We start from the raw sequence: 56,358 nt of genomic DNA, 5'->3' as shown, positions 1-56,358 counted from the left end.
CTTGTCCGCAGCTGGACCCATCTTGAGCGGCAACGCGGCGGTTTCGGCTTTCTCGGCGGCCCGGGTGAAACACAGATCGAGGCCGACCGTCGGATGATCCGTGCCCGCATGGGCAAATTGCGCCGCGAACTGGAACAGGTGCGAAAGACACGCGCCCTCCATCGTGCCCGAAGGGGCAGGGCGCCATGGCCGGTCGTCGCGCTGGTCGGCTATACAAACGCCGGTAAATCCACTCTTTTCAACAGGTTGACCGGATCTGACGTCATGGCGGAAGACTTGCTCTTCGCTACGCTGGACCCGACGATGCGGGCCATACAGCTGCCCGGCGTGGAAAAGGCGATCATATCGGACACGGTGGGATTCATTTCCGACTTGCCGACCCAGCTTGTCGCCGCATTCCGCGCCACTTTGGAAGAAGTGACTGCGGCCGACATAATCTGCCACGTCCGCGACATGTCCAATCCGGACAATGCCCAGCAGAAGGCCCAGGTGCTGGAAGTGCTTTCAGGGCTGGGCGTGATCGAGGGCGAGGGCTCCGATCCGGCCATGCCGATTGTGGAATTATGGAACAAATGGGATCTGCTTGATGAGGACCGGGCGGCCGAACTGAAGGCCATCGCCGATTCCGATCCGGACATATTGCCGATTTCGGCCGAAACCGGCTTCGGCATCGAGGAATTGCGCGCCAGGCTCGGCGCAGTTCTCACCGCGGGCGCGCGCCTTCATTCCATCGTGGTGTCCGCCAGCGACGGGGCGCGCATTGCGTGGCTTCATGCACATGGCGAAGTACTTGCCGAAGAGGATGCTGGAGAAGGGGAGGAGGGCCCCCTGCGCCGGATTGATGTGCGACTGACCGAGAAGGAATGGGGCCGGTTTGAATCGCTGAATAGCTAGCCTTTCTCGGCAGCTTTCACGTCCTGCCAGAGCTGCTCCTGCCGATCGAGAGACAGGCCCGATAGCGAGCCACCCGCAAGTTGCTCCATTCCGCGATAGCGGCGTTCGAACTTGTCATTGGCGGATCGAAGCGCATCTTCCGGGGCGATGCCATAAGCACGCACCAGGTTGACTGCTGCAAAGAGCAGGTCGCCCGCTTCCTCGAACTGATCGTCCGGCGCCGCCTCGGCCAATTCGCCCATTTCTTCGACCAGCTTGTCTGCCGGCCCCTGAATATCGGGCCAGTCGAAACCTTCACGCGCTGCGCGCTTCTGCAATTTCTCCGCACGCAGCAGCGCGGGCAAGGCCCGGGCAACCCCGTCCATGGCGCTATTGTCGCCCTTGTCGTTCCGCTCTGCGGCCTTGATATCTTCCCATCCTTGGCGCGCCGCATCTTCCGTGCCAGCCGTGACGGCGGCGAAGATATGTGGATGTCGGGCCTCCATCTTGTCCGAGATCGAGCGGGCGACATCTTCGAACGCGAAATGTCCGGCTTCCTCGGCCATGCGGGAATGGAACACGACCTGCAGCAACAGATCGCCAAGTTCGCCGCGCAGTTCATCCATGTCAGCCCGCTCGATCGCGTCGGCGACCTCATACGCTTCCTCGATCGTATAGGGCGCGATGGTGGCAAATGTCTGCGCAACATCCCATTCGCACCCATTCTCCGGATCGCGAAGGCGGGCCATGATGGAGAGAAGACGGTTCAACTGTTCGGACATATAAGAATGATAATATACATTATGTTAAATATCGGATCTTCTATGTCTGACGAAGGCATCATCGCCCTCATGGCGAAACTGCTGTGATCACAGCGGTCACCAGCAGGAAGATCGCACCCCAGGCCAGCGCCATTACCACCATCTTCTTCGCGCCCAGGCGCTGTGCACGAAACGCACTGACTGCAAGGATCAACCAGCCAAGCAAGGCGATCAGCGAGAGCCAGTTCAATTGCGTCATAGAACGAGCGTCAATCCGTCATAGCCGACCAGCACATTATCCGGCACTTCGCGCGACAAGGTTGCATAATCCATGCTCTTGTCCAGATGCGTGAGAACGCATTGTCCGGCTGAACAGCGTTTCGCCAGTTCCAGGGCCATGGAGAGATTGGCATGTGTAGGATGCGGTTCACGACGCAGACAGTCGCTGACCAGCAGGTCCACACCATGGAATAAATCCACCATATCTTCAGTAATTTCACTGAAATCAGTGGCATAACCAATCGACTTGCCGTCCGCCTCGAACCGATAGGCCGTGCTCATGGCTGGGCCATGGGGCATGTCCGTCCAGTCAATGGCGAAACCTGCATGGATCCGCACCGTATCGAGCGAATCCAGCTGGACGATGGTTGAATAGCCGTGCTGACCGGCAAAAACATAGCCGAAACGCTGCCTTAGCCGCTGCACCGTATAGCTGTTGGCAAATCCGGGCAGAGGTGCATTGCGGCCAAAGCGCATCGGCCGCAGATCGTCTATCCCGTGGCAATGATCGGCATGGTCGTGCGTCCAGAAAACCGCATCCACCTTCGCAATCTGATTGTCGAGCAGTTGCCGCCGCAAATCAGGTGACGTGTCGACCAGAAGCCGCGCACCCTCCTTGCTCTCCACGATTATCGAAACACGCGACCGGCGGTTCTTCGGTTCAGCCGGGTCACATTCGCCCCAGTCATTGCCGAGGCGCGGCACACCGGTTGACGTGCCGGAGCCGAGCATCAACAGTTTCACGTTGCAGCCTTGCTGAACAGGTTGAAGAAATTACGCGTGGTAATTGCCGCGAGATCGTCCACGCTCTGACCGCGTAATTGCGCCACAAACTCGGCAGTATTGCGGACATAGGCAGGTTCGCAGGTCTTGCCACGATGGGGTATGGGCGCGAGAAACGGGCTGTCCGTTTCAACCAACACGCGATCATCGGGAATTTCCGCCGCAAATTCCTGCAGTTCCTTCGCATTCTTGAAGGTTACAATGCCGGAGAGCGAGATCGTGAGGCCGAGATCCAGCACGCGACGGCCAAATTGGGCCGATGCAGTGAAGCAGTGGATCAGCGCGGGGAAAGCCCCCTTCTCCATCTCGTCTTCAAGAATGCTGGCCGTGTCCTCCTCGGCATCGCGCGTATGGATGATGATCGGCAAGCCCGTGTCGCGTGAGACGGAAATATGCCGTCTGAACAAGGCCTTCTGAACGTCCCTGTCGGACTTGTCGTAATAATAGTCGAGCCCGCTTTCACCGATGCCGATGACGCGAGGATGGTTGGCTGCTTCCAGCAGAGCGCCCTCACCCAGATCGGCATGTTGATCCGCCTCATGCGGATGGATGCCCACGCTGGCCCAGACATCCTGTTCACGCTCCGCCGTTGCGATCACCGCGTCCCATTCGCTTCGGCGGGTGGAGATATTGAGGAAGCACCCCACCCCGGCCTGCCGAGCACGATCGAGCACGGCCGGCTGATCTTCGACAAGGCCTTCATAGTTCAGATGGCAATGACTATCGATCAGCATCAGCTTGCGGCCTCTTCGGGCATGTCCAGCCTCGGGAAAGCGGGACTGGGCTGATCGACGCGAATTTCATCCATTGCCGGGTCATGGGCAAGCGCAGCAAAATCGCGCGCGTCCTGCGCAACGCACAACGCATCAAGAATCTTGGCAGCCGCAGTCGGCGTCACGGGCGAGACAGCAATGGCCAGATCGCGAATACAACCGATCAACGTGGCCAGGACACGCTGCATCCGTTCCGGGTCTGTCTTGCGCAAGGCCCAGGGCGCCTGTTCATCGATATAGGCGTTGCAGGCGAATACAGCCTGCATCCATGCTTCCAGTCCGGCGGCAAAGGCCAGTTTCTCGAACGCGTCGGGCAGTTCCACGGCGCAGGCATGATTGACCTTCTCGCGCAGGGCCTTGTCCACATCCTGCACCGGCGCTTCCGCCGCAAAATTGCCGCCGCAATTCTTGGCGATGAAGCTCATCACGCGCTGGGCCAGATTGCCGAAGCTGTTGGCCAGTTCCGAATTGGCGCGATTGACGATCGCTTCGGCCGACCAGCTGCCATCCTGCCCGAAGCTGAATTCGCGCAGCAGGAAATATCGCAGGATATCGACGCCGAAACGGTCGGCCAGTTCACCCGGATCGGTCACATTGCCGACGGATTTCGATTCCTTCTGCCCGCGATTGAGCAGGAAGCCATGTGCGAAAACCGATTTCGGCAGGGCAATGCCCGCGCTCATCAGAAACGCCGGCCAGTAAACCGCGTGGAACCGCACGATATCCTTGCCGATCAGATGCACATCCGCAGGCCAGAATTTCGTGAAATCAGCGGTTTGATCCGGATAGCCGAGACCGGAGATGTAATTGGTCAGCGCATCGACCCAGACATACATCACGTGGTTTTCCGCGCCGGGAACCTTCACTCCCCAGTCGAAGCTCGTGCGGCTGACGGAAAGGTCGCGCAGCCCACCTTCCACGAAGCGCGCGACTTCATTGAAGCGGCTTTCCGGACGCACGAAGTCGGGATTGTCGCGATACAGGGCGAGCAGAGGTTCCTGGTATCTTGACAGGCGGAAGAACCAGCTTTCTTCCACGGTCCATTCCACCGGCGTGCCCTGCGGAGAGAGCTTTTCGCCCCCTTCCCCTTCAATCAGCTCGCTCTCGTCATAATAGGCTTCGTCCCGGATCGAGTACCAGCCTTCATACCGATCCAGATAAAGATCGCCATTTGCCTCCATCGCTTTCCAGATTGCCTGGCTCGCGCGGTGGTGCGCATCTTCGCTGGTACGGAAGAAACGATCAAAGGAAATGTTCAGTTTTTCGAACAATTCCCTGAAATATCCGGACATTTCATCTGCCAGAGCGCGCGGTGTCACACCCAGTTCGCGCGCCTTCTGCGCCATTTTCAGGCCGTGTTCGTCCGTGCCGGTCTGGAAGCGGACCTCACGCCCTCGCAGGCGCTGGAAACGCGCGCAAACATCGGCGGCAATCGTTTCATACGCATGGCCCAGATGGGGCTTGCCATTGGGATAGTGGATTGCGGTGGTTATATAAAAAGGCTCAGCCATGGGCCGTTTCCCTAGGGATGGCGAGGTTGGTGAGCAAGCTGCCGATTTCCATTACCAGCAACCCCGCGTCGAAATTGTAAGTCGGAGCCTGTGCGGCGAGCCGGGCCAGCTCTGCATGAGTCTCTGTCAGGGCGGGAATAGACTGGCGATCTGTCCTGCTCATGCGGGCGGCGACGACAGCTCTGGCCAGTTCGACCGCGGCCAATTGCCGTTTGCGGTCGGGACGGGCGCCCATTGCTTCGGCCAGCCTGCCGCGGCGCGAGAAATCGGGATCGCCATTTTCAGCAATCTCGATCATCAGCCGGTGCAGCTTGCCCAGATCCAGATCGACGAATTCCAGTGCCGCCCCCGGCGATCCCCCCGCCGCCGCAATGGCGGCATGGCGCATGGCATCGTCGGCCTGCGGTTCCAGCTTGCGCAGGATATTGTCCATTTCCTCATCGCCCACAGGCGGAAAAGTCAGCAACCTGCAGCGCGAGCGGATAGTCGGCAGCAATCGGCCGATCCGATGCGCGATGAGCAGGAAGAACGTGCCGCCCGGCGGTTCTTCAAGGCTCTTCAGCAGCGCGTTGGCGGCGCCTTTTTCCAGATCGTCAGCCGGATCGACAATGATGACACGGCGGCTGCCCAGAGTCGGCCGGGTCGATAGCCGCCGCTGCATGGCGCGCACCTGATCCACCGAGATATTCCGCTTGAGATTATAGGGCTTGCCCGCCTCGCGCTTCTTCTCATCATCGGCGCTGGCCGGCAGGTTCTGGAGAACGATAATGTCCGGATGGTCATGCGGAGGCTGGGCAACACCGGCTTCGGACACGAGTTCCCGCGCGGCATCCAGCGCAAAACTGGCCTTGCCGGTCCCCCGGCGCCCGGAAAGGATCCACCCATGGTGCATACGCGGACCGGCCATTGCCGCGCGCCATTCGCCCCATGCTGCGTCATGTCCGGCCAGGATCATGAGGCCTTCCCCAATAGCGGTTCGACTGCCTGCATGATCCGCGCATGGATTTCCTCCGGCGTTCCATGCCCTTCAATCCGCACGAAGCGGGCTGGATCAGCTTCCGCCAGCCTGCGAAATGCGGCGGCAACATCGGCATGATATTGCGCCTCCCGCCCGCCTATCCGGTCGCTCTGCCCGGCGTCGCGAATGGCCAGCCTCTCCCTCGCTTCATCAGGCGCGATTTCGATCAGGATAGTCAGATCGGGCAGCATTCCACCCGAACCGATCCGGTGGAGCGTCACCACGTCATCGTCGGAAAGGCCCCCTGCCCCGCCCTGATAGGCGCGGCTTGAATCGATAAAGCGGTCACAAACGACCCACTGGCCGTCCTGGAGGGCGGGCCGGATGGCCTGAGATACGTGATCGGCTCGCGCCGCGGCGAACAGCAAGGCTTCCGCTTCTGCATTCCAGTGCATTGCCGGATCGAGCAACAGGGCGCGGATCGCCTCCGCCCCGGATGTACCGCCCGGTTCCCGCGTTTGCAGCACGCGGATTCCGCGCGCCTCCAGCGCATCGGATAAGAGCCGGGCCTGGGTGGATTTACCGGCACCTTCACCGCCTTCAAGGGATATGAAACGCCCGGCCATCAGGAGAAAAGCCCGGTCACGCCGTTACGAATGCGCTGAAGAAAATTGGCCTTGGCCACTTCTTCCCCCGCGATCAGAGGAACATCATGCGGCTGCTGACCGGCCACGGAAACACGCAGCCACCCGACCCTTTCGCCAGCCGCGATCGGCGCGCGCAAGGGGCCATGATAGCGGATCGAGAGTTCGACCTCGGGCGTTTCGCCCTGCGGCATGCTGGCCAGCACGCGATTTTCGGTGCGCAGTATCACGCCAGCCTGCGCACCATCCTGCACACGGGCCTCGCCAATCTGAAAACCGGCGGGCAGGATTTCCTGCGTATCAAAGGCTCCGAAGCCCCAGCGCAGAAAATCGCGCGCGGCCTGGTCCCGCAATCTTGCGGCAGGGGCGCCGGCAACCACCATCACCAGGCGCCGGCCGTCACGTTCTGCAGAGCCGAGGAAATTGTACCCTGCCTGCCTTGTATACCCCGTCTTGATGCCATCGGCACCGGCGACCACTCCGGTTACCGGATCGTGATTGTTCTGGGCATAGCCGCCATAGCGCATTCCGCGATGGCCGAAATAACGACGATAAAGGTCGGGATAACGAGTGGTCAGCGCTTCAGCCAGAAGCGCCAGATCGCGCGCCGTGGTGAATGTGCGCCCTTCATCCGGCCAGCCATTGGGCGTACCGAAATAAGTGTTGCGCATCCCCAGCTCTGCCGCATTCTCGTTCATCAGGGCCAGCCAGCCTTCCAGCGATCCCAATGATTCCAGTGCGATGGCGACAGAAGCATCATTGGCGGAAACCGTGGTAACGCCCAGCAGAAGCTGCCCCACCGTGACCTTGTCACCCGCCTGCAGAAACATGGTGGAGCCTTCGCCCGACCATTCATCAGCCAGTTCGCGGCTAATTTCGACCTCGGTCTGCGGATCCAGCTTCCCTTCTTCGATCAAGCCGAACGCAGTATAGGCCGTCATTACCTTGGTAACGGAGGCCGGGACGAAGCGCCGATCTTCCTCGCGCGAATATAGCGTCTGCCCCGATGCCAGATCGACCATCAGCGCAATCGGGATTTCCTGGGGGACAGGCGGCTTGCCTGGCTCCGCCTGTGCCGCCTGCACGGCAGGGGCTGCCAGCGGGACAGCGGGCATTGCTGCCAGAACCAGCGCCGCCGCTGCGCGAAGATGAATAATACCCGGTTTCAAATGTGCTCCAGCCGCCAGCGCGGCGGAGCGCCGGCAAGATCAAGACTTGTTGAAGATTCGGGCATCCGTATAGCCCGCTGCCCTCACCTTGGCGAGCGACGCCTCCGCCTGTTCGCGCGTGGAGAATGGCCCGGTCCGCTCAAGGAAATAACGGCCCGATGGCACGGCCTTCCCGCCAAGCCTGTCCGCGGCCTTTTCCGCGCGTTCCGCGGTCGAGAATGTGGCCGCCTGCACCATGAAGGAACCGGTTTCGCCAGTGGGCGCTTCGACCTGTGCGGCCGTTTCGCGCTCGAATGCCTCTTCAAAGCTGCTGGCTTCGGGCTTCGGTCCTATAAGCGTCCCGGGCGCCTCTGGTGGTGCGGGTGCCTTGGCGTCAGCCAGCGCTTCCGGTGCGGAGGATTGCGCGGCTGACGGGAGTCTCTGCCTCAGGACTTCCACCAGCGACATGGGCGTATCCATACGGAGCGGCGGGGCCTGGCCTGCCCGCAGCAATGCACGTTCTTGCTCGGGAGGATTGGTGCGACGCAAGCGGACAGGCACGCCTTCTCTCGCACCAAGTTGCGCCATGGCGTCAGACGACAAGGCGATCAGCTGCGTTCCGTCCATCGGCCCGCGCCGCTCCAGCCTGATCAGGATTGTCCGCCCGGTTTCGAGCGAGGTCACTTCAGCATAACTGGGGAGAGGCAGGGTGTGATGCGCGCCCGTGATCCCGGCACCACCATCAACATCAAGCGTGGCGATCCCGACCTCGTCATAATTCAGCACGTCTTGCGGGACATATTCCTTGCCATCGATCTGGTAGGCATCGCCGACAACCACCGGATAATCCGCGCCCGGCCCATTTGCAGGCATTGCACCGGCAGATTGCAAACCGGCCTGCCCCGCGCCCTGGGTATTGCAGGCAGCCAGCGACAGGCCGAGGGTCAGGGCAAGAGCGATCCGGCATGCGTGGATCGCGCGGTCATCGGATAATCTCATCTGCCAGCAACCCAACACTCATCGCGTAATAGTTCGAGCAGTTATATTCGAGGATAACCCTATAATTCTGGGTTAAGAGATAGCTTGGGGCGGCGGGGCCATCCGGTTCGAACAGCGATGCCATGACGTCATCCCCGATCGGCTCTTGCGGCATGACTCCCAGCTTCTTCCATTCCGCCACGGTCATCCAGCGGCTATGCCGTTCATGCACGCGGGGGCAAACCGGCGCGACAACCTTGGGCGCAATCGCCATGCGGTCCACACTGTTGGGCGTGTAGGCGCGCACGCCCCAGGGTTCTCCCCGGCGCCAGCCTGCATCGCGGAAATAGTTGGCGATGGAATGCAGCGTGTCGACTTCGCTGTTCCAGATGTCCCGATGGCCATCCCCGTCACCATCCACGGCAAGGCGGAGGAAGACACTGGGCAGGAACTGTGAATTTCCGAAAGCACCGGCCCAGCTGCCCACAAGCTTGGAGCGCGGATATTGTTCTTCTTCCGCGATCCTGAGCAGATCGATCAATTCGGCCTCGAACAGAGAGCGGCGGCGCCCTTCCCAGGCCAGCGTGGCGAGTGAGCGGGCCAGATCGAAACTGCCCTGAATCGCGCCATAGCTGGTTTCATGCCCCCAGATCGCGAGCAGGATTTCCGGCGGCACACCATATTGCCGTTCCACATCGCGGGCGAGGGAACCAAGTTCGCTGTAGAGATGCTGCCCGCGCCGGATCCGTGCGGCCGTGTTGTGACGGTTCAGATAAGGCGCCATCGCCGGGTATCCGCTGCTGCTGCCTCCGGAGGAAATGTTATCCCGGTCCAGCGCCAGCACGCGTTGGTTCGGCGTCAGATCGGATAGCAGACGGTCGATGGTGGCCTGGCTTACACCCTGCCCCCGCGCCTTCGCGGCAACCAGCTGGATGTAGGAATCGAATGGAAGGTCCTGCGCATTTGCAGGAGCACCGGCCGTCAGGGCGGCCACGGAAATGGCGAGGAAACGCAGCGTCTTGGCTAACATGGGCAGTTTTCTGCCATGTGCCGGCCCGGGTGAAAAGCCCGGGACCGGCCGGTTTCCTCGCAAATCGACGAATAGCGCCGGCTTTGGGCCAAACGCGTTCGCGTCAAGCCATCAACTGCCCAGATCGGGCTGCATGCCCGGGTTTTCTTTCAGCATTTCGGAAAGTGGCGGGAAACCGCAATTTTCCTCGTCACCGCAATTGGTCACCGTGTGGACATAGCGGATCTTGCCATCTTCAATGCGGAACAAGTGGCTGTCGGGCCGCTTCTTCTCACCAAATTCGAGGAAGACGGAAACCGCGCCGATAACCGGATCGACGACATATTGGCGATTGGTCAATTCCACGCCTTCAGGCACGCCGACATCGCAACTATCGTCAGGCTGCCCCTTCCCGGTATAGATGCCACCTTCCAGACGGGCGCAGGGCGTGCCCCATGGAACCTGCACGGACTTGTCATTGAACAGATCGAGATAGGCGTCGGCAGCGGCGATCAGCTCGTCACGCGTATTGCGGCGGGCTTCGGGGATTTCGCCCCAATCCTCGCGCGAGGCGTAATAGGCCGTCTTTTCCGCATCGAACAGCCAATCACCTTCATCCGTTACGATGTTGTTGAAGGGGCCGACCCCGAAATAGCCATTGGACATCTGTGTGGCGGTTACCATCGGGCGTTCTTCATCCAGCATGACTGCTTCGACGAAGACCTTGCAAGTCAGCGTGTCCTGCACCGCCACATGCCAATTCACTTCACGCGGCTTGTCCAGGAATGCACCGAGCGAGGAGCGCTTGAAGTTTTCGTCATAATCGACCCATTCGCCCAAATTCATCTTGAACATGCTGCCGGCTTCGATCGCGGCAACCCAGCTATCGGCGATTTCCTGCGTCTTGTCGCGAGTGCAACCCTGCGCTGCTGCGGGCGTGGCGATGGTGGCGCTGGCGGCACAACCAAGGGCGAGGAGAATTTTCTTCTTCATGCGGTCAGGTCTCATCGGTCTATCCTAGTTTCGAAAAACGGTACGGGTACTGCCGCGTCGCGTCATTGGCGCAGTACGGCGGATACCCAGCTGGCAAGAGGACAGGCGGTAGAAGTGAACGAAGCGCGCGCCGATTCCGTAATCGGATAACCTCGGCGATATGCTACTGTCATTTATTCACCCCACCCAACTTGGCGCTTTGCGCTCTTCGTGTATGTGCCTAGCCGACGGATTCGGGAGAGTCACGTGGTGACAACGCCCGCAATGCGCGTTAGCGGCAATCCCGCAGCGGACAGGTGGCAGAGTGGTTGAATGCACCGGTCTTGAAAACCGGCGTGGGTGCAAGCCCACCGTGGGTTCGAATCCCACCCTGTCCGCCAACGGCATAACCACAGAACAGAAAATGATTGGGTTTGAGGCACGCAGCCGCGCCGGTTAACCGGCGTGGACTATCGACCATGCATCATGGGCCGTGGTGGCCCCGGTCGTGGGATTCGAAATGGAGGTCGCAAAGTCGATGTATCGTGAACGGGTACGCAATGCAGCGCTTCTTGAAAGGATCACCAGCGCGGATGAAGCCGCGAAGCTGATCCGCGACGGCATGACTGTCGGCATGAGTGGTTTCACTCGTGCCGGGGAAGCCAAGGCCGTGCCGATGGCACTGGCCGAACGGGCAAAGACCGATCCTCTCAAGATCACGCTGATCACCGGGGCCTCGCTCGGAAACGATCTCGACAAGACCATGGCCGAAGCGCACCTGCTCGCGCGGCGTATCCCCTTCCAGGCCGATCCCGCACTACGCAGGGCGATCAATGATGGCGAGGTGATGTTCGTAGATCAGCATCTCTCCGAAACGGTTGAAATGCTGCGCACCCGCCAGCTCGGCCCGGTGGACGTCGCGGTGATCGAGGCGGTCGCTATCACCGAGGATGGCGGTATCGTGCCGACCACCTCGGTGGGCAATTCGGCCAGCTTCGCGATTCTGGCCGACAAGGTGATCGTGGAAATCAATCTGGCCCAGCCCGACACGCTGGAGGGCCTGCACGATATCTATATCCCGTCCTACCGCCCTGCCCGGATGCCGATCCCGATCGTCTCGCCCGAAAGCCGGGTGGGTATGCCCTATATACCGATCGATCCGGACAAGATCGCCGCCATCGTGGTGACGGAAAAGCTTGATTCCTCCTCTACCATTCTGCCGCCGGACGAAGACACGCAGGCGATCGCCGGCCACCTTTCGGAATTCCTGCAGCACGAAGTGAAAGCGGGGCGTCTCACCAACACTTTGCAGCCATTGCAGGCGGGCATCGGCACGATTGCCAATGCCGTGATGCATGGCCTCATCGATACCCCGTTTCACAATCTGAAGATGTATTCCGAAGTTCTTCAGGATTCTACCTTCGACCTGTTCGATGCCGGCAAGCTGGATTTCGCTTCCGGTTCGTCGATCACCGTTTCCGCGGAACGATACCAGACGGTGCTGGAAGATCTCGCGCGCTACAAATCACGCTTGGTCCTGCGCCCTCAGGAAATCTCCAACCATCCCGAAGTCGTACGCCGGCTCGGGATCATCGGTATCAACACCGCCCTGGAATTCGACATATATGGCAATGTAAATTCCACCCATGTCGGCGGCACGAAGATGATGAACGGCATCGGCGGGTCCGGCGACTTTGCGCGAAATGGCTATATGTCGATCTTCGTCACCAAATCGACCGCCAAGGACGACGTGATTTCCAGCGTGGTGCCGATGGTCAGCCATGTCGATCACAATGAACATGATGTCGATGTGCTGATCACCGAATACGGCCTTGCCGATCTGCGCGGTCTTGCACCGAGAGAGCGTGCGCCGCTGATCATCGCCAATTGCGTCCACCCGGCCTATCGCGAACAGCTTGGCGATTACTACCGCAGGGCCGTGGCGCGTGGCGGGCATACACCGCACGTTATTGAAGAGGCGCTGTCCTGGCATGGCCGCCTGCGCGAAACGGGCAGCATGAAGATATAGCGGAACAAGCGCGCGGAACTCTTGCTTCCAGGCGGACAAGCGCCTCCTGGTTAGCGGTGGCACTGTTCGTTTTCTGCCGCCCTATCCGTTCCGGCCCGGCTCCTGCTCGGGAATCGCCATTGCCTGGTCGCTGGCTGACTCGAGCCAGCCATCTCCCCCACCGGGGCGATTTTCTTCGCCCTCGGTAGGGATCGGATCGTCTTCCAGTTCGAATTCCATGGCGGTTCTCCCACGCAGGAGAGAAACGCGCCATGCCCGGCCCATGTCCCGGTCAAGCGCCGGAGCGCCCGGAAATTCAGATATGCAGTGCCCGGCCGTAAGCGCCCAGCACGCTTTCATGCATGGTTTCGCTGATCGTCGGATGCGGGAAGACGGTGTTCATCAATTCCGCTTCCGTCGTTTCCAGCGTCTTGCCGACGACATAACCCTGAATCATTTCAGTCACTTCCGCGCCGATCATATGCGCGCCCAGCAATTCGCCGGTTTTCGCGTCGAACACGGTTTTCACGAAACCTTCGGGTTCACCCAGAGCGATGGCCTTGCCATTGCCGATGAAGGGGAAATTGCCGACCTTCACTTCGTATCCGGCCTCTTTTGCCTTCGCTTCGGTCATGCCGACACTGGCGATCTGCGGATGGCAATAGGTGCAGCCGGGGATGTTGTTCCGGTCCAGCGGATGGGGGTGAACATCCTCGTTGCCCAGTTCCTGCGCAATCGCTTCTGCCGCGGTCACGCCTTCATGGCTTGCCTTGTGCGCCAGCCATGGGCCGGGCGCGCAATCGCCGATGGCCCACACACCCTTTGTCCGGGTGCGGCCATAGGGATCGATCTGGATGAAGCCGCGGTCCATTTCCACCAGCTTTTCGATTCCGATATTCTCGGTATTGGGCTGAATGCCGATGGCCACGATAACATGGCTGAATTCGCTGCTTTCGACCTTGCCGTCCTTGCCCTTGATCTTGGCGGAGACACCCGTGTCGGAAACCTTGAGTTCTTCCAGCGCGGCACCGGTCCGGATCGTCATGCCCTGCTTGGTCAGCTGCTTTTCAAGGAAGGTCGAAACGTCCTTGTCTTCCACCGGAACAATCCGGTCGAGCATTTCCACGACCGTAACATCGGCGCCCATATCCTTGTAGAAACTGGCAAATTCGATGCCGATCGCGCCCGATCCGATCACCAGCAGCTTGCTGGGCATTTCCTTGGGCGTCATCGCATGGCGATAGGTCCACACCCGCTTGCCATCTGCCGGGGCGAAAGGAAGGTCGCGTGCGCGTGCGCCGGTGGCAATGATGATATGCTTGGCACTGATCGTTTCCGTGCCCTTGTCGCCCTTCACTTCCAGCGTATTGGCGTTCTTGAACGTCCCGACGCCCATATGGACGGCGATCTTGTTCTTCTTCATCAGATGCGTCACGCCCTGGTTGAGCTGTTTTGCAACGCCCCGGCTGCGCTTCACCACCGCTTCAAGATCGGCCTCTATCTCCTTGGCGGCAAGGCCATAATCCTTGGCATGCTGCATGTAATGATAGATCTCTGCCGAACGCAGCAGCGCCTTGGTCGGGATACAGCCCCAGTTGAGGCAGATGCCGCCCAGCAGTTCGCGTTCGACAATGGCCGTTTTCAAACCGAGCTGCGCCGAACGGATCGCCGCAACATAGCCGCCCGGTCCGGAACCAAGTACGATAACGTCGTAATTCTCAGCCACGTGGCTCGCTCCTAATTGTTGGTCCGGCCGTCTTCCACGGGCCGTGGACGCCGGTTCTCGTCAATGGCGACGAATGTGAACGTCGCCTGGGTCACTTTCACGGCATGTTCGGAATGCCGTTCACGCCGCCATGCTTCCACCGCGATGCGGATGGAGGTGCGGCCCACGCTTTCGATCTCGGTGAAGACGGAAACCTCGTCCCCCACCTTCACCGGCATGTGAAACTGCATTCCGTCCATCGCGACCGTCACCGCCCTGCCCTTGGCTTTCCGCGCAGCAGTGAGGCCGGCGGCGCTGTCCATCAGGCTCAGCAGCCAACCGCCGAATATATCGCCATAGGCGTTGGTATCGGCCGGCATTGCGGTCACCCGGATGGCCGGGTCGCGGCCTGCGTAAATCTCGTCGCTCAATTCACCATGCCTTGCGCTGGAACACCTGGAACACTGTCCTTAAGCAGAATATCCGCCGACCGATTTCCGCCAATAAAATCGGCGAGGCGGGAACGTCTGCAAGACATTTCAATAATATGGCCCTGCTTTCTGGCAGTAGGAAAGAACATTATCCCCCCACCAGTTGCAGGTTGCGGGCCAGCACCCATCCGGATTTGCAGGGGCCGGAATAGGGTTCGGGAACGGCCACCGGGCTGCTCACCCTGCAATCGCCCAGTTCCTGGAACTCTCCGCTGGCGTAAACGATACCCTGCCATTCCTCCACCGCGTCACACAGCCAGACCAGCGTGCCCTGCGGCAGGCGATCTGTTTCGCGCGCATATTCATCATGCTCTTCACGGACCGACAGGAAGGCTTCCCCGGTCGGGCTATAGAGACCTGACACGCGGCCGATCCCGCCGCAGGCATCCGCTTCGGGCCCGTCACGCCCGACCATAGGGACATTGCCGGGGACCGCTTCCGTTGTGGGCCCAGCCATCAGGGCCAGCGCCCACACCGAAGCGAGCAAGCCGTTCACCTCAGGCCACCAGGCCCAGCGGCGCCTCGCAATATTCCTTGAAGGCCTTCATCAGTGCGGCGCCATCGGCACCATCGATCGCGCGGTGATCGAAGCTGCCCGTGGCGCTCATCACCGTGGCGATCTGCAGTGCATCGTCCACGACATAGGGCCGCTTCTCGCCTGCGCCGATCGCCATGATCATGCCCTGCGGCGGATTGATGATGGCTTCGAACTGCTTGATGCCGAACATGCCCATATTGGACAGGCTGGCCGTGCCGCCCTGATATTCTTCCGGCTGCAATTTGCCTTCACGGGCGCGCCCGGCGAGATCCTTCATCTCGGTGGAAATGGCACTGATCGCCTTGCTTCCGGCATCCTTGATGATCGGCGTGATCAGGCCGGACGGGATGGAAACCGCCACCGACACATCGGCGCGGGTGAATTTCAGCAGCTTGTCGCCGGCGAACTGCACATTGCAGCTCGGCACCGCCACCAGCGCCTTGGCCAGCGCCTTGATCAGCAGATCATTGACCGAAAGCTTTACGCCCTGCGGTTCCAGCGCGGCATTCAGTTCCCCGCGCAGCTTCAGCAATGCATCCAGGCGGATATCCACCGTCAGATAGATATGCGGAACCTGCTGCTTCGATTCGGACAGGCGGCGGGCAATCGTCTTGCGCATGTTGGAGAGTTTCTCCTCCTCATGCGGAATGCCGAAGTCCTGCGCCTCGACCGGAGCGGCTGCGGGCGCGGGCGCAGCGGCAGGCGCTTCAGCCGGGGCGGCTGCGCCCGGCTTGGCGTTTTCGACATCGGCCTTCACGATGCGGCCATTCGGGCCGCTGCCCTTGATGGCGGACAGGTCCAGCCCCTTGTCGGCGGCGATCCGCTTGGCCAGCGGCGAAGCGATGATTCGGTCGCCCGAAGGAGCAACGGCCTGCGGCGGGGCAGAAGCGGCGGCGGGTGCCGGAGCAGGGGTGGGAGCCGGTGCGGGCGCGGCTTCTTCCTTCGGCGCGGCGGCGGGAGCGGATGCCTCACCGCTGGCAGGCTGCACATCGGCGGGGTCTTCACCCTCTTCCGCCAGCGTGGCGATCACGGTGCCGACCTTCACGCCTTCCGTGCCTTCATCCACGGAAATATGCGCGATTACGCCTTCATCCACGGCTTCGAATTCCATCGTCGCCTTGTCGGTTTCAATCTCTGCCATGATATCGCCGGCAGAGACCTGGTCGCCTACCTTCACGAGCCACTTGGCGAGCGTGCCCTCCTCCATTGTGGGGGACAGGGCGGGCATCTTTATAGCGATCGACATGGCGGTTCGCGGTATCCTTCCTGTGGCGTTGTTCTGTTTGCCGGTTTCGGCCCGTCTCTGGCCAATTTGCGGCGCGGGAGCAAGGTTCTTGCGCCGCTATTGCTTTGTCACGATATTCGCGCCGACGGGAGGGAGCATTATGCGCGTCTATCTGGTGATCATCGACGAGACGGAAGAAGCGCATAGCGCGCTGCGTTTCGCATCGCGCCGCGCGGCCAAGACCGGCGGTTCCGTGCATATTCTGGCCATCGTGCCGAAACAGGCCTTCAGCGCCTTTGGCGGGGTGCAGGCCACGATCGAGGAAGAGGCCCGCGACCGGGCCGAAGTGCTGGCCAACAGCGCGGCGGGCGAATTGATGAGCGAAGGCGGCAAGATGCCGCAGATCGCCGTCCGCATGGGTGACGGCAAGACGGTGATCAACGAATTCCTCTCCGAACATCCGGAGGTTGCCGCACTGGTGCTGGCCGCCGCGCCCGAAGGCGCGCCTGGCCCGCTGGTCACCCACTTTTCGGCCGCGGCGGGATCGTTGCCATGCCCGCTCTTCATCGTGCCCGGCCGCCTGGACGACGCGGAACTCGATCGCCTGAGCTGAACCGGGGTCTTCCGGGAGAAGGCTCTATTTCTTCCTCTTGCGCCCCTGGTGGCGGATATTGGCCGGCCGGCCGCGCTTGCCCTCGGCATATTTACCTTGGGTCTTGGGCTTGGATTTCCGCTTGGGCGGCGGGCGCTTTCCACGCGGTTCGATAGCCTGGCCATCAGCGTCCAGCGGTTCGAATTTCAGCGCGCCGGTGAGCGGATTCGATTCGGCCAGCTTGAGATCGAGCATGTCGCCGACCGTGTAGATTGTGCCGCTATGCTCTCCGACGAGGGCACGCGCGCCTTCGTCATAGCTGAAATATTCGCGCCCCAGCGCCGATACGGGCACCAGCCCATCCCCGCCGAGACCGGCAATCGTGGCGAAAAAGCCGAATTTCTGGACCCCGGTGATGCGGCACCGGAATGTCTCGCCCACCCGGCCCGCCAGCCATGCGGCGACATAGCGATCGATCGTGTCCCGCTCCGCCTCCATCGCGCGGCGTTCACTCTGGCTGATCGCGTCGGTGACCTTGGAAAGATCGGCCCGATCCTTATCCGACAAGCCGGTGCCGTCGGGAATTGCCCCCTTCGGCTTTGGCTGTTCCAGCCCGAATGCATCAACCAGCGCACGATGCACGAGCAGATCGGCATAACGCCGGATCGGCGAAGTGAAATGCGCATAACTGCCAAGAGCAAGCCCGAAATGCCCCGCATTGCTGGGGCCGTAATAGGCCTGCGTCTGGCTGCGAAGGACCGCCTCCATCACCAGCGCCTTTTCGCCGGGATCGGAAATATCCTTGATCATGCGGTTGAACAGGCCGGGCGTGATGACCTGCCCCAGGGCAAGATTCTTGCCGATCGAGTCGAAATATTCCCGCAGCGCGATGAGCTTTTCACGGGTCGGCGGCTCATGCACGCGATAGACGACCGGCGAGGCCTTGCTCTCCAGCGCCTTGGCCGCCGCGACATTGGCCGCGATCATGAAATCTTCCACCACGCGATGCGCATCGAGCCGTTCTCTCACGGCGATTTCGGTGATGCGCCCCTTTTCATCCAGCAGGACGCGGCGTTCCGGCAGATCCAGTTCCAGCGGATCGCGGGCGTCGCGGGCAGAGGCGAGGAGCTTCCACGCACCCCACAGATTCTGCAGCGGTTCGGAGGCTGTGCCATTGTCGATCCGTTCCTGCGCATCCTCATAGGCAATGGTTTCGGCAATATTCACCAGCGCGCGGGTGAAGCGCCATGACGTCACCTTGCCTTCCGCGCTGATGGAAAGATGGCACGCCATCGCCGCGCGGGTTTCCCCTTCGCGCAAGGAACAGACATCGGTGCTCAGCACCTCGGGCAGCATGGGCACCACGCGGTCCGGGAAATAGACGGAATTGCCGCGTTTCCTGGCTTCCCGATCCAGTGCGCCGCCGGGGCGGACATAGAAGCTGACATCGGCAATCGCCACCAGGGCGCGGAAACCGCCCTCCCCGTCCGGTTCAGCCCAGATCGCATCGTCATGATCGCGGGCATCGGCGGGGTCGATGGCGACGATGGGCAGGTGGCGCAGATCTTCCCGCTTCTCCTCGCTCAGCGGCAGGCGAGCGGCCTCTTCGCCTTCTTTCAGCACTTCTTCCGGGAAAATATGTGGAATGCCGTGCTTGTGGATCGCGATCAGGCTGTAGCTCTTCGGCGCGAGCGGATCGCCCAGGACTTCAGTGACTTTCACGCCCGAGCGCGGGGATCGTCCGGCCGGTTCGGCGAGGACGAGATTGCCCTCTTCCGCTCCGCCAAGGTCGGCAATGGGGGAGGAATTGCGGATTCGCTTGTCCACCGGGGCCAGCCACGGTTTGCCGCCGCCATCCATTTCCACCACGCCCAACAGGGAATCGCTGCGCGAAGGCAGCTTCTTCATCGGGAAGGCGCGCCATCCGCTGCCGGTTTCTTCCGTCCGGGCGAGCACGCGGTCGCCGGAACGCAGCGCCCCGCCCTTCTTGCTTTCCTTCAACCTCAGCCGGGGCGGCGGCGTGGCATCATCGGGCTGCCAGTTGTCGGGAATGGCAATCGCCTCGCCATCTTCGATATCGACCACGCGCAAGACGGTGACCTTGGGCACACCGCCCATGCGGTGATAGGCGGTTCGCCTGCCGTCGATCAGCCCTTCCTCGGCCATGTCCTTCAACAGGGCCTTGAGGGCGATCTTCTCTTGCCCCTTCAGCCCGAAATGACGCGCAATCTCACGCTTTCCGGCCGGGGTTTCGGACGTCTGGATGAATTCAAGTACCTGCTTGCGTGAGGGCAAGCCGGGTGTCGGTCGTTTAGCCATCCACGCGATATGGGCGCATGTTCACCCGGCCACAAGCGGAGAGAGCGCTTCGCCGGGGACAGTTCTGGCGGCAGGGTTTCGATCCCTTCGGCAAACAGGGCGTAACCGCCCATATGCAGGAAGAAAGGGATCGATCGCCCGGATCAATATGCGCGGGCGACGTAGATCCACTCAACCGCGTCATCGCCAGTGAAAAGGCATTTTCCGTTTGGAGCGCCCCGGTCCATCGGCACATTGCGGAAAGTCAGCTTCAGCGATTTCAGCTTTTCGACCACCTTGGACAGTTCGTCCCCGGTCGGGCGCGACCATTGCACTTCGACCCAGCCCGGATAGCGCTGGTTCTCGCCATAGAATTCGGCGAGTTCATCGAAGCTACTGATGTCGCGAACGATATTCGCTTCGCGCCGTTCCTTGGCCTCCCCATAGAGCGAGGCCTGTATGTCCACCAGCAGATCCGCGATGGAAGCGCGCGCTTCATCGCGTGAGGGATAGGAGAAATCGGGCTTCCCATCTTCGCCCCACAACCTGTCACGCCGCAGCATGGAAACCTTGCCACCGGCCATGTCCCGGCCGCCCACTTCGATGATGACCGGGGCCCCTTTGCGCACCCAGTCCCAGCGCTTGCCCGCAGCCTTGCCCGGCTTGCGATCGAGCAGCACGCGTATCGGTTCGCCCAGAACCTGTTCGTGGGCAATCGCGGCGCGCAATTCCTCGCAATAATCGAGAAGGGCAGAATCTTCCGGCTTGTCCCGCAGCATCGGCAGGATCACGACCTGATGCGGGGCGATGGCGGGCGGCACGCGCAAACCGTCATCGTCGCCATGGGTCATGATGAGACCGCCGATCAGGCGCGTGGACGTGCCCCAGCTCGTCGTATGGCATAGCTGCTGCGTGCCTTCACGGTCCTGGAACCGGATATTGGCAGCCTCCGCAAAATTGGTGCCGAGATAATGCGTGGTGCCGGCCTGCAAAGCCTTGCCATCCTGCATCATCGCTTCGATCGAATAGGTCGCGACGGCGCCGGGGAAACGCTCATTCTCCGGCTTTTCGCCTGCGACGACCGGGATGGCGAGCACGTCTTCGGCAAAACTGCGATACATTTCCAGTGCGCGCAGCGTTTCTTCCATGGCGCCGTCCCGGCTGTCATGCGCGGTATGGCCTTCCTGCCAGAGGAATTCGCTGGTGCGCAGGAACATGCGGGTGCGCATTTCCCACCGAACGACATTGGCCCATTGGTTGGTCATCAGCGGCAGGTCGCGCCAGCTCTGGATCCAGCGGCTCATCGCGTCGCCGATGATCGTTTCCGATGTCGGGCGGACGACCAGCGGTTCTTCCAGCTTCGCTTCGGGATCGGGCACCAGCCCGCCCTTGCCATCCGCGATCAGCCGGTGATGGGTGACGACTGCCATTTCCTTGGCGAAGCCTTCGACATGCGCGGCTTCGCGTTCAAAATTGGCGAGCGGGATGAAGATCGGGAAATAGCAGTTCTGGACGCCGGCGGCCTTGATGCGTTCGTCCATCAGGCGCTGGATGCGTTCCCAGATGCCATAACCCCAGGGCTTGATGACCATGCAGCCGCGCACGCCGGATTCTTCTGCCATATCTGCAGCGGAAACGACTTCCTGATACCACTGCGCAAAATCGTCTTCGCGCTTGATGGTCAGGGCGTGGCGGATATTCGACATTGGACTCACCCGGAATCTTGACAGAACGGGCCCCCTAGCCTCGCGCCTCTCCGGGTGTCGAGAGAGAAGTAAGCCTGCGAAAAACTACTTGCCCATTTCGTCGAGTTTTTTCTGCATTTCCGCCATTTGGTTGCGTAATGCCTCGAGATCGTCATTGCCGGACGATCTGGATTCCGGGGCAGCCGCCGCCCCCTGCTTGCCGGGCATGAAGGCGCTGGTTGCCGCCTCGAACATCTTCATGTTCGTTTCGGCCAGCTTGGCAAAGGCGTCCGGCCCCATGCTGGCCTTCCAGGTTTCCTGTAACTTCAACTGGTTGGCGCGGAAATTATCCATGCTCGCTTCCAGGTAATGCGGCATCAGCGCCTGCATGGAATTGCCATACATGGAGATCAACTGGCGCAGGAAACTGATGGGCAGCATCTGCTCCCCGCTCGCCTCTTCCTCCATGATGATCTGGGTCAGCACGGCATGGGTGATATCATTGCCCGTCTTGGCATCGAGCACCTGGAAATCGATCCCTTCACGGGTCATCCGCGAAAGATCGTCGAGAGTGATGTAGCTGGACGACTTGGTGTTGTAGAGGCGCCGATTAGCGTATTTCTTGATAATGACAGGATCTTGGCCCTGTTCTTTCTCCGACGCCATCAGCACGCTCCCTTTTGCTGTAGTGAAAACTTCTTAGCACTTGCAACATATGCGGTGCAACATGATTGACATCATGCAGTACGGCAAAACCTTCGGCCCAGTAGGGTCAGCAGTTCATATTGCGACAATCCGCTGAGCTGCGCCGCGCGCGGCAGGTCATATTCCAGATCCAGCCAATCCCCTTCGCGCAGCTGCGATGCTGCGCCGCAATCAACAATTACCAGGTCCATCGAAACGCGCCCCAGGATTGGCAGCTCCGTCCCATTATGCATCAGCATTCCTGCCTTGGCCCAGCTGCGCAGAAAACCATCGGCATAGCCGAGCGAGACGGTCGCGGAGCGCATGGCCCGGCGGGCGGTAAAGGTGGCGTTATAGCCCACCGTGTCGCCGGGCGAGAGATCACGCAATTGCAGCACCTGGGCCTGCGGGCAGGCGACCTGCCGGATTCGGCCCGCAAGGCCGGGATGCGGAATGCCGCCATACAGGGCCAGACCGGGGCGAGTAAGGTCGAAGGCGTAGCTTGCGCCCAGAGCTATGCCGGCGCTGTTGGCGAGGCTGCGGCACTGCGCGGGCACTTGCTGCGCCGCTGCGGTAAAGCGTTCCAGTTGCAACGCATTTAACGCCACATCTTCATCCGCCGAAGCGAGGTGCGAGATCAGTGTATGGATTTGCAGATCCGACACGATGGCTTCGCCGATTTCCGCCATCGACAGGCCGAGGCGATTCATGCCCGTATCGACCATGACATCGCAGGGCCCGCCACCGGCATCGCGCCAGAGCCGGGCCTGATAGAGGCTGTTGATCACCGGCCTTGCACCGGTTTCCTTGGCAAAGCGAATGTCAGCCTCGCCCAATGGCCCGTGCAGAACGGAAATGCACTCCGCCGGAACATGCTGCATGACGGCGGGCACTTCCGCCCAATGGGCGACGAAGAAATCGCGCGCCCCCGCCTCTTCCAGCACCGGGACCACGTGATCCACGCCCAGGCCATAGCAACTGGCCTTTACCGCGGCCCCGGCCCGGGCCGTGCCGGACAGCCGATCCAGTTCCCGCCAATTATGCGCCAGGGCGCCCTTGTCGATTTGCAGCCGCAGCGTCGATGGCGGCAGTTCAGGAAGGGTCATCGGCGAAATCGCGCGGAGGCCCCGAAGGGAGCCCCCAGAGAGCGACGGCCAGCGCCACGATCAGAAGAATCCAAGTATACCATAAGCCTGCAAAGATATCGCCAGTACGGGCCACGATATAGCCCGAGATCAGCGGCAGGAAACCGCCGAAATAGCCTGCGCCTATGTGATAGGGAATGGACATGGAGCTGTAGCGGATTCTGGCAGGGAACATTTCCGACAGGAGCGAAGCCACCGGCCCATATGTCGCGCCCGACAGGGCGGACAGGACGATCAGCAGGGCCACGATGCCGACGATATTGGCGGCTGGCGGAATCTGATCGGAAAGATCGTAACCCGCCTGACTCAGCCAGGTTTCGACCGTGGCGCGATCAACGGATGATGAATCGCTGATCCGCTTCACTTCGGCACCGAACCGGACCGTCACTTCCTCGTCACTGCTTACAGTATAGGGGATTCCGAGACCGGAGAATTCCGACATCAGCTTGCCGCAGGCGGTGGACTGGTTTTCCGCGAAAGGATCATATTCGCAATCCGGCCCGGTAATTACCACCGGCGCCTGTTCTGCCGCAGCGGAAAGCTGCGGATTGGCAAGCGCGGCAATGCCCCAGAAACAGGGAAAGAGCAGCAGAAGGGACGCGATATAGCCCCACACGATCGGTTTCTTGCGCCCGATGCGGTCTGACAGACTGCCGAAATAGACGAAGAAGAACAGTCCCATCAGGCAGGCAAGACCGATCAGCAATTCCGCCAACGTGTCTTCCACCCGCATCGGCCCCTTGAGGAAGGAGAGGCTGGAAAACAGCGCCGTGTAGAAAACTATGGTCAGGCCGCATGCCACCCCGAACAGGGCGATGAAGATTCGCTTCTTGTTACCCGGATAGGTGAAGCTCTCCACAAAGGGGTTGGACGATGTGGCGCCTTCTTCCTTCATCGCCTTGAACACCGGGCTTTCCGACAGGCGCATGCGCATCCACAGCGAAATGGCCAGCAGCACGATCGACAGCAGGAAGGGCAGGCGCCAGGCCCAGCTTTCGAAAATATCGGCCGGTATCAGAAACCGGCAGGCAAGCACGACTACCAGGCTGAGCACGAAGCCGCCGACAACGCTGGCCTGGATGAAACCGGTGAAATAGCCGCGCCGGTCGGGCGGCGAATGTTCGGAGACATAGATGGCCGCACCGCCATATTCGCCGCCAAGCGCAAGCCCCTGCAGAATACGCAGCAGGATGACGATCAATGGCGCTGCCAGCCCGATGGTTTCGGCGCTGGGAATCAGGCCGACGCCGGCCGTGGCTATGCCCATCAGGGTCACCGTCACGAGAAAGGTGTATTTCCGGCCAAGCCGGTCGCCCAGGAAACCGAACAGGATGGCGCCGAGCGGACGGAAGCCGAAACCGATGGCAAAACCCGCCCAGGTCAGAAGCAGCGACAGGGTCGAATTATCGCTGGGGAAGAAGGCTGCGGCGATTAACGGCGCTAACGTGCCGTAGATGAAGAAATCATACCATTCGAACACCGTACCGGCAGACGATGCTGCGATGACCAGACGCATTTCCTTCGCGTCCGGCTGATGGTGCGCTGACGTGGCGGCGCCACTTGCCATATTTATTCCCCCCTGCCCTTTGCAGGCAGGCTAACCTCACCCGGCCGAAGTGGAAAGAGCGGTCAGTGCCGATTTCCAGGGGAGCAGGATCGCGCCATGCCGGCCGGGATAGGCTTGCGCGGGTTCAAGCACTGCAAAACCGGGCCATTCCGGAAGTGGGCCATCTTCGTTCAGCCAGGCGGAAATCGCATCTTGGGCGGTGCGGATGGCCGCAATATCGAGCCCCATTACAGCGCGGGCGAAGATTGCCGCCGAAGCCTGCCCGACCGCACAGGCCCGCACGCGCATTCCCAGAGAATCCACGCGGCCATCATCGTCCAGCCCCAAATCCATCGCCACCGTACTGCCGCATGTCTGCGAACGGCCTTCCCCATGGAATGCCAGATCTTCCCGGGCGGGGTAGGAACCTAGTTCCACCGCCAGCGCAAGCAATTGGGGTGTGTATAGAGTGCGGGTTTCGCTCATGCTCAGGGCGTGGAACCCTCGTCCACTTCATACAAGTAACGGCTTCGTTCTCCGATCAGCTGGACCAGGGCATCGGCACTGGCATTGACCACCGGATATGTGCGCGCCGTCGTGATCCAGTCAGGACGACCAGACGGGCCCCAGATCGTATCATAAGCCAGCACGAGTAGCGAAAAGGCCATGACCGTGACGATCACGCCCTTCACCGCCCCGAAACCGAAGCCGAGCACGCGGTCGATCGGACCGAGAATGGAATTGCGGGAAGCCTTGCCGGCGGAGCGGGCAATCAGCTTCACCACGCCATAGGGAATGATGAGCGTTATCGCGAAAGCCAGCACGGCCGCCCCTGAAGGCGAATCCATATATTCAAGCAGTTGCGCCGTCACATCCGTGTGCAGATAATGGATCGCGAATATCGCCACGACCCATGCTGCCAGAGACAGCACTTCCTGCACGAAACCGCGCATGAAACCGCCAATCGCCGCGACCCCGACGATCAGCAACACTATGATATCGAAGCCCGTCATGCCTGATGCTGATTATGCTCCGCCCATGATCCGGTCAACGAGCTTCGGCAATGCGGCAATCCCGGCATAACGCAAACCGGCCACATCCTGCCCGGCATCGGCCGGTCCATTGCCCTGATCGAAGCCGAGCTTCGCCGCTTCGCGCAGGCGCAACCCGGTATGCGCAACCGGCCTGATTTCGCCGGAAAGCGATACTTCGCCGAACCAGATGCTGCGCAAGGAAAGCGGTTTGTCCGCCAAAGCGGAAACCAATGCGGCCGCGACAGCCAGATCAGCCGCCGGATCGGTCAGGCGATAACCGCCCGCAACATTGAGATAGACTTCTGCCGAAGAGAAATTCAGCCCGCATCGCGATTCGAGCACGGCAAGGAGCATGGCCAGACGGCCACTGTCCCACCCGACCACCGCCCGGCGCGGGGTTGCCCCGGATTGAAGGCGGACGATCAGCGCCTGAACTTCGACCAGCACCGGGCGCGTGCCTTCCAGCGCCGGGAAGACGGAACTGCCGGCAACGGGTTCGTCCCGTCCGGAAAGGAATAGCATTGACGGGTTGGAGACTTCGCACAGCCCCTGCCCTTCCATCGCGAATACGCCAATCTCGTCCACAGCGCCAAAGCGATTCTTCAGCGAGCGGAGGATGCGATATTGGTGACTGCGTTCGCCTTCGAAGCTCATCACCACATCCACCATGTGTTCCAGCACACGGGGGCCGGCAATCGTGCCGTCCTTGGTGACATGGCCGACGAAAATCAGCGCCACGCCGTTTTCCTTGGCATAGCGGATAAGTTCGAATGCGCTGGCCCGGACCTGGCTGACCGTGCCCGGCGCGCCTTCGATCGTGTCCGAATGCATCGTCTGGATCGAATCGATGATCAGCAGGGCCGGAGGCGGCCCCGAATGCAGCGAGGTCAGTATATCCCGCACCGAGGTTGCGGCCGCGAGCCGAAGCGGCGCATCAGATAGCCCGAGCCGCCTGGCCCGCATCCGCACCTGGCCGGTAGCTTCTTCCCCGCTGACATAGACGACATCGGCCCTGGTCCGCGCGATCGCGGCTGCGGCCTGGAGCAGCAGGGTCGATTTGCCGATCCCGGGTTCGCCCCCCATCAATATGGCGGAACCGGGAACGATACCCCCGCCCAGCGCGCGGTCGAATTCAGCAAGGCCGGTCGACCGCCGCGTGAGCACTTCGGACGGCGCATCGAGAATCTCGAAATCGAGTTTCCGGCCCCCGCCCGAAAGATCGTGCTTGGCCGAAAACTTCGTTTCGGCCGCTTCCTCAACCAGCGAGTTCCATTGCCCGCAATCGGTGCACTGGCCCTGCCAGCGGGTTGTCACACTGCCGCAATCGGCACAGACATAGCGACGTTTGGGCTTGGCCATGCCCGGTCGTTAACCGGAACATATGCCGAACGCAAGCCGCTTGTCAGGTCGTGAACGCGTCTTTCAACCGATCGAAGAATCCCCGGCTTTCCGGACATTCGTCACCGGTTTCAGTCTCCCGGAATTCCCGCAGCAATTCCTTCTGCCGGGCAGAAAGCCTGGTGGGCGTTTCGACCATGATTTCGATCACCAGATCGCCGCGCCCCCTGCCCTGAAGCACGGGCATACCGGCACCGCGCTTGCGCAATTGACGCCCCGACTGGATGCCGGCCGGGATTTCAATCTCATTGGGTTCGCCATCCAGGCCCGGAATCTCGATCGATCCGCCAAGAGCGGCCGTCGTGAATGAAACCGGCACGCGGGTGAGCAAAGTCGTGCCTTCGCGGACGAATACCGGATGCGCTTTCACATGCACGAAGATGTAGAGGTCGCCCGGCGGTGCGCCCATCGGCCCCGCCTCGCCCTTGCCGGACAGGCGGATGCGCGTGCCATTGCCGACACCCGGCGGAATTTCGACCTGGAGATCCTGGATCCGGTCAATGCGGCCTTCCCCGCGGCATTCATGGCAGGGCTGTTCGATGACTTCCCCGCGGCCATGGCAGGTCGGACAAGGTCGTTCGATGACGAACAGACCCTGTTGCGCGCGGACCTTCCCGTGCCCGTGGCACGTATCGCAACCACGACGGGACGTGCCGGGTTCAGCACCATCGCCATGGCATGTTTCGCATGCGACGGAGACTTCGATCTTGATCTCCGTATCCTTGCCATGAAACGCCTCTTCCAGGCCGATTTCCATGTCATAACGCAGATCGGCACCGCGGCGCGGCCGGCTGCGCGCCGCGCCTCCGCCAAAGGCGCTGCCAAAGATCGTTTCGAAAATATCGCCCAGATCGCCAAAGTCCTGGTGCCCATGGCCACCGCCCATTCCCTGCTGGAACGCGGCATGGCCATAGCGGTCATAAGCGGCTCGCTTCTGAGGATCCTTCAGACACTCGTAAGCTGCGCTGATCGTCTTGAACTTCGCTTCGCTTTCCGAACATCCCGGATTGCGATCCGGATGATGCTTCATGGCCAGCTTGCGATAAGCAGCCTTGATCGTCCGGTCATCCGCGTCGCGGCTGACTTCGAGCAATTCGTAAAAATCTAATTCAGATGCAGACATAACTTGCCCCTAAACCTGTTCCGCCGCCGGCGCGGTCAGCACCGGCGGCGGCATGGGTTTCCATCAGGACAATCAGCCCTTGTTCTCTTCGTCCACTTCGGAGAATTCCGCGTCCACGACTTCCTCGTCGGAGCCGCTTTCATTCCCCGTATCGCCGGACGGAGCTTCCGCGCCTGCGGCCTGCTCCTTCTCGTAGATCTGTTGGCCCATCTTCATGGCGAGATCGGTCAACGCCTGGGCCTTGGCAGTGATTTCGGCCGCGTCGTTGCTTTCCAGCGCCGTCTTGGTTTCGGCGATGGCGGCTTCGATCTCGGACTTCAGTCCGGCATCGATCTTGTCGCCATGTTCGGCGATCTGCTTCTCCGTGGCGTGGACAAGACTATCGGCGTTGTTCTTCGCCTCGGCACCTTCGCGGCGCTTCTTGTCTTCTTCCGCGAACTTTTCGGCATCCTGCACCATCTGGTCGATGTCGGATTCCGAAAGGCCGCCGGATGCCTGGATCCGGATCTGCTGTTCCTTGCCCGTGCCCTTGTCCTTGGCGGACACGTTCACGATGCCGTTGGCGTCGATATCGAAAGTGACTTCGATCTGCGGCACACCGCGCGGAGCGGCGGGAATGCCAACCAGGTCGAACTGGCCGAGCATCTTGTTGTCCGCAGCCATTTCACGTTCACCCTGGAAGACCCGGATCGTCACCGCCTGCTGATTGTCTTCAGCCGTGGAATAGACCTGCGTCTTCTTGGTCGGGATCGTCGTGTTGCGGTCGATCATGCGGGTGAACACGCCGCCCAGCGTTTCGATACCGAGCGAAAGCGGCGTCACGTCGAGCAGCAGCACGTCCTTGACATCACCCTGCAGAACACCGGCCTGAATGGCCGCGCCCATGGCAACGACTTCGTCCGGGTTCACGCCGGTATGCGGCTTGGAACCGAAGAAGCCTTCCACGACTTCGCGGACCTTGGGCATACGGGTCATGCCGCCAACCAGGATCACTTCATCCACCTGGTCCTTGCTGACGCCGGCATCGGCCAGAGCCTTCTTGCACGGTTCGAGCGTGCGCTGGATCAGGTCGCCCACCAGTTGTTCCAGCTTCGAACGGGTGATCGTTTCCACCAGATGCAGCGGGGTGGAGCTGCCGCCTTCCATACGCGCGGTAATGAAGGGCAGGTTCACTTCGGTCTGCTGCGAGCTGGACAGCTCGATCTTGGCCTTTTCGGCGGCTTCCTTCAGGCGCTGCAGGGCAAGCTTGTCCTGCCGGAGATCCATGTTCTCCTTCTGCTTGAACTGGTCAGCCAGATATTCAACGATCGCAGTGTCGAAATCCTCGCCACCCAGGAAGGTGTCGCCATTGGTGGATTTCACTTCGAACACGCCATCGCCGATTTCGAGGATGGAGATATCGAAGGTGCCGCCACCAAGGTCATAAACGGCGATGGTCTTGCCATCGTCCTTGTCCAGACCATAGGCCAGCGCAGCCGCTGTCGGTTCGTTGATGATGCGCAGGACTTCCAGGCCAGCGATCTGGCCGGCATCCTTGGTCGCCTGACGCTGCGCGTCATTGAAATAGGCCGGAACGGTGATGACCGCCTGGCTGACGGTTTCGCCAAGATAGCTCTCGGCGGTTTCCTTCATCTTCTGCAGAATGAAGGCCGAAATCTGCGACGGCGAATAATCTTCGCCCCCGGCCTTGACCCATGCATCACCATTCTTGCCCTTGACGATGTCATAGGGAACGAGGCCCATGTCCTTCTTGGTCAGGGGATCTTCAAAACGGCGGCCGATCAGGCGCTTGATCGCGAAAAGCGTATTGTCGGGATTGGTGACGGCCTGGCGCTTCGCCGGCTGGCCGATCAGACGTTCCCCGTCCTTGGTGAAGGCGACGATCGACGGCGTCGTGCGTGCACCTTCCGAATTTTCAATAACCTTGGGCTTGCCCCCGTCCATCACCGCAACGCAGCTGTTGGTCGTACCCAGGTCGATACCGATAACTTTGGCCATGGTTTTCCCCACATCCCTTCTTCAATTGGACGCCGCACATTCAGCCCCCCGTCCTTGGCAAGGCCGGTCGGCGGCTCGATACGAGGGGGATATAGGAGTGCTTTGGCTTGGCACAAGGGAGGCGGGAAGCTAGAAAATCCTACTTGGAGTTAAGGGGAAGGATGTCCATGAACAGAACAATCTGGCCCGCGGCTGCGCTGGCGCTTGCTGCCCTGGGGCCGGCGGCCTGCAGCGGCGGCGAAAGCGAACAGGCCACTGAAACGGCAGGGCCCGAAGCGCCTGCCGGTATCAGCGTTTCCGATGGCCGCATGATGTTGCCGCCCGTCTCCGGCAATCCGGCGGCGATATATTTCGACATCGCCAATGATGGCGACAAGGACGTGATGATCCGCGCCGTCAGCGTACAGGGTGCCGGCGGAGCCATGCTGCATGAAACCAGCACCTGGAACAATCAGACGGACATGCAGGAAGTCTTCCAGCTTTCCGTCCCGGCGGGAGAAAGCGTGTCCTTCGAACCGGGCGGGCTGCATGTGATGGCCAATGATCTCGACCCGTCACTGGTCGCCGGTGGCGAAACCGAAGTCACGCTGACCTTCGTTGGCGGCGACAAGGTCAGCTTCCCGGCGGAAATCCGCGAGCCGGGCGACGAACGCTGAAGCCTACCGGCGCCGCCTGCCCTGCGGGAGGAATCCGCCCGCTGACCGAAGGGGAGGTGGCGCTGGGACGCAGTATTTTCGGATCTGCCATTGATTATTCGCAAGTCACCATAAGGCGGCGGAAATGGTTTCCGTTCCAGCCACGGCGCGTAACGATGGCGCCGTGCGGCCATATCCATTTTCACCCGCGTGGCCCTTCATATTGCGATGATTTCGCGGCGGTACACCCGCTGCGCCAGGGTCATTTCATCCACGAGATGACGCATGTCTGGCAGGCACAGAAGCTGGGGAAATGGCATCTGGTGCTGCACCGACATCCATGGTGCCGGTATGATTACAGCCTGAAACCGGGATGGCAGCTAAACCAATATGGCATCGAACAGCAGGCGGAAATCGTCCGCCACGCATTCCTGATGCGCAGCGGTATCGATCTGCCCGGCGTTGCGGACCGATCCGCCTATGACCTTCTGGTCAATTTTCCGAATACAGCCCGAAGCCACGCATGATCCGGATTATCTGCGGCAGGGCACTTCATATTCATACCCGTCGCGGTCGCGGCGGTAGCATTTGCCGTCTTTCTTGATCAGATAGCCACCGGCACCACCAGCCGCCGCGCCGACAGCTGCCCCGGTGCCCACATTGCCGCCCGTCACGGCGGAAATGCCTGCCCCGGCCGCAGCGCCGACCGCTGCACCTTCAACGGCATAATTATCCGCACATGCGCCAAGCGAAAACGCGGAACCGAGCAGGAGAGGCGCGACCAGCATCTTGATCTTCATGGTATTTCTCCGTCAGGATTGCGGAGAATTTACGGATCAGGCCGGCGTCGGTTCCGCGTATCGCGGGGTATTGCGCCTCAATCCGGCTTCTTCGCAACACCGACCATCGCAGGGCGCAGCAGACGATCCTTGATCATGTAACCGGCCTGCATTTCCTGCACCACCGTGCCCGGTTCAGCCTCATCCGTCGGAATTTCCATCATTGCCTGATGCTGGTTCGGGTCCAGCGGCAAGCCCTTGGCCGCGATACGGCTGACGCCATGCTGCGTGAATACCTTGTCCAGTTCCCGCTGGGTGGCTTCGATCCCGGCGACCAGGCCCTGCAACTTGCTGTCTTCGCGCAATTCATCCGGCACAGCCATCAATGCACGCGACAGATTATCGGCAACCGAAAGGATATCGCGGGCAAAACCGGTGGCGGCGTAATTACGCGCATCGGTCATGTCCTTTTCCAGCCGACGGCGCACATTCTGCGTTTCCGCCTTGGCATAGAGGACTTCCTGCTGCGTTGCTGCCAGCTGTTCCTTCAATGCGGCCAGTTCTCCTTCAAGCGCGGAGGTCTCACCCTCGTCTTCCACGAGGAATTCCTCGGGCACGCCTTCCAGTTCCTTTTCGACCGCTTCGTCGCGCGGGTTCTCGTTCTCGTTCATTCGAAATATCCAGAATTAACCTATTATCTTGCCCAGCGACCGGGCGGTGAAATCCACCATGGGCACGACCCGCGCGTAATTCAACCGCGTCGGGCCAATCACCCCCAGCACTCCGACCACCCTGCCCTCCCGGTCACGGTAAGGGGAAGCGATGACGGAAGAGCCTGTCAGGGAGAAAAGCCTGTTTTCCGCCCCGATGAAAATCCGCGTCGATTCCGCGTCTCGCGCGGATTGCAGCAATTCGGATACCGATTGCTTGTTTTCCAGATCGTCGATCAGCGAACGGACCCGTTCGATATCGGTCAACGCCTGATCGTCCAGCAATTTTGCCTGGCCGCGAACGATCAGAACCGGCCGCTGCGCCGCATCCTCGCTCAGCACGGCCAGACCGCGTTCGACCAGATCGGCGCTTGCCGCGTCCAGCTCTGACCGGCCGGAGGTTATTTCCGCCTGGATGACCCGGGCTGCCTGGGCGAGCGTGCGCCCGGCCAGCCTGGCGGTCACATAGTTGGAGGCTTCCTGCAAGGCAGAGATGGAAGCGCCGCGGGGCAAGGCGAGCAAGCGGTTTTCCACCGAGCCATCGCTGCCGACCAGCACGGCCAGGGCGCGATCCTCGTCCAGCCGGACGATGTTCATTTGCGCCAGACGCGGTTCGCGCCTCGGCACCATGACGACGCCGGCAGCAGCGGAAATATCGGACAGGATCGCGCTGGTCGCGGCCAGCGCCTGTTCCACCGGGCCCGGTTCGGACAGGCGTTGTTCAATGGCAGCGCGTTCTTCCGGTGTCGGTTCGGCGACCTGCATCATGCCATCCACGAACATCCGCAGCCCCGTGTCAGTCGGCATCCGGCCCGCGCTGGTATGCGGTGCGGCGAGCAGGCCCAGCGTCTCCAGTTCATTGAGGACGGAACGGATCGATGCGGGAGAGAGATTGATCTCCCCCTGCTGCGCGATCGCTTTCGATCCCACGGGACTGCCGCTGGAGAGATAACCTTCCACCACAAGGCGAAAGATCTCCCGCGCGCGATTATTCAGTTCTGTAATTGGAGGCGATACCATGACAGTTGCCTATCTAGGCGCTAGGGCGGCGGCCGCAATGGCATTTGCCGTAAGGGCCTTTGCCAGAATGGAGATTGAATATGCGACCATCCGGCCGCGCGCCCGACGAAATGCGCGTTATCGACATCCAGACCGGATTTACCAAGCATGCCGAAGGCTCCTGCCTGATCAGCTTTGGCGATACCCGCGTCCTGGTCACCGCCAGCGTGGAAGAACGGGTGCCGCCCTTCCTGCGCGGCAAGAACCAGGGCTGGGTCACGGGCGAATATTCCATGCTCCCCCGCGCCACCCATACGCGCGGCAGCCGTGAAGCGGCCAAGGGCAAGCAGTCCGGCCGGACGCAGGAAATCCAGCGCCTGATCGGCCGTTCGCTGCGCGCCGTGGTCGATATGGAAAAGCTCGGCGAACGTCAGATCGTCCTCGATTGCGACGTGATCCAGGCCGATGGCGGCACGCGCACCGCGTCCATCACCGGCGCCTGGGTTGCGCTGCGCCTCGCCGTGAACAAGCTCATGGAAAGCGGGCAGATCAAGGAAGACCCGATCATGTCCAAGGTCGCGGCGGTCAGCTGCGGCATCTATCAGGGCACGCCGGTGCTGGATCTCGATTATGACGAGGATTCCAATGCCGACGCCGATGCCAATTTCGTGCTGCTGGAAGGCGGCAATATTGCCGAGGCGCAGGCGACGGCCGAAGGTGCCACCTATGACGAAGAAGGCCTGCTGCGCCTGCTGCGTCTTGCCCGCATGGGTTGCGATCAGATCTTCGCCGCGCAGGAAGAGGCTGTTCGCAAGTGAATCGGAAACTCGGCTCGGGCAAGCTTGTCATCGCCACGCATAATGCGAGCAAGCTGAAAGAGATCGGCGCATTGCTCCAGCCTTACGGGCTGGAATGCATTTCCGCCGGATCGCTGGGCCTGCCCGAGCCGGCCGAGACGGGCACGACTTTTGTCGAGAACGCGCTGATAAAAGCGCGTGCGGCGGCGGAGGCATCGGGCCTCCCCGCCCTCGCCGACGATAGCGGCCTGTCCGTTGCCGCACTGGGCGGTCGGCCCGGAGTGTACACGGCGGACTGGGCCGAACGGCAATGGTTCGAAGGCGAACCGGGCCGGGACTGGTATATGGCAATGGGCAAGGTGGAAGGGATGCTGGCCGAAAAAGGGCCGGATGTTCAGCGCGATGCGTGGTTTTCCTGCACTCTGGCAATTGCCTGGCCGGATGGCGAACATGCCGTCTATGAAGGGCGCGCCGAAGGGCGGCTGACCTGGCCGCCGCGTGGCACGCTGGGTTTCGGATATGATCCCGTCTTCGTGCCGGCCGGCATGGAACAGACCTTTGCAGAAATCGATCCGGCGGAAAAACATCGCATCAGCCACCGCGCCGATGCCTTCGCAAAACTGGTGGCGGACCAGTTCCAACCCGCTTGAATTCCTTGGTAATCCTCTGCCGCATCAAGGCTGAAACTTGACAAGTGGCAGGTAAGGTCTGCTGAATCCCACCCGTGGCCCGCGCACTCTACATCCATTGGCCCTTCTGTCTGAAGAAGTGCCCCTATTGCGATTTCAATTCGCATGTGCGGGACCAGATCGAAACCGAAGCCTGGCAGGACGCCCTGATTGCCGACATGCGGCATGAAGCGGCGCTTGCGGGCGGAGAGGCACTGCATTCCATCTTTTTCGGCGGGGGCACGCCGTCCCTCATGCCGCCGGATCTGGTCGAAAGCCTGCTGAAAGAAGCGGAGAAGCTCTGGGGCTTTGCGCCGGACGTGGAAATAACGCTGGAGGCAAACCCATCCTCGGTCGAGGCGCTGCGTTTTGCAGGGCTGGCCTCCGCCGGCGTGAATCGCGTCTCGCTCGGCCTGCAGGCGCTGGATGACGAGACGCTGCGTTTTCTTGGCCGGCTGCATGATGCGGAAGAAGGACTGGCCGCGCTGGAAGTGGCGCAGAACAGCTTTGGCCGGGTCAGCTTTGACCTGATCTATGCCCGCCCCGGCCAGACGCCGGAGAAATGGGAACAGGAATTGTTCCGCGCACTATCCTTCGGCACGGGCCATCTTTCGCTCTATCAACTGACGATCGAAGCCAATACGCGTTTCGCCACCGATGTCCGGCTGGGGCGTTTCAAACCTCTTGAGGATGACCCGGCAGCCGATCTTTTCGCCCTGACGCGGGAGATGACGGCAGAGGCGGGCCTGCGTGCCTACGAAGTCAGCAATCACGCCCGAACGGGGGAGGAAAGCCGCCATAATCTGACCTATTGGCGGTATCAGGATTATATCGGCATCGGCCCCGGCGCGCATGGCCGCAGGGGCGGCATGGCAACCATGCGCCATCGCAAGCCGGAGAATTTTCTTTCGGCCGTGCAGCGCAATGGCAATGGCCTTTCACAGGAAGATGCTCTTACCCCGCGCGGGCAGGCTGCGGAAGCTTTGCTGATGGGTTTGCGCCTGCGCGAAGGGATCGATCCGGGGGCGCTGGGTGAACGGTTCGGTATGGCGCCGGATGAGCTGGTGGAGATGGACCGGCTGCACTTCCTCGAAAAGCTCGGCCTAGCCTGGCAGGCAGGCGGCCGGATCGGCGTTACGGCGCAAGGCATGCCAGTGCTCGATGCGTTGCTGGGGCAGCTTGTGTCGGACAATCTGGCCTCGGCATGAGCCGCGCCGATCTGCTTGAGGACTGGCGCGATCACCTGACCAATTCGCGCCGCCGGTCGCCGCATACGGTGCGCGCCTATCTGGCGGCGGCAACGCGGCTGATCGACGCGGTGGATGCGCGGCAATGGCCGGATCTGGCCCGGCTCGATGCCCATGCCCTGCGCAATCATCTGGCCGCACGGCGAACAGGCGGGCTGGGCAATGTATCCGCCGCGCGCGAACTTTCGGCGCTGAAGAGCCTGCTGGCCCATGCGCGGGAGCAGTCCGGCCAGACGGACGACGGCGCGCCGCGCCTGCGTGGGCCACGGATCAAGAAAGGCCTGCCCCGCCCCGTTACCCCGGACGATGCCAGCAATCTGGCCGAGATGGTGGATGCCACCGCGGCGGAAGACTGGATTGGCGCACGCGACCGGGCGGTGCTGCTGCTGATGTATGGCGGCGGCCTGCGAATTGCCGAGGCGCTGTCGCTCAAAGGGTCCGACCTGCCACTGGGCGAGACGCTGACCGTTACCGGCAAGGGCGGAAAACAGCGCGTCGTGCCGATCCTGCCCATAGTGCGCGACTGCGTGGCCGATTACGCGGCGCGATGCCCCTACCCCCTCGCCCCGGCAGAGCCGCTGTTTCGCGGGGCGAAGGGCGGCAAGTTGAACCAGGGCATGGTGCAGAAGGCGATGGCCCGCGCGCGCAAGGCACTTGGCCTGCCCGCCAGCGCCACGCCCCACGCGCTGCGCCACAGCTTCGCCACGCATCTGCTGGGTGCCGGGGCCGATCTGCGGTCGCTACAGGAATTGCTCGGCCATGCCAGCCTCGGCTCGACGCAGATATACACCAAAGTGGATGCGGCGACCCTGCTGGATACCTATCGCGCCGCCCATCCGCGCGAGAAAGATTAATCGTCCTTCTTCTCGCGCGGGGTCCAGGTGATCACGCGCCAGATATACCAGACCAGCATCAGCGCAATCAGGCCGATCACGCTCCAGCTGGCCCAGCTTTCGTATTTCTCTATCAGCGGGGCGAGCCGCCTGCCGCCTTCCACCAGGATCGCATTCCAGATCGCGGATCCTGCAAAGGTGAACAGCAGAAACCGCCAGACCGGCATGTGGGCCAGGCCAGCCGGCAGCGACACAATAGTGCGCAGGAAGGGCGAGAAACGCAGCGCGAAGACCACCCACTGGCCGTGTTTCTGAAAAAAATTCGCCGCTTTTTCGATATGTTCGAAATCGACAGTGAGCCACCGCCCATGCCGGTCCACGATCCGGCCGAGCCGTTGATAGCCCCATTTATCCCCCACCCAGTACCAGGCGTAATTGCCGGCAGTTGAGCCGACCGTCCCGGCCAGCATCAGCGGCCAGAAGGACATTTCGCCGCGCGCCACCAGCACGCCGCCAATGCCCATGATCACTTCGGACGGGATCGGCGGGATGATGTTTTCCAGCGCCATCAGCAACAATATGCCGATATATCCGCCCTGAGCGATGGCTTCGAAGATGAAGTCGTTCATTGCTGCGCCAACGGCCAAATCACCTGGAGGGTCCGGCCCCTTTTATTCCTGCGCGGCCAGCCGTGTTTCGATCGCATCCCAGATCAGCCCGGCGGTGTCCGTGCCGTTGAAATTGTCGATGGCGACGATGCCGGTCGGGCTGGTGACGTTGATTTCGGTCAGCCATTTGCCGCCGATCACGTCGATGCCGACAAAGATCAGGCCGCGCCGTTTAAGTTCCGGACCCATGGCGGCGCAGATTTCCTTCTCCCGCTCCGTCAGATCGGCCGCTTCGGCATAACCGCCCTGCGCCAGGTTGGAGCGGAATTCCCCCTTGCCCGGTTTGCGATTGATAGCCCCGGCCACTTCGCCATCGACCAGCACGATGCGTTTATCGCCATCGGCCACTTCGGGCAGGAAGGGCTGGACCATATGCGGTTCAGGCCAGGTCTGGTTGAACACTTCCATCAGGGCGGACAAGTTCGTGCCTTCGGCGTCGATCCGGAAGATCGCCTTGCCGCCATTGCCGTGCAGCGGCTTCACCACCACGGAGCCATGCTTGGCCATGAATTCGCGCACATCCTCGATCCGGCGGGCGACCAGTGTCGGCGGCATGAAACGCGCGTAATCGAGCACGAACACCTTTTCCGGCGCATTGATGACTTCGCGCGGATCGTTGACGACCAGCGTCTTCCCCTTCAGCCGGTCCAGCAGCAATGCGGCGCTGATATAGCCGAGATGGAAGGGCGGATCCTGCCGCATCAGGACAACGTCGATATCTTCGCCCAGGTCGATTTTGGCCAGTTCGCTGCGATAGGTGAAATGATCGCCTTCCACCCGCTGCACACTGACTTCGCGCGCCCAGGCGGTGATGCACCCGTCTTCCCAGGCGAGACTCGTTACGTCGTAAACCCAGAGGCGGTGGCCGCGCGATTGGGCGGAGAGCATGAGCGCAAAGCTCGAATCTCCGGCGATATTGATGCTTTCCAGCGGATCCATCTGGACCGCAACGCGCAGGCTCATTCTTCTGTCTTCCTTACGGCTGCCAGGCGTTCACGATGTGGCGAGGCCAGCGCCCGGGTGCAAGGAGAAGCACATCGATGCGGATGGATTCTCCGTTTCTGGCGTAATTATGAGCCACCGCCTCCGCTGCGGCGGCGACCCGGCGGAGGCGATAGCTGTCGATTGCGCGGTCGCGCTCCGCCACATTGGCGCGCCATTTCACCTCGACGAAGGCTATCGTCTTGCCCCGCTTCATTATCAGGTCGATTTCCCCGCGGGCAGTCTTCACCCGCTGGCCAAGTATGCGCCAGGCTTTCAGGCGCAGCCACAATGCGGCGAGCCGTTCTCCCCGCCGCCCGCGCTGTTCGGCAAGCGCCCGGTTCACGCCTCGCGCAGCTCCAGCGCCCTTGCATAGAGAGCCTTGCGATCGAGGCCGGTGGACTTCGCGACGAAAGCAGCCGCCTGGGACGGTTTCATGTCGGCCAGGGCTTCGCGCAGCATCTCGTCCGCGTCATCCGCGCTGGACACCTGCTCTCCCGGCGGGCCGACCATCAGCACGATTTCGCCCCGTGGCGGAAACTCGGCATAATGCGCGGCCAGTTCCGCCGCCGTCCCGGTGCGGCATTCCTCGTGCAGCTTGGTAATCTCGCGCGCGACGGCAACTTCGCGGCCCGGCAGGATCTCTTCTATCGCCTGTAAAGATTTCAGCAGGCGCGGCGCAGTTTCGAAAAAAATCAGCGTGGACCGAAGATTGCTCAATTCCTCCAGCACATCACGGCGGGCTTTCTCCTTTGGCGGCAGGAAACCGGCGAAGAGGAAGCGATCATTGGGCAGACCCGATAATGTCAGCGCCGCGATTGGCGCGGTCGGCCCGGGCAGGCTGGTGACCGGGATTCCAGCTTCCCGCGCTTCCCGCACAAGCCGGTATCCAGGGTCGGACACCAGCGGCGTGCCGGCATCGGTGACGAGCGCCACGGCCTGATTCCGCATGGATTCGATCAATCTCTGCCGGTCTGCGGGCGCGCTGTGATCGTCATAACGCCACAGCGAACCGGCGATTCCCAAGTGCCGCGCCAGCTTCTGCGTAACGCGCGTATCCTCGCAGGCGATGACGGCACATCGCCTGAGAATGTCGGCTCCCCGCAAGGTTATATCGCCGAGATTGCCAATTGGCGTCGCGACAATATAGAGGCCGGGAGACAAAGGTTCGAGTTCACTGGTGTCGTTCACGCGCGCCTTGTGGACCAGATTTAGCTGGAGCGGCAAGCATGTTGGGAAGTCTTAAGCGCGGCCTGGTCGCATTGACACTGGCCGCGGGGCTTGCCGGCTGCCAGGTCATACCCGGCGGTGACGGAGTCCAGACCGGGCCCGCCGAACCGGGAGAGACGACCGGGCCGAGCGATACGGCCCTGCCCACCGACACCACTCGCCATAGGATTGCGCTGCTGGTGCCCCTGTCGGGCAGCAATGCCGATGTCGGGCGTTCGATCGCCAATGCCACCACCATGGCCCTGCTCGATACGGATGCGCAGAATCTGCGGATCACGACCTATGACACCGCCACCAATGCCCAGAGCGCGGCGGCCCGCGCCATTGCTGATGGCAACAGGCTGATCCTCGGCCCCCTGCTGCGCCAGAATGTCGGCCCGGTGCTGAGCCAGGCCAAGCCGGCCGATGTGCCGCTGATTACCTTCTCCAACGATATTTCCGTGGCGTCGAGCGATGTGTTCGTGCTGGGCCATGTGCCTGAACAATCCGTGGCACGCACCGTTGCTTATGCTCACGCCAATGGCGCCCGCAATTTCGCGGCGCTGATTCCCAATGGCGAATATGGCAGCCGGGCTGCCGATGCCTTCTCCGCCGCGGTGCGCCGCGTCGGCGGCCGGCTGGTCGCCACCGAAAGCTATGACCGGGGGAACACATCCATCGTCAGCGCGGCCGAACGGCTTGAAAGCAAGGCCGATTTCGATGCCGTGCTGGTGGCTGACGGCGCCCGCCTTTCCGCCATGGCTGCTGGCGCACTCAAGGAACCCGGCATGGTATTGCCGACCATTCTCGGCACCGAATTGTGGAGCGGGGAAGCAAGCATCGCCAATGCCTCCGCCATGCGGGGCGCCCTGTTCGCGGCAGTTTCGGATGCGCGTTATCGCCAGTTCCTCGACAGCTACAAGTCGCGCTTCGGCGAAACGCCCTATCGCATTGCCACCCTTGGCTATGACTCGGTGCTGCTTACCCTCCGTGTTGCCCGCGACTGGGAACCGGGCACGCAATTCCCGGTTCGGGAACTGCTCGGGACGGATGGGTTCCTCGGCCTGGATGGGCCGTTCCGCTTTCGCGGAGACGGCGTGGGCGAACGGGCAATGGAAGTTCGCCGCATCGGAAATGGCACGATTGACGTGGTGGATCCCGCCCCTCAGCGTTTCGATTGACGATAAGTTCACCCAACCCGCTTGAAGGGGTGGGATTCCGGGCCGTATAGCGGCAAGGATGAGCGACGACCTGTTCGACAAGGCGCCCGTGGGCGGCAGCGATTACGATTCCTCCTCCATCGAGGTGCTTGAAGGGCTGGAGCCGGTACGCCGGCGGCCCGGCATGTATATCGGCGGCACGGACGAACGGGCCTTGCATCACCTTGCCGCCGAAGTGCTCGACAATGCCATGGACGAAGCAGTGGCCGGGCATGCCAGCCGGATCGAGGTCACGCTGGAGGAAGGCAATCGCCTGACCATCAGCGATAATGGCCGCGGCATCCCGGTTGACGAACACCCCAAGTTCCCGGGCAAGTCCTCGCTCGAAGTCATTCTCACCACATTGCATTCGGGCGGCAAGTTTTCCGGCAAGGCCTATGCCACCAGTGGCGGCCTGCACGGTGTCGGCGTCAGCGTGGTCAATGCCCTGTCATCGCATACCCGGGTCGAAGTTGCCCGCAATCGCGAAGTATTCGCGCAGGAATTTTCCAAGGGCCTGCCGCTGGCGCCGATCGCCAAGGTTGGCGACACGCCCAACCGGCGCGGCACCACGGTCAGCTTCACGCCCGACACGGAGATTTTCGGGGACCGGCAGTTCAAGCCGCAGCGCCTGTTCAAGCTCGCCCGATCCAAGGCTTATCTCTATGCCGGGGTCGAGATCCGCTGGAAATGCGCCCCCTCTCTCGCCAGCGAGGAAGTGCCGCAGGAGGCGGTGTTCCAATTCCCCGGCGGCCTGGCCGATCATCTGAAGGAACAGCTCGGCTCGCGCGAATGCGTCACCAGCGATTTCTTTTCGGGCAAGCAGGATTTTCCCGAGGATCAGGGCCGCGTGGAATGGGCTGTTGCCTGGCCGCTATGGTCCGACGGCTCCACCAGCTGGTATTGCAACACCGTGCCGACACCCGATGGCGGCACGCATGAACAGGGCCTGCGGGCCGCGCTGACCAAGGCAATCCGCGCATTCGGTGAACTTACCGGCCAGAAGAAGGCCAAGGATATCAGCGCCGATGACGTGGTGACCGGGGCGGAAATCATGCTTTCCGTCTTCATCCGCGATCCGCAATTCCAGAGCCAGACGAAGGACCGGCTGACCAGCCCCGAAGCTGCGCGGCTGGTCGAAAATGCCGTGCGCGACCATTTCGATCACTTCCTCACCGACAATATGGAGCGCGGCAAGGCGCTGCTTGGTTCGGTGATGGAACGCATGGATGAACGGTTGCGCCGCAAGGCGGAGCGTGAGGTCAAGCGCAAGACCGCCACCAATGCCAAGAAGCTGCGCCTGCCCGGCAAGCTGACCGATTGTTCAGGCGAAGGCGATGGCGAGACGGAATTGTTCATCGTCGAAGGCGATAGCGCCGGCGGCAGCGCCAAGCAGGCGCGCGACCGCAAGACGCAGGCGATCCTGCCGATCCGGGGCAAGATCCTGAACGTGGCCAGCGCCAGTGCCGACAAGATCCGCGCAAATAGCGAAATCGCCGACCTCACGCTCGCTCTGGGCTGCGGGACACGCAAGGACTGCGATCCGGAACATCTGCGCTACGACCGGGTCATCATCATGACCGACGCCGATGTGGACGGGGCGCATATCGCGACCCTGCTGATGACCTTCTTTTTCCAGGAAATGCCGGAACTGGTGCGCAAGGGGCACCTCTTCCTCGCCCAGCCGCCGCTCTATCGCATCACTTCCGCGAAAGAGAGCCGCTATGCGCGTGACGATGCCCACCGGGCGGAACTGGAAGCAACGGTGTTCAAGGGCAAGAAGACCGAAATCAGCCGCTTCAAGGGTTTGGGCGAAATGAACCCGCAGCAATTGCGGGAAACCACGATGAACCCCCGGACGCGCAGCCTCACCCGCATTACCCTGCCCACGGAGCATGAGCAGCGTTTCGCGGTCAAGGAACTGGTCGATCACCTGATGGGCCGCAATCCCGAACATCGGTTCAATTTCATCCAGAACCGCGCAGGCGAAGTAGATCGTGACCTGATCGACGCATGAACGGTCCCGAAGGGGCGAAAACAGGGGGATACCGCAATGCACAAGCTGGTTCTGGCTTTTCTGCTGGCGGTCATTCCCGTGGGGGCGTGGGCCCGGGATAGCGCCCCGATCCTGGACCAGCGGGCGGAGGACATCGTTGCCGCGCTGAATCACGAACAGGATCCGGCGGACGTTTTCGGGCTCAATTTCCTGTCCCAGGTACCGCCCGAACAGCTCGACATGTTGCTGGGGCAATTGACGAGCCAGTTTGGCACGCTTCTCGGCGTGGAATTTGTCGAGCCGATTGGCAGCACCGGCGGTGCCCGGATCGCGCTTCGGTTTGAAAGGGCAATCGGTAAGGGGCTGTTCCAGCTCGAACCATCAGGCGAACGCAAGATTGCCGGTTTCCGCCTGACCGAGTTTCAGCCGGTGGAGGACAATGCCGGCAAGGTCAGTTCCGATCTGCAGGCCCTGCCCGGCAGTGTTTCGGTCTATTTCGCCCCGTTGGAAGGCGGCAGTCCGATCCTGTCGATCAATGCGGATCGGCAGCTGGCGATCGGATCGACATTCAAGCTTTATGTGCTGGCCGCCCTCACCCGATCAATCGCGGAGGGTGAACATGGCTGGGATGAAGTGATCGCGCTGGGCAAACGCTCTTTCCCCAGCGGCCAGATGCAGGACTGGCCGGACAAGGCGCCGGTCACGGCGCAGACTCTCGCCAGCATGATGATTTCCATCAGCGACAATACCGCCACAGACACGCTGATCCGCCTGATCGGGCGCGATGCGGTGGAGGCCGAACTGGCCGCCTCGGGCCATTCGCAACCATCGCTGAACGTGCCCTTCATGACGACACGAGAAATGTTCACGATGAAGGCAGGGCCTGACGATGTCCTTGCCGCCTATCGCGCCGGCTCCGCGTCGGAGCGGGAACGGATCCTGTCCGATATCGGCGACAGGCCACTGGAACTGGCGCAGATATCCGAAGCCTTTGCCGCTGGGCCGCGTGCTATTGACGTCGAATGGCTGGCTTCAGGGCAGGACATCGCGGGAATCTTCCGCCATATCGTCGCGCTGGGGGACCAGACGGCGCTGGATATTCTCGCCATCAATCCCGCCTTATCGGAGGATCAACAGGCTGGCTGGCCCTATATCGGTTACAAGGGCGGTTCGGAGCCGGGCGTACTCAATCTCAGCTGGCTGCTGCGCAATGAGGAAGGCGCATATTACGTGCTCTCCATGGGCTGGAACAACCCGGAGGCCGTGCTGGATCAGCCCGCCTTCGAATTGTTGTCGCAACGTGTGCTCGCATTGGGCAGCACCGGCGAGTGAGCGATCCTGCGCCCGGTGCGGCCACGCATCCGCGATGAAGACCCGGTTCAGTCGAAGCAATAGGCCAGTTCCAGGTCGCCCCAGCGGCGGCCGTTGAAGCTGATCGGCATGTAGATGTTGCGCACGACGCGATAGGTCTTGCCATCGCTTTCATGACGGTAGGCAGCCATCATGAATGGTGCCGTGCTTTGCTTGGCCTTGGCGTCGATCGCATCGAAGATCTTGCGTCCCTTGCGGCAAAAGCGCGTGTCGTGGGACAATTCACCAGTCGGCGCCTGCGAATACCGGCTCATATGCGTGGGCAGATAGCCGTTCATGTCGCTACATGCCGTGGTCAGGACGCGCGGATCGGAATTGGCAAGGCGATCCAGCAGCGGTTGCCAGCGCCGGTCCGCCCAGTCGCACATACGCGTGGTGTAGCGCGTAGGAGACGAGCCGGGAATTTCGCAATAATCGGTGTCGAAAAGATCGGCCTCGCTCAGTTCGCCTGATGCCAGGGCGTTTTCCGTCACCGCCAGGATATCGCGCGCGATCTCCTCTGTGCAGGCCACCATGGCGCTGTCCATCGGCGACAGGTCGGCATGTACGATCGTGTCGAACATGGCGCTGGCCGTCAGTTCCAGCTCCTCCATGCGGGAATGGGCACGGCGCAGTTCAGTCTCGTTGTCCTGCGCCACCGATGCGAAATTGCCGAGCACGCCACGAATGGAAACCACATGGCCGCCGACCTTCCGGCTGGCATTGGCAATCGTTTCGTTCTGGGCGTCCACTTCGCCGACCAGTTCGCTGACGCCATCTATCGTCTGGGCGATCTGCGCCACGGAGCCCTTCGCCTCGCTGCTGGCGCGCGCACCATCCTCTATCCGGGTGATGACGTTCTCGGCCTCTATTCCCAGCGCGTCGATGGTCCGGGCGATTTCGTCCGTCGCATCGCGCGTCTTGCCGGCGAGACTTTTCACTTCGCTTGCAACAACTGCGAAACCGCGACCGGCCTCGCCGGCGCGGGCCGCCTCGATGGCCGCGTTCAGCGACAGAATATTGGTCGTCTCGGCGATGTTGTTGATATCGACAGAGCATTGCCGCACCTGCGCCATGGCCGCGGCGAAGCCCGTGACATGCTGGGTCAGCGTGTCGGCCAGTTCCAGCAATTCGGTAACCACGCCGAGAGAAGCGTGAATTTGCTGCGTGCCCTCTCCCAACCGTTCCATCGCGCGATGGGACAGGATACGCGATTCTTCGCAGGCATTGCCGATATTGTTCTCATCGGCTTCCAGCGCCGCAACGGTTTCTTCAAGCGCGAGATATTCGCTGCGCAAGCGTGTGGATGAATTGATGACTGCCTGCACAATGCCTGCAACATCGCTGCATCCGACAGTCACATCGCCGCAATGCAGGGGAATGCGATCGATAACGCTCGCATTCTCCTGGTCGATGCCAAAAACTTCCATTCTGTTCCGCGCCCCTTTTTGTCGCGGAAACTCTATCGAGGCGATGGTAAGAAAAGCCTTAAGGATGCGGCATCTTTGTGCGCCGCACCATCAGACTTTGCCGCCGGGCGGAATCAATCCTTCGGGCCGCCCAGCTTTTCGCGCGGCACGGCATCGAACATCGCCTTGACCTTCGGACGGTCATTGATCTGTTCGATCCAGCGCAGCAGATGCGGTGTGTCTTCCTTGTTCACCAGTTCCGCAAAGCCGAACTGCATTCCGTTCGCGATGGCGAAATTGCAGATATCGGCCAGCGAATACATCCCGCCTGCCAGCCATTCATTATCGGCCAGATGATCGTCCAGCTTGCGCACGGACACGCCGATCTTGCGCATTTCCTCGTCCAGGAGATCCTGCGGGAAGCCTTCGCGGGCCCGGCGCCATTTCACTTGCTGTTCGGGGATCGGGATCTTTTTCAGATGTTCCTCGAACTCGTCATCCGACAATTGCTGCGCCATCTGGCGCACGCCGCGGTGCCAGCCGATGGTGGAAACACACCAGCAGAAATATTCGTCCACCCACTTGGTCCAGATGCGCATCTGCGCCCGGTCGAACGGATCCTCCGGCCGTAATTTGACTTCGGTGGGATGCGCATCTTCCAGATATTCGCAGATCACCGTGCTTTCAGTCACGACCTTGCCGTCATCCCACAAGGCGGGGACCTGGCCGCGCGGATTGATTTCCTTGAACCAGTCAGAATGATGTTCGAATTTGGCGGGGTTCAGCAAATGCTGCTCATACTCCAGACCCTTTTCATACAGGGTGAGCATGGGTTTCAGCGAATTGGCACCTGGACCGAAGCTGTAGAGCTTGAGCATCATTTTCTCCCGCGGATTTTGCCTATGGTCATAGCTAGCCGTTTTATCCAAGGGCAAGCGGTTTGCGGCTCAATCCCGCGCTCTTTCGCCTGCCTTCTGCCGCCATCCGTCAGCCGAAGACATTGTCGATCGAAGGGGCCGGCGTACTGAACCAGCGCGGCCCGCTCTCTGTCATGAAGAAACAATCTTCCAGCCGGATGCCGAATTCTCCGGGAATGTAGATGCCCGGCTCGTCAGAGAAGCACATGCCCGGTGCCAGCGGCGTTTCCTCGCCGCGCACCAGGTTTACGGGTTCGTGCCCGTCCAGACCGATACCGTGGCCTGTCCGGTGCGAAGTGCCGGGCAGTTTGTAGCCGGGGCCATAACCGAGCGTTTCGTAATAGGCGCGCACCGCGTCATCCACCTTGCCGGCGGCCACGCCCGGCTGTGCGGCCTCGAAGGCGGTGTCCTGCCCCTTTCGCATCTGGTTCCAGACCATTCGCTGGCGTGCGCTCGGTTCGCCGAAAACATAGCTGCGCGAAATGTCGGACTGGTATCCATGCACATTGCAACCGCAGTCGAGCAGGATCACCTCCCCTTCGCGAACTTCCTGCGGCTTGCCGGAACCGTGGGGATAGGCGCTTGCCTCCCCGAGAAGCACGAGTTCGAATTCCGGATTGCCGCCCATGGCGCGGGTGGCCGCGTTGATAAGCCCGCCAATATCCCGCGGTGTCATGCCCGGTTCCACCTGCGGCATTGCATGGCGATAGGCGGCCATGGTGATGTCGTTGGCGATCTCCATCAAAGCCAGCTCGGCCGGCGACTTGATCATGCGGCACCCGCGGACCACCGGCGCGCCATTCACGATGCTCGCTTCGGGCAGCGCATGTTGCAGCCCGTCCACCGCGAAATAGCGGACGGTTTCCTCGATACCGATCTTCCCGCGCCCCAACCCTCTCCTCCCGAGCCAGGCGGCAACGGATTGGAGCGGATCTTCATCCTCGTTCCAGGTCAGCACTTCGGCATCGATGGCCAGTGTTTCCCGGACGGAAGGTTCTTCAAAGAAGGGGGTGACGATCGCGATTTCGCCTTCGCGCGTGATGATCGCCGCCGTCAGCCTTTCACTGCGCCACCATTGCACTCCGGTAAAATATACGAGGCTGGAACCGGCCTCCACCAGCACGGCATCCATTTCATGCGCCCGCATCAGGGCGCCTGCTTTGGCCACGCGTTGCAACCGCTCTGCCGGAGAGATCGGAACCGCGTTCGTGGCCAGTTTCGGCAGGCCTTCCACCGCGGGGCCGCCCGCTGCCAGCGCGGCAGGCGCAAATGCAGCAAGGCCGGCAGCAGTTCCTGCCATGCCGATGAAACTACGACGCCGCATTGGTGTGCCCCTCGTCAATAAATAACCAGATCGGAGATTTCTTCACGCCAGCCCTGTTCGTCCGGCCGGGTCAATGCCTCCAGATCGCCGGCTTCGGCTGCCGCGTCGTCCACCCATTGGCGCAGGGCCGGGCCGCCATTGATCACGTCGATGGCCAGCCGGTCGAATTCATATTCATAGGGGAAATCCCGCCAGATCTCGTAATCGGGATAAAGCTGGCGGATCGCCTTGAAGGCCAGAGCCTGCAGGCGCCAGGGGCGGAATTGCGCATGGTCGTAAAAGCCGCCTTCTGCATGGACCATCAATCCATGACAAAGCAGCCCTTCATGTTTGTGGAAAGTGGGCGTGAACCAGCATTCCCGCAGGGCGCATCCGGCCAGCCAGTCCGGCGCGATCCGCCGCATTTCAGCGAGCACGGCCTTCGCATCCACATCGGGCGCGCCAAACAATACTTCCAGCGGGCGTGTCGTCCCCCTGCCTTCGCTCAGCCGGGTTCCTTCCAGCATCACCGTTCCGGCATAGGCGCGCGCCATGTTCAGGCTTGCCGCATTGGGGCTCGGATTGATCCAGATGCGGTCCTGCGGCCAGCCGAAACCTGGGCCGGATTCCGGCAACCAGTCATGCATTTCCACCACATTGTAATCGACATCCAGATTGAATTTCCGGATGAACCACCGCCCCATTTCGCCCATGGTCAGCCCATGGCGCATGGGCATTGGGCCAGCCCCGACAAAGCTTTCCTGTCCGGGGAGCAGCAAAGTACCTTCCACCGGGCGTCCCGCCGGGTTCGGCCGGTCCAGCACCCACACGGATTTGCCGTGCCGCGCGGCTTCTTCCAGAAGGTAGAGCAGCGTCGTGCAGAAGGTGTAGATACGGCAGCCGAGATCCTGCAGGTCGAACAGGAAGACATCAGCGCTCGCCATCATATGGTCGCTCGGCCGTCGCACCTCGCCATAGAGGCTGAAGACCGGGATGCCGTATTGCGGATCGACCTCGTCCTCGGTCTCGACCATATTGTCCTGCTTGTCGCCCTTGATCCCGTGCTGCGGGCCGAAGGCGGAAGTGACATTGATGCCTGCCGCGATCAGCGCGTCGAGCGAATGGGTAAGATCGAGAGTGACCGAGGCAGGATGCGCGACCAGCGCGACGCGCTTGCCTTCCAGCGGTTTCCTCAGGGTCGGGTCGGCCAGCAGCCGGTCAATACCGAATTTCATGCCGCGTGCGGTGCCGCAAGCCGTGCAGCGAAGCAAGAAGCTGCATGGAAATCCGGCTTTCCTTCCGCATGGGCCAATGCCCAGTAGGATTTGATGCCACCCTGTTCCTCGATCACGGCTGACAGGCCCATGGCACAATCAGCGGCGGGCAAGGCGCCTGCCGGTATGGCTGCATCGAATATGGCCATGGACTGGCCGACACGGATCGTGGAGTCCGGTTCACGCGGGGCGGCGCGTTCGCTCATCCCTTCCCGATAGGATGTGAAATCATAAGCCGCCCAGCGTTCCGAAGGAGAGAGATTGAATTCGGCATAGGCCTGGGCACCGTCGGGCTTCAGGAAAAGTTCGAAACAGGTTGTCTGCCACAGGCCGTCCGCCCTGCCCTTGCCCGCAAATGGCGGGATAACAATCGCTTGCGATCCTTCCATGCGCCAGCGCAGCCGCAGCCATTGGCCATCGAAACCGATGATTTTCGCCTCGACAGATCTGATCCGGCTTGGCGGATGGTCCGGATGAGGCAACAGGGGATACGTTTGCATGTTTCCTCCCACATGCTACGCGCCCGCGCCGAAACAAAGAGAGCGTCATGAGCCAGTACAAGTCCGATCTCCTCCGCCTGCTCGACGAGCGCGGCTATATCCACCAGGTGACTGACCCGGCCGGGCTGGATGCCCTGGCCGCGAAGGAAATCGTACCCGGCTATATCGGGTTCGATCCGACTGCGCCATCGCTCCATGTCGGCAGCCTGGTGCAGATCATGCTGCTGCGCCGCCTGCAGCAGGCAGGGCACAAGCCCATCGTTGTCATGGGCGGTGGCACCGGCAAGATCGGCGATCCCAGTTTCAAGGATGAAGCCCGGAAATTGATGACCGGTGAGATCATCGCGGAAAATGTCGCGTCCATCCGCCGCATTTTCGCGCGCTTGCTCAAGTTCGGTGACGGTCCCACCGATGCCATCATGGTCGATAATGCCGAATGGCTCGACCAGCTGGAATATATTCCGTTCCTGCGCGAAGTGGGCCAGCATTTCTCGGTAAACCGGATGCTCAGCTTCGATTCGGTGAAGATGCGGCTCGACCGGGAGCAATCGCTCTCCTTCCTCGAATTCAACTACATGATCCTGCAGGCTTACGATTTCCGCGAATTGTCGCAGCGTTATGAATGCCGCCTGCAGATGGGCGGATCGGATCAATGGGGCAATATCGTCAACGGCATAGAACTGACCCGCCGGATGGACGCCAGGGAAGTCTACGGCGTGACTACGCCGCTGCTGACAACGGCGGATGGTTCGAAGATGGGCAAGACGGCCGCCGGTGCAGTCTGGCTTAATGACGATGCATTGCCTGCCTATGATTTCTGGCAATATTGGCGGAATACTGACGATCGCGATGTCGGCCGTTTCCTGCGCCTGTTCACCGATCTGCCGCTGCCGGAAATTCATCGGCTCGAAGCGCTGGACGGAGCGGAAATCAACCAGGCCAAGATCGTGCTGGCGAATGAAGTCACCAGGCTGATCCGGGGCGATGAAGCAGCCAGGGCCGCCGAAGCGACTGCGGCGCAGACTTTCGCCGGCGGCGGCCTGGGTGAAAATCTGCCGGTTCTGGAAGTTCCGGCAGAGGGAATCCGGCTGGGCGCAGCCTGCACCGCAATCGGCTTCACCGCATCGAATGGCGAGGCAAAGCGCAAGATCGCAGAAGGCGCCGTCAAGATAGACGACGAAGCGATGAGCGATCCCGGCCAGCTGATCCAGCTGGCGCCGGGGCAGGAGCTGAAGCTGAGCGTGGGCAAGAAGCGCCACGGCATATTGCGCGCTTCCTGAGGTCATCCTTTACACTTCGTACAGCATTTCTGCCTATATCTCCGGCTTCGCACTGCTTGATTGGAGGTCGCTGCTCAAATGGCTGGCGGAGCACAGCTTTCGGTTACGGACATGCGCCGTTCCACGCGGCACCCTGTCGATTATCCCGTGATCGGCGAACATCGCGATCGCGGTGACCTCAGGCTGCATGTCTGCAACATTTCCGCACATGGTTTCATGGTGGATGAAGTGCCGGAACTGGCGCGCGGCGACCGGGTGATCATCCGCCTGCCGATCGTCGGACGGATCGAGGCCTATTGCATCTGGACCACCGATGACCGTGCGGGCTTCCAGTTCGAACGCATCATCCGCGTGGACCAGTTCGAGGACATGATCCGCGAATTGCAGCCCAATCCGCGGCTTCGCCGGCGCAGTTGATTGCGCGGGCGCACAAGCCCGTCTGTACCCGTCGATAGTTCACACAGCTTGGCAGCCCGTGCCCGGCCTGCCATTGGACACGGGTGAACGACGCCGCCGAGATTCCCAGCTCACCGCTCCAGATCGCAGATTATCGCCGCTATTGGATTGCGCGCTTCCTTGCGGTTTTCGCCACCATTTCGATGGTGGTGCTGATCGGGTACCAGACATATGATGTGGCCCGCGCCGATTACGGCATGGGCACCCGCGATGCGGCATTCATGCTCGGCCTGCTGGGCCTGGCGCAATTCGTGCCCCTGTTCGTGCTTACACCCGTGGCGGGCGTGGTGGCGGATATGTTCGACCGGCGCAAAGTGGTCTTTTTCGCCAATCTGACAGACTGCACCATCGCCCTGGCCCTGGCCGTGGGAACGCATCTCGACGCGCTGACCCTGCCGCTGCTTTTCGCGCTGGCAGCCGCGCATGGTGGCGCGCGCGTTTTCAACCGCCCTGCCCTGTCGGCAATCGCGCCCAACATCGTGCCGCCCAGACTTCTGCCGCGCGCCATCGCGCTGAGTTCCATCGCATGGCAGTCGGGCACGGTGATCGGGCCGGCAATAGGCGGGCTGCTCTTCGCCTCCAGCGAATCCCTGCCCTATTACCTTTCAGCAGGGCTGCTGGTGATTTCCGCCCTGCTGATTCTCACGCTGCATCCGATAAAGGCAAAGCAGGAAGGGCCGCCGGTCCATCCGGTTCGCCAGATCATCGACGGCTTCACATTCATCACCCGGGAACGTTTCCTGCTGGGTTGCATCACGCTGGATCTTTTTGCCGTCCTGCTGGGCGGTGCAACGGCCATGCTGCCGGTTTTCGCGCGAGACATCCTCCATGTCGGGCCGGAGGGCCTGGGCTTCATGCGCGGTGCGCCGGCAGTCGGCGCCGCCCTGGTCGCGGCGCTGCTTTCCTTCCGCCCTTTCGAAAGCAATGTGGGCGTGAAAATGCTCTGGGCCGTGGTCATTTTCGGCGTCGCGACTGTGGCCTTTGCACTGTCCCGCAATTTCGCATTCTCGCTGCTGATGCTGGCGGTGCTGGGCGCGGCGGACATGGTTTCGGTGTTCATCCGGACTTCGCTGGTTCAGCTCAACACCCCCGATTCCAAGCGCGGCCGGGTTTCGGCCATTTCCGGCCTCGCCATTTCCGCCAGCAATGAACTTGGCGAATTGCAATCCGGCCTTGCCGCCGGCCTCCTCGGTGCCACGGGGGCGGTTGTTTTCGGCGGGGCCGGTGCGATAGTCATTACCGCGATCTGGGCGTGGATTTTTCCGGAACTTCGCAACGCCCGAACATTTAGCTCGAAATACCTCCATGAAGAGGCAGGAGAGGAACAGAAGACATGAAGGTCGACACAGTTCTCGCCACAATCGGCAATACGCCGCATATCCGCCTTTCCCGCCTGTTCCCTGACCACGAGGTCTGGGTGAAGAGCGAACGGGCCAATCCCGGTGGATCGATCAAGGATCGCATCGCTTTGGCCATGATCGAGGATGCGGAGAAATCCGGCGCGCTGAAACCCGGCGGCACGATCATCGAACCGACCAGCGGCAATACCGGCGTGGGCCTGGCCATGGTCGCGGCGGTAAAAGGCTACAAGCTGGTGCTGGTCATGCCTGAAAGCATGAGCCTTGAACGGCGCCGCCTGATGCTCGCCTATGGCGCCAGCTTCGATCTGACGCCCAAGGAAAAGGGCATGAAGGGCGCACTAGAACGGGCGCAGGAACTGATTGATCAGACCCCCGGTGCGTGGATGCCGCAGCAATTCGAAAATCCGGCCAATGTGGCGATACATGCCAGCACGACGGCGAAGGAAATCCTGGCCGATTTTGCAGACACGCCGCCGGCAGTGCTGATCACTGGCGTTGGAACGGGCGGCCACCTGACGGGCTGTGCGGAAGAATTGAAGAAGAGCTGGCCCGATCTGAAAGCCTATGCCGTTGAACCGGGCCTGTCGCCCGTCATCAGCGGCGGCCAGCCCGGCCCGCACCCGATCCAGGGTATCGGCGCGGGCTTCATCCCCGGCAATCTGCACACGCAGTCCATCGACGGCGCGATCGAGGTGGATGCGGAAGATGCGAAGGAAATGGCCCGGCAGTGTGCGGCGAAGGAAGGCTTGCTGGTCGGCATTTCCAGCGGCGCGACGCTGGCCGCGATCAAGGCCAAATGTGCCGAACTGGAACCGGGCACGCGCATTATCGGCTTCAATTACGATACGGGCGAACGCTATCTGTCGGTCCCGGATTTCCTGCCCAATGAATGATCTGGAAACACTTGCCTATTCCGACGGCGAGATAGGGCTGACCAGCCATGTGGCACGGCCAAAAGGTGTGCCCAGGGCCGCAGTGCTGGTTTTCCCGACGATAATGAATCCCGGCGGCTTCGTCTTCGACAAGGCGAAGTCGCTAGCCGATCATGGCTATCTCGCGCTGGTCGCGGATTTCTATGGCAAGCAGCCGGAAAATTTCGACCAGTCGCGCGAATTCGCGATGGAGATACGCCAGACGCCGGATTCCTATCGCAACCGCCTGCGTGCCGGGCTGAAGGCCCTTGCCGGCATGGAGGAAGCGCGCGGGCTGCCCATTGGCGCGATCGGATTCTGCATGGGTGGACAGGCCACGCTGGAACTCGCCCGGGATGGCGCCCCGCTATTCGCGGCGGTGAGTTTCCACGGACTGCTCAATACCGAACAACCGGCCGAACCCGGCCGGATCAGCGCTCGTATCCTCGTCTGCCATGGCGATGCGGACCCGATGGTGCCCCGCCAGCAAGTGATCAAGTTCTGGGAAGAAATGGATCACGCCGGTGGAAACTGGCACTTCCACTCCTATGCGGGCGTGAAGCATGGCTTCTGCAATCCGCAGCCCAATTCCAATCCCGCCACCGCCTATGACGAAAGCGCGGACCGGCAGAGCTGGGCATCCATGTTCAGCCTTTTTGACGAGGTTCTGGCATAGGGCCGCCGATCTCCGGGGCGCCGATCTCGGGCGCATTGGCTGATCTGCGCAAGATCGGCCTGGAAGCAAGCGGGCGCGACACACCCGGATATACCGGCATTCGTGACCGGATGAGCTGGAACCGCCGGCTGGCGGATGCCCGTTCGCCAGAACTTATCGTTCGGGCCCGTTCTGCGGAAGATGTCGCGCAGGCGGTGAAGATTGCCCGGCGCCACGGCCTGCGTGTTTCTCCACGTGGCGGCGGACATTCCTATGAAGCTTCCGCCCTGCGCGATGGCGGAATGCTGCTCGATCTTTCGGGACTGGACATGATCCAGGTCGATGTGCCCGGGCAAGCCGCCCATGTTGGCGCAGGCGTAAAAGGGGGCGATCTCCTGCTCCGTCTGGCACGAGACGGGCTTGCCTTTCCCGTCGGCCATTGCCCCGACGTTTCCCTCAGTGGCTATCTGCTCAGTGGCGGTTTCGGGTGGAATTCGGGCACATGGGGCCCGGCCTGCTCCAGCGTCTGGGAACTGGATGTCGTCCTGCCCGACGGGTCCATCGCCACTGCGAGCGAAACCAGCCATCCAGAACTGTTCTGGGCGGCCCGCGGCGCCGGGGCCGGTTTTCCCGCCATCGCGACCGGATATCGCCTGCGCCTCCACCCCATCCCGGGGGCAATTCATGTCTGGAATGCGCAAATATCGGCGGAAAGTGCGCCAGAGATCGCCAGCTGGCTGACGCAGGCCAATCGTGCGGCCCATCCTTCTTCCGAACTGACCTGTCTCGTCGGTCCGGATATCAGCACCGGCGCTGCGGCCGTTTCCCTCCGCGTCGTCAGCATGGGGAAGGATGAAGCGGAAGCCCGCCATCGCATCGCATCCTATTTCGATCCGCCGACAAACGCCAATTATCTGAGGCAGATCAAGCGGGAAACGAAGAGCTTCTCAGAGCTTGTGGATCTACCGGCAATGCCACCGGGAAAACGCGTGGCGGCAGACCATCTGTGGAGCAATTCAACAGTCGGCGACATGCTGCTGGCCGTTTACAAGCTGGCGGGGCTGCCGCGCCGATCATCCAGCATCAACATCTTTGCCATGGGCGGCGGTGGGCGCATCCCGGAATACCCCGATGGCAAGACGGGCGCGCTGTCAGTGGGCGGCGGTAACGAGGCCGGCATCTATGCCATTTGGGACGACCCGCTGGAGGATCGCCTGCATATGGAATGGGTCAAGGCGGCGGACCAGGCCCTCGCCCCGCACCGCGCCGGCCGATATGTGGGCGAAGCAAACCTGTCGCCAGACGCCACCCGCATCGCCGAGTGCTTTTCTCCAGAAGCGCTGGAGCGGATCACGAAGCTGCGCGAACAATATGATCCGGACGGCATGCTCTTCGGCTTTCCCGCCTGAATATCGCGTCAGCTTCTCAGGAAACCTTCTCCCGCAATCGCCATCAGCGCCGCGGCGCCGGCTTCAACCTCGCGGTGCAGGCCTGCGCATTTCGTCAGGCTGCGTTGGGCATAATGCCGCGCGGTCGCCAGTTTGGCGGCGTAGAAAGGATCATCACCCTTTGCTGCCGCCACCGTGGCCATGCGTGCCCACATCCAGCCAGTCGCCAGCGTTCCGATCAACTCCATGAAGGCATAGGATCCGGCGCCGAGATTGTTCGGATCGGACCCGGCATTGTCGATCAGCCATTTCGCGGCTGCGCGTGCTTCCTCCACCCCATCGTGCAACGGCGTGGCAATGAATTCCGGTGCGTCGGCACAGTCGCCTTCGATCAGGGAGAAGAACTGATCGGCAACCCTGCCTCCATCGCGGGCCAGCTTCCGGCCAGCAAGATCGAGTGCCTGAACGCCATTGGCGCCTTCATACATGCGCGGAACGCGGGCATCGCGAACGATCTGTTCCATGCCCCATTCGGCAATATAGCCATGGCCGCCGAAGATCTGCTGCATGTCCACGGCTGTTTCAAATCCGCGATCGGTGCCAAATCCCTTCAGAACCGGCGTCAGGAAGCCAACCAGTTCGTCCGCCTGCTTGCGAACCGCCTCGTCCTCCGC

At 61.6% G+C, this 56,358-nt stretch carries 57 protein-coding genes and 1 tRNA gene (2 of these 58 running past the window's edge); 19 read left to right on the top strand and 39 right to left on the bottom strand.

Annotated features, from left to right (window positions below; all coding sequences use genetic code 11):
* On the top strand, positions 1-894 hold the 3' portion of the coding sequence (hflX, locus tag WYH_RS02710) for a GTPase HflX (protein WP_179945442.1). 432 nt of this gene lie to the left of the window's left edge; the window shows 894 of its 1,326 coding nt (coding positions 433-1,326); its start codon lies off the left edge, out of view; it ends in the stop codon at positions 892-894.
* Here hflX and mazG read toward each other — a convergent pair.
* From mazG to WYH_RS02660, 11 genes are all read right to left on the bottom strand, one after another.
* Positions 891-1,655, bottom strand: coding sequence for a nucleoside triphosphate pyrophosphohydrolase (mazG, locus tag WYH_RS02705; protein ID WP_046902608.1), 765 nt, complete (start codon positions 1,653-1,655; stop codon positions 891-893). The genes hflX and mazG overlap by 4 nt on opposite strands.
* Before the next feature lie 67 nt (positions 1,656-1,722).
* Positions 1,723-1,893, bottom strand: a complete 171-nt coding sequence (locus WYH_RS16945; RefSeq protein ID WP_169780688.1) for a hypothetical protein — start codon at positions 1,891-1,893, stop codon at positions 1,723-1,725.
* Positions 1,890-2,657: an MBL fold metallo-hydrolase gene (locus tag WYH_RS02700; RefSeq protein WP_046902607.1), complete on the bottom strand. Its 768-nt coding sequence runs from the start codon at positions 2,655-2,657 to the stop codon at positions 1,890-1,892. The genes WYH_RS16945 and WYH_RS02700 overlap by 4 nt, the downstream gene beginning before the upstream one ends.
* Entirely contained in the window at positions 2,654-3,430 is a 777-nt protein-coding gene (locus WYH_RS02695) for a TatD family hydrolase (protein ID WP_046902606.1), read from the bottom strand. The genes WYH_RS02700 and WYH_RS02695 overlap by 4 nt, the downstream gene beginning before the upstream one ends.
* Complete coding sequence (gene metG / locus WYH_RS02690; protein WP_046902605.1) at positions 3,430-4,980, bottom strand: methionine--tRNA ligase; 1,551 nt, start codon at positions 4,978-4,980, stop codon at positions 3,430-3,432. The genes WYH_RS02695 and metG overlap by 1 nt, the downstream gene beginning before the upstream one ends.
* On the bottom strand, positions 4,973-5,935 hold the full coding sequence (locus tag WYH_RS02685; RefSeq protein ID WP_046902604.1) for a DNA polymerase III subunit delta': 963 nt from the start codon (positions 5,933-5,935) through the stop codon (positions 4,973-4,975). The genes metG and WYH_RS02685 overlap by 8 nt, the downstream gene beginning before the upstream one ends.
* Complete coding sequence (gene tmk, locus WYH_RS02680; RefSeq protein ID WP_046902603.1) at positions 5,932-6,567, bottom strand: dTMP kinase; 636 nt, start codon at positions 6,565-6,567, stop codon at positions 5,932-5,934. The genes WYH_RS02685 and tmk overlap by 4 nt, the downstream gene beginning before the upstream one ends.
* Complete coding sequence (locus tag WYH_RS02675) at positions 6,564-7,751, bottom strand: D-alanyl-D-alanine carboxypeptidase family protein (protein ID WP_235979779.1); 1,188 nt, start codon at positions 7,749-7,751, stop codon at positions 6,564-6,566. The genes tmk and WYH_RS02675 overlap by 4 nt, the downstream gene beginning before the upstream one ends.
* A gap of 39 nt (positions 7,752-7,790) precedes the next feature.
* Positions 7,791-8,729: an SPOR domain-containing protein gene (locus tag WYH_RS02670; protein ID WP_053833363.1), complete on the bottom strand. Its 939-nt coding sequence runs from the start codon at positions 8,727-8,729 to the stop codon at positions 7,791-7,793.
* Entirely contained in the window at positions 8,713-9,738 is a 1,026-nt protein-coding gene (locus WYH_RS02665; protein WP_046902602.1) for a lytic murein transglycosylase, read from the bottom strand. Before WYH_RS02665 ends, WYH_RS02670 begins: the two co-directional genes overlap by 17 nt.
* Positions 9,739-9,849: 111 nt before the next feature.
* Positions 9,850-10,725 carry a DUF8021 domain-containing protein gene (locus WYH_RS02660; RefSeq protein ID WP_169780686.1) on the bottom strand — a complete coding sequence of 292 codons (876 nt, stop codon included), beginning with the start codon at positions 10,723-10,725 and terminating at the stop codon, positions 9,850-9,852.
* A gap of 275 nt (positions 10,726-11,000) precedes the next feature.
* Between WYH_RS02660 and WYH_RS02655 the strand changes: the two genes are divergently transcribed.
* Together WYH_RS02655 and WYH_RS02650 are read left to right on the top strand one after the other, a co-directional pair.
* Positions 11,001-11,090: transfer RNA gene (locus WYH_RS02655), tRNA-Ser, on the top strand.
* A gap of 119 nt (positions 11,091-11,209) precedes the next feature.
* Entirely contained in the window at positions 11,210-12,718 is a 1,509-nt protein-coding gene (locus tag WYH_RS02650) for a succinyl-CoA:acetate CoA-transferase ScpC (protein ID WP_244877948.1), read from the top strand.
* Positions 12,719-12,799: 81 nt separating this feature from the next.
* Here WYH_RS02650 and WYH_RS16740 read toward each other — a convergent pair whose 3' ends face one another.
* From WYH_RS16740 to WYH_RS02630, 5 genes are all read right to left on the bottom strand, one after another.
* A complete protein-coding gene (locus WYH_RS16740; protein WP_156320050.1) occupies positions 12,800-12,937 on the bottom strand; it encodes a hypothetical protein in 138 nt (45 codons plus the stop codon).
* Positions 12,938-13,013: 76 nt separating this feature from the next.
* A complete protein-coding gene (gene lpdA, locus WYH_RS02645) occupies positions 13,014-14,423 on the bottom strand; it encodes a dihydrolipoyl dehydrogenase (RefSeq protein ID WP_046902600.1) in 1,410 nt (469 codons plus the stop codon).
* A gap of 11 nt (positions 14,424-14,434) precedes the next feature.
* The gene (locus tag WYH_RS02640) at positions 14,435-14,782 is read right to left on the bottom strand and encodes an acyl-CoA thioesterase (protein WP_046904739.1); all 348 of its coding nucleotides are present in this window, start codon (positions 14,780-14,782) and stop codon (positions 14,435-14,437) included.
* Between the two features lie 199 nt (positions 14,783-14,981).
* The gene (locus tag WYH_RS02635; RefSeq protein ID WP_156320049.1) at positions 14,982-15,350 is read right to left on the bottom strand and encodes an integron; all 369 of its coding nucleotides are present in this window, start codon (positions 15,348-15,350) and stop codon (positions 14,982-14,984) included.
* 40 nt (positions 15,351-15,390) lie between these two features.
* On the bottom strand, positions 15,391-16,677 hold the full coding sequence (locus tag WYH_RS02630) for a pyruvate dehydrogenase complex dihydrolipoamide acetyltransferase (RefSeq protein WP_046902598.1): 1,287 nt from the start codon (positions 16,675-16,677) through the stop codon (positions 15,391-15,393).
* A gap of 139 nt (positions 16,678-16,816) precedes the next feature.
* Here WYH_RS02630 and WYH_RS02625 point away from each other — a divergent pair, with 139 nt between their 5' ends.
* On the top strand, positions 16,817-17,269 hold the full coding sequence (locus WYH_RS02625; protein WP_046902597.1) for a universal stress protein: 453 nt from the start codon (positions 16,817-16,819) through the stop codon (positions 17,267-17,269).
* Positions 17,270-17,293: 24 nt separating this feature from the next.
* Here WYH_RS02625 and rnr read toward each other — a convergent pair whose 3' ends face one another.
* The 10 genes from rnr to dnaK form a co-directional block, all read right to left on the bottom strand.
* Positions 17,294-19,567, bottom strand: a complete 2,274-nt coding sequence (rnr, locus tag WYH_RS02620) for a ribonuclease R (protein WP_046902596.1) — start codon at positions 19,565-19,567, stop codon at positions 17,294-17,296.
* Positions 19,568-19,710: 143 nt separating this feature from the next.
* Positions 19,711-21,252: an aminoacyl--tRNA ligase-related protein gene (locus tag WYH_RS02615; protein ID WP_046902595.1), complete on the bottom strand. Its 1,542-nt coding sequence runs from the start codon at positions 21,250-21,252 to the stop codon at positions 19,711-19,713.
* Between the two features lie 84 nt (positions 21,253-21,336).
* Positions 21,337-21,897 carry a polyhydroxyalkanoate synthesis repressor PhaR gene (gene phaR / locus WYH_RS02610; protein ID WP_046902594.1) on the bottom strand — a complete coding sequence of 187 codons (561 nt, stop codon included), beginning with the start codon at positions 21,895-21,897 and terminating at the stop codon, positions 21,337-21,339.
* Positions 21,898-21,968: 71 nt separating this feature from the next.
* A complete protein-coding gene (alr, locus tag WYH_RS02605) occupies positions 21,969-23,021 on the bottom strand; it encodes an alanine racemase (RefSeq protein WP_046902593.1) in 1,053 nt (350 codons plus the stop codon).
* On the bottom strand, positions 23,008-24,627 hold the full coding sequence (locus tag WYH_RS02600; RefSeq protein ID WP_046902592.1) for an MFS transporter: 1,620 nt from the start codon (positions 24,625-24,627) through the stop codon (positions 23,008-23,010). Before WYH_RS02600 ends, alr begins: the two co-directional genes overlap by 14 nt.
* A 36-nt stretch (positions 24,628-24,663) precedes the next feature.
* The gene (locus WYH_RS02595) at positions 24,664-25,092 is read right to left on the bottom strand and encodes an iron-sulfur cluster assembly scaffold protein (RefSeq protein ID WP_053833362.1); all 429 of its coding nucleotides are present in this window, start codon (positions 25,090-25,092) and stop codon (positions 24,664-24,666) included.
* Between the two features lie 2 nt (positions 25,093-25,094).
* A complete protein-coding gene (locus WYH_RS02590; protein ID WP_046902591.1) occupies positions 25,095-25,619 on the bottom strand; it encodes a CvpA family protein in 525 nt (174 codons plus the stop codon).
* Between the two features lie 12 nt (positions 25,620-25,631).
* Positions 25,632-26,999 (bottom strand): DNA repair protein RadA, encoded by a 1,368-nt coding sequence (gene radA / locus WYH_RS02585; RefSeq protein ID WP_046902590.1) that lies wholly within the window; start codon positions 26,997-26,999, stop codon positions 25,632-25,634.
* A 43-nt stretch (positions 27,000-27,042) separates the two neighbouring features.
* Positions 27,043-28,161 carry a molecular chaperone DnaJ gene (gene dnaJ / locus WYH_RS02580; protein WP_046902589.1) on the bottom strand — a complete coding sequence of 373 codons (1,119 nt, stop codon included), beginning with the start codon at positions 28,159-28,161 and terminating at the stop codon, positions 27,043-27,045.
* A 72-nt stretch (positions 28,162-28,233) separates the two neighbouring features.
* Complete coding sequence (gene dnaK, locus WYH_RS02575; protein WP_046902588.1) at positions 28,234-30,159, bottom strand: molecular chaperone DnaK; 1,926 nt, start codon at positions 30,157-30,159, stop codon at positions 28,234-28,236.
* Between the two features lie 167 nt (positions 30,160-30,326).
* On the opposite strand from dnaK, the gene WYH_RS02570 reads away from it, so the two are divergent.
* The gene (locus WYH_RS02570; RefSeq protein ID WP_046904737.1) at positions 30,327-30,815 is read left to right on the top strand and encodes a copper chaperone PCu(A)C; all 489 of its coding nucleotides are present in this window, start codon (positions 30,327-30,329) and stop codon (positions 30,813-30,815) included.
* Positions 30,812-31,321, top strand: a complete 510-nt coding sequence (locus WYH_RS02565; protein ID WP_046902587.1) for a hypothetical protein — start codon at positions 30,812-30,814, stop codon at positions 31,319-31,321. Before WYH_RS02570 ends, WYH_RS02565 begins: the two co-directional genes overlap by 4 nt.
* A gap of 6 nt (positions 31,322-31,327) precedes the next feature.
* Here the strand turns inward: WYH_RS02565 and WYH_RS02560 are convergent, their stop codons facing one another.
* The 3 genes from WYH_RS02560 to hrcA all read right to left on the bottom strand — a co-directional run bounded on the left by WYH_RS02560 (position 31,328) and on the right by hrcA (position 33,303).
* Entirely contained in the window at positions 31,328-31,594 is a 267-nt protein-coding gene (locus WYH_RS02560) for a YMGG-like glycine zipper-containing protein (protein ID WP_046902586.1), read from the bottom strand.
* A gap of 77 nt (positions 31,595-31,671) precedes the next feature.
* A complete protein-coding gene (gene grpE, locus WYH_RS02555; RefSeq protein WP_046902585.1) occupies positions 31,672-32,244 on the bottom strand; it encodes a nucleotide exchange factor GrpE in 573 nt (190 codons plus the stop codon).
* A gap of 15 nt (positions 32,245-32,259) precedes the next feature.
* Positions 32,260-33,303 (bottom strand): heat-inducible transcriptional repressor HrcA, encoded by a 1,044-nt coding sequence (gene hrcA / locus WYH_RS02550; RefSeq protein WP_046902584.1) that lies wholly within the window; start codon positions 33,301-33,303, stop codon positions 32,260-32,262.
* Between the two features lie 80 nt (positions 33,304-33,383).
* Between hrcA and rph the strand changes: the two genes are divergently transcribed.
* From rph to WYH_RS02530, 4 genes are all read left to right on the top strand, one after another.
* Positions 33,384-34,100 carry a ribonuclease PH gene (rph, locus tag WYH_RS02545; protein WP_046902583.1) on the top strand — a complete coding sequence of 239 codons (717 nt, stop codon included), beginning with the start codon at positions 33,384-33,386 and terminating at the stop codon, positions 34,098-34,100.
* On the top strand, positions 34,097-34,729 hold the full coding sequence (gene rdgB, locus WYH_RS02540; protein ID WP_046902582.1) for an RdgB/HAM1 family non-canonical purine NTP pyrophosphatase: 633 nt from the start codon (positions 34,097-34,099) through the stop codon (positions 34,727-34,729). Before rph ends, rdgB begins: the two co-directional genes overlap by 4 nt.
* A 74-nt stretch (positions 34,730-34,803) precedes the next feature.
* Complete coding sequence (hemW, locus tag WYH_RS02535; RefSeq protein WP_082347767.1) at positions 34,804-35,955, top strand: radical SAM family heme chaperone HemW; 1,152 nt, start codon at positions 34,804-34,806, stop codon at positions 35,953-35,955.
* Positions 35,952-36,848, top strand: a complete 897-nt coding sequence (locus WYH_RS02530; protein ID WP_046902580.1) for a tyrosine recombinase XerC — start codon at positions 35,952-35,954, stop codon at positions 36,846-36,848. Before hemW ends, WYH_RS02530 begins: the two co-directional genes overlap by 4 nt.
* Here the strand turns inward: WYH_RS02530 and WYH_RS02525 are convergent.
* The 4 genes from WYH_RS02525 to rsmI are packed head-to-tail and all read right to left on the bottom strand — an operon-like array spanning position 36,845 to position 39,667.
* The gene (locus WYH_RS02525) at positions 36,845-37,456 is read right to left on the bottom strand and encodes a DedA family protein (RefSeq protein WP_046902579.1); all 612 of its coding nucleotides are present in this window, start codon (positions 37,454-37,456) and stop codon (positions 36,845-36,847) included. The two genes, WYH_RS02530 and WYH_RS02525, sit on opposite strands and share 4 nt — an antisense overlap.
* A gap of 42 nt (positions 37,457-37,498) precedes the next feature.
* The gene (gene gshB / locus WYH_RS02520; RefSeq protein WP_046902578.1) at positions 37,499-38,458 is read right to left on the bottom strand and encodes a glutathione synthase; all 960 of its coding nucleotides are present in this window, start codon (positions 38,456-38,458) and stop codon (positions 37,499-37,501) included.
* A gap of 13 nt (positions 38,459-38,471) precedes the next feature.
* A complete protein-coding gene (locus WYH_RS02515) occupies positions 38,472-38,822 on the bottom strand; it encodes a YraN family protein (RefSeq protein ID WP_046902577.1) in 351 nt (116 codons plus the stop codon).
* The gene (gene rsmI / locus WYH_RS02510) at positions 38,819-39,667 is read right to left on the bottom strand and encodes a 16S rRNA (cytidine(1402)-2'-O)-methyltransferase (protein ID WP_046904736.1); all 849 of its coding nucleotides are present in this window, start codon (positions 39,665-39,667) and stop codon (positions 38,819-38,821) included. Before rsmI ends, WYH_RS02515 begins: the two co-directional genes overlap by 4 nt.
* A 38-nt stretch (positions 39,668-39,705) precedes the next feature.
* On the opposite strand from rsmI, the gene WYH_RS02505 reads away from it, so the two are divergent.
* The 3 genes from WYH_RS02505 to WYH_RS02495 are packed head-to-tail and all read left to right on the top strand — an operon-like array spanning position 39,706 to position 44,212.
* Positions 39,706-40,866 (top strand): penicillin-binding protein activator, encoded by a 1,161-nt coding sequence (locus WYH_RS02505; RefSeq protein WP_046902576.1) that lies wholly within the window; start codon positions 39,706-39,708, stop codon positions 40,864-40,866.
* Positions 40,867-40,924: 58 nt separating this feature from the next.
* Positions 40,925-42,901 (top strand): DNA topoisomerase IV subunit B, encoded by a 1,977-nt coding sequence (gene parE, locus WYH_RS02500; RefSeq protein WP_046902575.1) that lies wholly within the window; start codon positions 40,925-40,927, stop codon positions 42,899-42,901.
* A 36-nt stretch (positions 42,902-42,937) separates the two neighbouring features.
* On the top strand, positions 42,938-44,212 hold the full coding sequence (locus WYH_RS02495; RefSeq protein WP_046902574.1) for a serine hydrolase: 1,275 nt from the start codon (positions 42,938-42,940) through the stop codon (positions 44,210-44,212).
* 47 nt (positions 44,213-44,259) lie between these two features.
* Here WYH_RS02495 and WYH_RS02490 read toward each other — a convergent pair whose 3' ends face one another.
* The 5 genes from WYH_RS02490 to WYH_RS02470 form a co-directional block, all read right to left on the bottom strand.
* Entirely contained in the window at positions 44,260-45,660 is a 1,401-nt protein-coding gene (locus tag WYH_RS02490; RefSeq protein WP_046902573.1) for a methyl-accepting chemotaxis protein, read from the bottom strand.
* Between the two features lie 113 nt (positions 45,661-45,773).
* A complete protein-coding gene (locus WYH_RS02485) occupies positions 45,774-46,517 on the bottom strand; it encodes a glutathione S-transferase family protein (RefSeq protein ID WP_046904735.1) in 744 nt (247 codons plus the stop codon).
* A gap of 109 nt (positions 46,518-46,626) precedes the next feature.
* The gene (locus WYH_RS02480; protein ID WP_046902572.1) at positions 46,627-47,880 is read right to left on the bottom strand and encodes a M24 family metallopeptidase; all 1,254 of its coding nucleotides are present in this window, start codon (positions 47,878-47,880) and stop codon (positions 46,627-46,629) included.
* Between the two features lie 14 nt (positions 47,881-47,894).
* Positions 47,895-49,094, bottom strand: a complete 1,200-nt coding sequence (locus WYH_RS02475; protein WP_046902571.1) for an exo-beta-N-acetylmuramidase NamZ family protein — start codon at positions 49,092-49,094, stop codon at positions 47,895-47,897.
* A complete protein-coding gene (locus WYH_RS02470; RefSeq protein WP_046902570.1) occupies positions 49,091-49,633 on the bottom strand; it encodes a DOMON-like domain-containing protein in 543 nt (180 codons plus the stop codon). Before WYH_RS02470 ends, WYH_RS02475 begins: the two co-directional genes overlap by 4 nt.
* A gap of 47 nt (positions 49,634-49,680) precedes the next feature.
* On the opposite strand from WYH_RS02470, the gene tyrS reads away from it, so the two are divergent.
* The 6 genes from tyrS to WYH_RS02440 all read left to right on the top strand — a co-directional run bounded on the left by tyrS (position 49,681) and on the right by WYH_RS02440 (position 55,705).
* Positions 49,681-50,913 carry a tyrosine--tRNA ligase gene (tyrS, locus tag WYH_RS02465; protein ID WP_046902569.1) on the top strand — a complete coding sequence of 411 codons (1,233 nt, stop codon included), beginning with the start codon at positions 49,681-49,683 and terminating at the stop codon, positions 50,911-50,913.
* 78 nt (positions 50,914-50,991) lie between these two features.
* A complete protein-coding gene (locus WYH_RS02460) occupies positions 50,992-51,330 on the top strand; it encodes a PilZ domain-containing protein (protein ID WP_046902568.1) in 339 nt (112 codons plus the stop codon).
* Between the two features lie 83 nt (positions 51,331-51,413).
* Entirely contained in the window at positions 51,414-52,706 is a 1,293-nt protein-coding gene (locus WYH_RS02455; protein WP_046902567.1) for an MFS transporter, read from the top strand.
* A complete protein-coding gene (gene cysK, locus WYH_RS02450; protein ID WP_046902566.1) occupies positions 52,703-53,623 on the top strand; it encodes a cysteine synthase A in 921 nt (306 codons plus the stop codon). Before WYH_RS02455 ends, cysK begins: the two co-directional genes overlap by 4 nt.
* Positions 53,616-54,317, top strand: coding sequence for a dienelactone hydrolase family protein (locus WYH_RS02445; RefSeq protein ID WP_046902565.1), 702 nt, complete (start codon positions 53,616-53,618; stop codon positions 54,315-54,317). Before cysK ends, WYH_RS02445 begins: the two co-directional genes overlap by 8 nt.
* 35 nt (positions 54,318-54,352) lie before the next feature.
* Positions 54,353-55,705, top strand: coding sequence for an FAD-binding oxidoreductase (locus WYH_RS02440; protein WP_053833360.1), 1,353 nt, complete (start codon positions 54,353-54,355; stop codon positions 55,703-55,705).
* 8 nt (positions 55,706-55,713) lie between these two features.
* Here WYH_RS02440 and WYH_RS02435 read toward each other — a convergent pair whose 3' ends face one another.
* On the bottom strand, positions 55,714-56,358 hold the 3' portion of the coding sequence (locus tag WYH_RS02435) for an acyl-CoA dehydrogenase C-terminal domain-containing protein (protein WP_046902564.1). Its footprint extends 1,128 nt past the window's final position; the window shows 645 of its 1,773 coding nt (coding positions 1,129-1,773); the start codon falls outside the window, past its right edge; its stop codon occupies positions 55,714-55,716.

The sequence above is a fragment of the Croceibacterium atlanticum genome, assembly GCF_001008165.2.
Lineage (GTDB): Bacteria > Pseudomonadota > Alphaproteobacteria > Sphingomonadales > Sphingomonadaceae > Croceibacterium_C > Croceibacterium_C atlanticum.
The sequence above is the reverse complement of the archived record's forward strand: the minus strand, read 5'-3'. Positions and strand labels throughout refer to the sequence as shown.

Excerpts from the sequence above, each read along its gene's own strand:
- mazG (WP_046902608.1), bottom strand. The coding sequence starts at position 1,655 with ATGTCCGAACAGTTGAACCGTCTTCTCTCCATCATGGCCCGCCTTCGC.
- WYH_RS16945 (WP_169780688.1), bottom strand. The coding sequence starts at position 1,893 with ATGACGCAATTGAACTGGCTCTCGCTGATCGCCTTGCTTGGCTGGTTG.
- WYH_RS02695 (WP_046902606.1), bottom strand. The coding sequence starts at position 3,430 with ATGCTGATCGATAGTCATTGCCATCTGAACTATGAAGGCCTTGTCGAA.
- metG (WP_046902605.1), bottom strand. The coding sequence starts at position 4,980 with ATGGCTGAGCCTTTTTATATAACCACCGCAATCCACTATCCCAATGGC.
- WYH_RS02685 (WP_046902604.1), bottom strand. The coding sequence starts at position 5,935 with ATGATCCTGGCCGGACATGACGCAGCATGGGGCGAATGGCGCGCGGCA.
- WYH_RS02670 (WP_053833363.1), bottom strand. The coding sequence starts at position 8,729 with ATGAGATTATCCGATGACCGCGCGATCCACGCATGCCGGATCGCTCTT.
- WYH_RS02665 (WP_046902602.1), bottom strand. The coding sequence starts at position 9,738 with ATGTTAGCCAAGACGCTGCGTTTCCTCGCCATTTCCGTGGCCGCCCTG.
- WYH_RS02660 (WP_169780686.1), bottom strand. The coding sequence starts at position 10,725 with ATGAGACCTGACCGCATGAAGAAGAAAATTCTCCTCGCCCTTGGTTGT.
- WYH_RS02650 (WP_244877948.1), top strand. The coding sequence starts at position 11,210 with ATGGAGGTCGCAAAGTCGATGTATCGTGAACGGGTACGCAATGCAGCG.
- WYH_RS16740 (WP_156320050.1), bottom strand. The coding sequence starts at position 12,937 with ATGGAATTCGAACTGGAAGACGATCCGATCCCTACCGAGGGCGAAGAA.
- WYH_RS02640 (WP_046904739.1), bottom strand. The coding sequence starts at position 14,782 with ATGCCGGCCGATACCAACGCCTATGGCGATATATTCGGCGGTTGGCTG.
- WYH_RS02635 (WP_156320049.1), bottom strand. The coding sequence starts at position 15,350 with ATGGCTGGGCCCACAACGGAAGCGGTCCCCGGCAATGTCCCTATGGTC.
- WYH_RS02630 (WP_046902598.1), bottom strand. The coding sequence starts at position 16,677 with ATGTCGATCGCTATAAAGATGCCCGCCCTGTCCCCCACAATGGAGGAG.
- WYH_RS02625 (WP_046902597.1), top strand. The coding sequence starts at position 16,817 with ATGCGCGTCTATCTGGTGATCATCGACGAGACGGAAGAAGCGCATAGC.
- rnr (WP_046902596.1), bottom strand. The coding sequence starts at position 19,567 with ATGGCTAAACGACCGACACCCGGCTTGCCCTCACGCAAGCAGGTACTT.
- WYH_RS02615 (WP_046902595.1), bottom strand. The coding sequence starts at position 21,252 with ATGTCGAATATCCGCCACGCCCTGACCATCAAGCGCGAAGACGATTTT.
- phaR (WP_046902594.1), bottom strand. The coding sequence starts at position 21,897 with ATGGCGTCGGAGAAAGAACAGGGCCAAGATCCTGTCATTATCAAGAAA.
- alr (WP_046902593.1), bottom strand. The coding sequence starts at position 23,021 with ATGACCCTTCCTGAACTGCCGCCATCGACGCTGCGGCTGCAAATCGAC.
- WYH_RS02600 (WP_046902592.1), bottom strand. The coding sequence starts at position 24,627 with ATGGCAAGTGGCGCCGCCACGTCAGCGCACCATCAGCCGGACGCGAAG.
- WYH_RS02595 (WP_053833362.1), bottom strand. The coding sequence starts at position 25,092 with ATGAGCGAAACCCGCACTCTATACACACCCCAATTGCTTGCGCTGGCG.
- WYH_RS02590 (WP_046902591.1), bottom strand. The coding sequence starts at position 25,619 with ATGACGGGCTTCGATATCATAGTGTTGCTGATCGTCGGGGTCGCGGCG.
- radA (WP_046902590.1), bottom strand. The coding sequence starts at position 26,999 with ATGGCCAAGCCCAAACGTCGCTATGTCTGTGCCGATTGCGGCAGTGTG.
- dnaJ (WP_046902589.1), bottom strand. The coding sequence starts at position 28,161 with ATGTCTGCATCTGAATTAGATTTTTACGAATTGCTCGAAGTCAGCCGC.
- dnaK (WP_046902588.1), bottom strand. The coding sequence starts at position 30,159 with ATGGCCAAAGTTATCGGTATCGACCTGGGTACGACCAACAGCTGCGTT.
- WYH_RS02570 (WP_046904737.1), top strand. The coding sequence starts at position 30,327 with ATGAACAGAACAATCTGGCCCGCGGCTGCGCTGGCGCTTGCTGCCCTG.
- WYH_RS02560 (WP_046902586.1), bottom strand. The coding sequence starts at position 31,594 with ATGAAGATCAAGATGCTGGTCGCGCCTCTCCTGCTCGGTTCCGCGTTT.
- grpE (WP_046902585.1), bottom strand. The coding sequence starts at position 32,244 with ATGAACGAGAACGAGAACCCGCGCGACGAAGCGGTCGAAAAGGAACTG.
- hrcA (WP_046902584.1), bottom strand. The coding sequence starts at position 33,303 with ATGGTATCGCCTCCAATTACAGAACTGAATAATCGCGCGCGGGAGATC.
- rph (WP_046902583.1), top strand. The coding sequence starts at position 33,384 with ATGCGACCATCCGGCCGCGCGCCCGACGAAATGCGCGTTATCGACATC.
- WYH_RS02530 (WP_046902580.1), top strand. The coding sequence starts at position 35,952 with ATGAGCCGCGCCGATCTGCTTGAGGACTGGCGCGATCACCTGACCAAT.
- WYH_RS02525 (WP_046902579.1), bottom strand. The coding sequence starts at position 37,456 with ATGAACGACTTCATCTTCGAAGCCATCGCTCAGGGCGGATATATCGGC.
- gshB (WP_046902578.1), bottom strand. The coding sequence starts at position 38,458 with ATGAGCCTGCGCGTTGCGGTCCAGATGGATCCGCTGGAAAGCATCAAT.
- WYH_RS02505 (WP_046902576.1), top strand. The coding sequence starts at position 39,706 with ATGTTGGGAAGTCTTAAGCGCGGCCTGGTCGCATTGACACTGGCCGCG.
- parE (WP_046902575.1), top strand. The coding sequence starts at position 40,925 with ATGAGCGACGACCTGTTCGACAAGGCGCCCGTGGGCGGCAGCGATTAC.
- WYH_RS02495 (WP_046902574.1), top strand. The coding sequence starts at position 42,938 with ATGCACAAGCTGGTTCTGGCTTTTCTGCTGGCGGTCATTCCCGTGGGG.
- WYH_RS02490 (WP_046902573.1), bottom strand. The coding sequence starts at position 45,660 with ATGGAAGTTTTTGGCATCGACCAGGAGAATGCGAGCGTTATCGATCGC.
- WYH_RS02485 (WP_046904735.1), bottom strand. The coding sequence starts at position 46,517 with ATGCTCAAGCTCTACAGCTTCGGTCCAGGTGCCAATTCGCTGAAACCC.
- WYH_RS02480 (WP_046902572.1), bottom strand. The coding sequence starts at position 47,880 with ATGCGGCGTCGTAGTTTCATCGGCATGGCAGGAACTGCTGCCGGCCTT.
- WYH_RS02475 (WP_046902571.1), bottom strand. The coding sequence starts at position 49,094 with ATGAAATTCGGTATTGACCGGCTGCTGGCCGACCCGACCCTGAGGAAA.
- WYH_RS02470 (WP_046902570.1), bottom strand. The coding sequence starts at position 49,633 with ATGCAAACGTATCCCCTGTTGCCTCATCCGGACCATCCGCCAAGCCGG.
- tyrS (WP_046902569.1), top strand. The coding sequence starts at position 49,681 with ATGAGCCAGTACAAGTCCGATCTCCTCCGCCTGCTCGACGAGCGCGGC.
- WYH_RS02460 (WP_046902568.1), top strand. The coding sequence starts at position 50,992 with ATGGCTGGCGGAGCACAGCTTTCGGTTACGGACATGCGCCGTTCCACG.
- cysK (WP_046902566.1), top strand. The coding sequence starts at position 52,703 with ATGAAGGTCGACACAGTTCTCGCCACAATCGGCAATACGCCGCATATC.
- WYH_RS02445 (WP_046902565.1), top strand. The coding sequence starts at position 53,616 with ATGAATGATCTGGAAACACTTGCCTATTCCGACGGCGAGATAGGGCTG.